Source organism: Myxococcus sp. MH1 (assembly GCF_059738865.1).
On sequence record NZ_AP026947.1, the window covers coordinates 10694968 to 10752638 of the forward strand.

Below are 57671 nucleotides of genomic sequence, written 5' to 3' on the forward strand. Positions count from 1 at the left end.
GGTTGCGCACCTGCGTGACCAGGTGCACGTCGGCGACCTCGCTCAGCGCGCGGTAGAGCGACCAGCCTTCCAGCGGGACACTCACCCAGTCGGGGTTGCACAGCTCGGCAATCAGGAGGACGCGTGGTCTGGGAGCAGGCATACGTGAGGCTTCATCTATCCCAACCGGCCCGCCAGATGTAGCCTCCCCTCCGTCGTGACGTACGCCCCGGACCGGCCCTCCTACCTGCGCTTCGTGGCGCTGCTTGGCTTCCTGGTGCTCGCCACCGTGGGAGGGGCCCTCCTGCACCCTGTGGTCGCTTTGGCCCCAGTGCTGCTCGTGGCCGTGCTGTGGCTGGTGGTCAAGGTCCCCATCCGCTACCCGGTGATGCTCGTCACCTACCTGGTGCTCGCGGTGGACTACGTCCCGGAGCGGCCCCAGTCCGGGTTCTGGCCGTCCCCCCTGCACCCCCTGGGCGAGCTGCTCTTCGCCCAGCTCAGCTACATCACCAAGATTGGAGCGCTGCGCTTCCCGCTGGTGGACGTGCTCATCGTCGGCCTGCTGGGCCTGGCGATGTACCGGCGGGTGACGAAGTCGAAGATCGACCCGCCCGCGCTGCCCATGCCCCGGCCGCTCATCGCCGTGGTGGCGCTGTCACTCATCGCCATCCTCTTCATGGAGGTGCGCGGGGTGATGCGCGGCGGGGACTTCAAGAACTCGCTGTGGCAGTGGCACCAGGCCGCGATGATGCCGTTCATCGTCGCCATGTTTCACTACGCCATGCGCGGCCCGGAGGACTGGCCCATCTTCGCGCGCACCGTCATCGCCGCGGGGCTCACCAAGGCCGCCATCAGCGTCTACTTCGGCGCCATCGTCGTGCCGTCCATGGGCGTCTTCGTCGAGTACACCACGTGTCACTCGGACTCGATGACGTTCAACTTCTGCCTGCTCGTCGCCACCATGCGCTTCCTGGAGAAGCCCAAGGGGGCTCACGCGCTGCGCGGCCTCTTGCTCATGTTCTGCATCTTCATGGGCATGGTCTACAACGACCGCCGGCTCGCCTACGTCAGCTTCGTGGGGTGCCTGCTGGCCGGCTACCTCATCACGCCCTGGCCCGCCATCAAGCGCACCTTCACCCGAGGGCTCGTGCTGATGGCGCCGCTGATGCTCGTCTACTTCGCGGTGGGCTGGAACGCGCGCGGCGGCGCCTTCGCGCCCGTGCACAAGGTGCGCTCCCTCATCGACGGCGAGGGCGGCGAGGGCAACCTGGACTATCGCGACATCGAGAACCTGGACGTCATCGCGACGTGGACCCAGTTCCCGCTGCTCGGCACCGGCTACGGCCACGAGTTCCTCGAGCCCATCCCGCTGCCCAACATCGCCTTCGTCTTCCCCCAGTACCGCTACCACCCGCACAACTCGCTGCTCGGCTTGTTCGCCTTCGGCGGGATGGTCGGCTACACGGGCGTGTGGATGTACCTGGTGGTGACCATCTTCCTGGCCGTGCGCGCGTACCATCGCTCGCACATCGCCGAGCACCGCGCCGCCGGGCTCATCATCGTGGGCTCCGTCATCTGCTACATCAACCAGGTGTTCGGAGACATGGGCATCATCTCGTACATCTGCACGTTCGTCGTGTCGCTGTGCGTGGTGACGTCCGGCAAGCTGGCCGTCGCCACCGGCGCGTGGCCCATGCCGCACACCGCCCTGGTCCCCCCCGCGCCGTCCGCGCCCGTGCCGCCTCCGGGCGCCATCATCCACACCAACCCCGAGGACACCCAGGCCCCCGCGCTCGCGAAGCACGGCTGAGCGCACGGCACTTCAGTCTCCGCCCGACAGGCCCACGGTGAAGCCCTCCGCCGTCAGCGCCACCGACTCCACGCGCTCCAGCGCGGGATATGAGAAGCCCGCCTGGGCCTTCAGGAACACCGCCGCTCGCGCCGCGCCGGGCAGCCCCGGCCCCTTCGTCGCGAGCCCTCCAGCGCGCCCCACCGCCGCCGTCGCCAGCATCACGAAGACCCGCGCCGCGTCGTCGCCCAGCACCTCGCCGTAGGCCTCACCGGCGGCCTCCAGCTCCTCGAACGAGCGCGCCAGGTCCACGCGCCGCACCAGCACCACCCACGCATCCAGCACCCGCCACACCGTGTCCACGCCCAGGTACGCCATCGCCGTCGCGGTGAGCAGCGCCGCCAGCCCCTTCGACACCGGCTCGGGCAGCGACCACAGCATCAAATACATCGCCACCGAGGACGTCAGCGTCGCGCGGAGCGCCACCGGGTCCCCCACCCCCCGCAGGGACTCCGCCGTCTCCTCCCAGACGTCCTCCATCGCGATGGCCAGCGCCAGCGCGTACTTGCCATCACTGCCGAGCAGCGGCCCCTCCTCGAGCAACCGCAGACAGTCCCCCGCGCGCAGCTCGCTGGCACACCAGCGGCCGTACCCGCGCGTCAGCGTCTCGTCCGCATACGACTCCAGCAGGTGCGGTGACGTCTCATCCGCGCCCTCTTGCACCGCGTGGAGCCTGCGCCCTTCATACAGATACACGCCGCCCCGCTCCGGGACACCGAAGCGCAGCCGCGCCTCCCGCAGCGGATGCGCGAAGGGCCTCACGTCCCGGGCGAGCCTCGTCATCGCCTCCTGGAACGTGTCCTCCCCCAGCTCCACCGGCCCGGAGTCCTCCTCGACGGGGAGGTGACGGACGGACGCTCCCGAGCCCAGCTCCAGACGAACGCTCCGCGTCGTCGAGCACCCCGTCACGATGAACAAGCACAGACACAAGGACACAGCCCGACCACGACCCATCTCAGCCCTCCGGCATGGGCGCCGAAATCACCTGATGGGTTTCACATACCAACCGACTCCGACATCCCACGCCGATGCGACACGTGTCTCACGCATCGCCCGCGTCACGCCGGCCCGGGCGCCTCAGCTCACGGGCCGGGGCAACACGACATGGAACGTGCTGCCGCCGCCGGGCCGCCCCGAGGACTCCGCCCAGACGCGCCCGCCGTGGCGCTCGACGATGCCTCGCGCGATGGCCAGCCCCAATCCCAGACCTCCGTACGACACGCCATGCGCGCGTCCGAAGCGCTCGAAGATGTTCTCCAGCCGGTCCGCCGGAATGCCCAGCCCGTGGTCCAGCACCTCCACGTGCACCCACCGGCCCTCCTCGCGCGCCCGCAGGCGGATGTCCCCTCCGTCCGGCGAGTAGCGCAGCGCATTGGACACCAGGTTGGAGAGCACCTGGTCCAGCCGCTCGCCATCGGCGCGCAGCACCAGCCCCTCGGGGGCCTCCACGTGGATGTCCCGCCCCTCCGGCAAGGGCTCGAAGTGCTCCGCCACCTCGTGAAGGAGCGCGCGCACGTCCACGTCTCCCTCCTCCAACAACAGCTCCCCGCGCTGCAGCCGCCCCATGTCGAGCAGGTTCTCCACCAGCCGCGCCATGCGACCCACGCTGCGCTGGATGCCCTCCAGGGCCCGCGCCACGTTCGGGGTCTGCTCCTCCCCCGCCTTCTTCCTCGCCAGGTCCGCGTAGCTGCGCGCCGCCTGCAGGGGCGTGCGCAGCTCGTGCGCCGCCAGGGTGAGGAACATGTCCTTCGCCTCGTTCGTGGCGCGCAGCGTCTCCACCGCGCGCCGCGCGTCGTCGATGTCCGTCGCCGTCGATATCCACCCGACGAGCCGCCCCGCGCCATCGCGCTCCGGCAGCGTGCGGCACAAGAACCAGCGGAACTCGCCATCCGTCGCGCGCCGAAGCCGGTACTCCTGCTCCTCCGGCATCCCCGAGCGGCGCAGCACCTCCCACGTCGCCTGGACCTTCCCCAGGTCATCGGGATGGAAGCAGCGCAGGTTCTCCTCGCGCTGGCGTCCCTGCTCCGCCGTCAGCCCCGCGTAGTCCAGCCAGCCCCGGTTCGCGTAGCTGATGGTGCCGTCCGCGAGCAGCGCCCAGACGAACTGCGGCATCGAGTCCACCAGCCGGCGGAAGCGCAGCTCGCCCTGTCGCTCGAGCATCCGCCGCTCGCGCTCCCACAGCGCCGCCTCCTGTCGCTGCAGGGCCCGCTGCTGGACATACAGCGCGACGAACGCCTCCGCCTTCCAGCGCAGCACCTCCGGGTGGAACGGCTTCACCACGTAGTCGGCCGCGCCGGACGCATAGCCGCTCACCAGGTTCGCCTCATCGCGCCCGTGCGCGGTGAGGAAGATGATGGGCGTGTACCGCGAGCGCTCACGCTGCCGGATGATGCGCGCCGTCTCGAAGCCGTCCATCCCCGGCATCTGCACGTCCAGGAGGATGAGCGCGAAGTCCTCGCGCAAGAGCCACCGCAGCGCCTCCGGCCCCGAGGCCGCCTTCACCAGCTTCTGGCCCATGGGCTCCAGGATGGCTTCCAGCGCCAGCAGGTTCGACGCGTGGTCATCCACCAGGAGGATGCTCGTCGTCCGTGGCTCCACCCGGGCAGGAGCATGGGGGGTGAGTTGCTCGGTGCCTTCCAAGGCCATTCCTCCCTTCCCTCCCTCCGTCAGACCCCATCGCTTAATCAGCGCGGCTCCAACGGTCAGCCCCCATGTAACTCCCCGGTCCGGCCCCTCACCGGGGAACCCCGCGCTCGGACGCCTGGACGCCCTGCCCCGAAGGCGCCCGCCCGCTTCTCCTCCCAGGGTATGGAGCCGACGACGCGGTGGCACGCTCCGCCGTCCCTCCGTGCCGCAGGCGCAGGCCGCCCATGAGGGAAAGGGAGCGGCGGACAGGGGCCCGCCCGCCCCCCTGCTTTCGACTACCCCGCCGCGCGCTGGAGCATCAGCGCGAGCATGTCCGCGCTGCGCTCGCTGCTGAACTGCGTCTCCACCTTGCGCCGGCCCGCCTCACCCAGCCGCTCGGCCTCGCGCGGATTTCGCGCCACGGCCTCCAGCTTCTCGGCCAGGACAGAGGGCGCCTGCGGCGGCACGAGCATCCCGTCCACGCCGTCGTCCACCAGTTCCTTCACCCCGCCCGCGCCCGTCACCACCACCGGCGCGCGCATGGCCATGGCCTCCATGATGGCCACGCCCAAGGGCTCCTGGAGGCTCGCCAGCGCGAAGATGTGCGCGCGCTCGATGCCGTCGCGCACCACGTCCTCGCCCACCGCGCCCAGCAGCGTCACCGCGTCGCCCAGCTTGGACTCCGCGAGCTTCGCCTCCAGCACCTTGCGGTACGTGGTGCCGCCCGCCTCGTCCTCGCCCGCGATGGACAGCCGCGCGTCGATGCCCTTGGCCCGCAGCATCCCCACCGCGTCGATGAGGTCCGCGTGCCCCTTGCACGGGTTGAGGCGTCCGCACGAGAAGACGCGCAGCGGCCCCTCGCCCGTCCACGCCTGGTACGGCGTCGAGCGGTTGAACTTGCCCAGCTCCACGCCCATCGGCGCCAGCTCGATGTCCTTGGGCAGGCTCCCCGCCAGCTCCTGGTTCACCTCGCCGAGCAGCTTCTTCGTGATGACGAACGCGAACCTGGCGTGCCGCCACTTCTCCCGCTGGTTCGGCCCGTAGTCGTCCAGCGGCCCGTGCAGCGTCATGCTGTACGGCAGCCCCGACAACAGGTTCGCGAACAGCGCCACGTGCGCGGCGTTGGCGCACGAGTGCACGTGCACGTGCGTCCACCCCCGCTCACGCGCCAGCGACGCCAGCCGCCCGCCCATCACCGCGAAGGCCAGGAGCCGCGCGCGACCCTTCGCGTCCAGCCCCTCCGCGCGGGCGATGGAGGCCAGGCACCGCGCCCAGCCCGTGGGCATGGCGCGGGCAATCTCCGCCACGGCCTTCACCACGCCGAGCGGCCCGGGCGGGGCCAGGTACTCGGTGCGGGCCATGGCCTCGCGCGCCCAGCTGTGGGAGATGATGCGCGCGGGCGGCGGCTGGGTGGAGACCAGCTCCGGCGTCACGCCCTTCCCGGGAAGGGCCTGCAACTCTCGCCAGAAGAAGATGTGTGTCTGTCCGGGAAACTCGGGGATGAGATAACCAATCTTCGGCACCTGCTTTCCATAACACGGCCGCTCCCACGGCCCCACGGGGAGGGCCCGGAAGTCCCCGGACTCATTGGGGCAGGTCGCAGGGCACCCGCTCCCCCGCCCGCCCGCCAGGTCATTGGGTCGACACCGTGCGTTGGGCTATACCGGGCGGCGCTCCATGGCCGATTCCAGCGCACCGCCCTCCACCTCGGACGCCGAGGTTCCCGACAGCACCGTGCCCTCACCGGCACTGCAGCGGCTGTGGTTCGCCCTGGAGCGCACCGGCTGGAGCTTCCTCACCGTGGTCCCCGCGCACCCGGGTGCCCCCGCGCTGGAGGCCGCCACCGCCATCCTGGAGGCCGGCGCGCCCTACGCGGCCACGCAGAAGATCCACCTGGATGACGCCATCGGCCTGTCCCCCGCCGAGGCCCCCCGCCGGGTGCTGGAGCTGCGCGAGCGCGTGGCCCGGGGCGAGCGCGTGGTCGCCGTCATCGACTCCGTCCTCACCCGCCCCGCCAGCCTCCCCGTGGCGCTCGCCGCCGACGGCGTCCTCTTGTGCGTCACCCTGGGGGAGACGGACTTCGGCTCGGCGCGCAAGACGATGGAGTTCATCGGCCCGGAGCGCTTCGTGGGCAGCGTCACCTTCCCCCGGCAGAAGAAGGGCCGGGGTCTTTTCTCCCGCAAGAAGAAGAAGCCATGACGCCCTCGGACGCCTCCACGCCCCGCCTCAGCGTCGTCGTCGCCACCTACAACCGACTGCCCCTCATCACCCGGCTGCTCGGGCAGCTCGCCCAGCAGACGCTCCCGCCCGAGCGCTACGAGGTCGTCGTCGTCGATGACGGCTCCAAGGAGCCGGTGAAGGCTCCGCTCGACGCGCTCGGCGAGAGCCTCCCCTACGCCCTGCGCGTGGAGGTGCAGGCCAACGCGGGCGCGGCGGCGGCGCGACACCGGGGCGTGCTCGCGGCGCGGGGGGACATCGTCCTCGTCACCGACGACGACATGCAGGTGGAGAAGGACTTCCTCGAGCGGCACCTGGCGCACCACCCGGAGGGCTCGCGGCACGTGGTGCTGGGCCGCATCCGTCCGGACCCGTCCATCGGAGACATGCCGCTGTTCGAGCGCTGGTACGCGTACCTCAACCACCGCATGGCGGAGGAGCTGTCCACCCCCGGCGCGCGCGCGCACGGCAACCACCTGTACACGGGCAACGTGTCCTTCCACCGCGAGGACTACGTGGGCGTGGGCGGCTTCGACAAGTCGCTGGGCCAGTCCGAGGACGTGGAATTGGGCGTGCGGCTGGAGAAGGCGGGCTGCGCGTTCGTGTTCGCCAGCGACGCGCACGTGCTGCACGGCAGCGACCACGTGTCCTTCGAGCGCTGGCTCAAGCGCGCGAACCGCTACGGCATGTTCGACACGCACGTGGCGCGCAAGCACCCGGACGTGCGCGGCGTCAATCCGTGGCGGCTGCTCTTCGAGACCAACCCCCTGGCGCGCCCGCTGCTCGCGGCCACCGTCGTCGCGCCCGAGGCCACGCGCGTGCTGACGGGCGCGGTGATGAGCGCCGCGAAGGCCGCGGACAGGCTGGGCCTGGAGAAGGCCGCGTTCGCGGGCACGTCGGTGGTGTACGGCATGGAGTATCTGCGCGGCGCTCGCAACGAGGCCGGCGGCTGGACGGGTATCGCCCGTGAGGTGGTCCGCTACCTCCAGGGCGGGGGGAACCGATGAACTTCCTGAAGTCGAAGCGCTCGATGATTGGCGCGCTGGTCTCCGATGCGATGGAGCTGGCCCGCGCCGCCAATGGACACACCGACGCGAAGTCCGTCGCCAAGGTGGTGCTCACCAGCGACTCGTACCGCATCACCGCGCTCAACCGCGCCCGCGAGGCCGCGCTCGACTACCACATCCCCCTGGTCAACCACGTGCTGCGCGTGGCGCAGACGGCGGTGCTGGGCATCGAGATCGGCAAGGACGTGACGCTGGGCAAGGGCGTGTACTTCGTGCACAGCCTGGGCATCGTCATCGGCGGGGACGCGCGCATCGGCGACCGCGTGCGCTTCTACGGCAACAACACCGTGGGCACCGCCAAGGACAACGGCTACCCCGTCATCGAGGATGACGTGTGGATTGGGGCCGGCGCTCGCATCCTGGGGCCGGTGCGCGTCGGCGCGCGCTCGCGCATCGGCGCCAACGCCGTGGTGCTGCAGGACGTGCCGCCGGACAGCGTGGCCGTGGGGATTCCCGCGCGCATCTTCCCGCGCAAGGACACGGACGACGTGGTGCTGTGAGGGCCCCCAGGCCCGGGGGAGTTGAGTCCATGGAGGCAGGTGTGAAGGGTGCGCGGAGCAAGGCGGGCGCCGCCGTGGTGGTCTGCACGCTGGCGGTCGCCGGTGGCTCGGTGGCGCTGGCGCGCGGCGGTGAGCCCTCCGGCGAGGTGAAGCCCGCGGTGGGTGACGCCGCGAAGCCGGGCGAGACGAAGCCCGCGGCCGTCGAGGCGGCGAGCACCGCGCCGGTGGTCCTCTACGACGGCGGCCTCGGTGCCGGGTGGAAGGACATCGGCTGGGCGCCGCGCGAATTGCCCAAGGGCGCTCCGGCGCGGATGCGCCTGTTCAACTACGGCGGCTGGATTCTCTATCAGCCCAAGCTGTCGGGCAGCTTCGGGGCGCTGTCCCTGCGCCTGAGCGCGCCGGAGGCCTACGGCGAGTTCCTGGAGGTGCGGCTGGACACGCCCGGCGCGGTGTCCTTCCCGCGCGTGCCCGTGACGGCGGACCTGCAGGTGCGCAAGGACGGCGAGTGGGCCGACATCGTCATCCCCATGGAGCTGCTCAACCCCAAGGGGGAGGCGTTCGACCGCGTGGTGCTGCGCGCGTCGAAGGACGTGGGGCGCGACTGGGTGCTGCTCGACAAGGTGGCGCTGGTGCCGCTGCCGCCGGACGTGGCCGCCGCGCTGGCCGCCGGTGGAGGCCGCACGGGCAAGGGCAGCGGGCGCGACACGTCGATGACCATCGACTGCACGGCGCCCGGGCATGACATCAGCCCGCTCATCTACGGCATCGCGCTGGACGGCCTTCGCGAGAAGAAGGACCAGCACCAGTACAAGCTGGGCGCGACGACGCGACGCTGGGGCGGCAACCCCACCTCCCGCTACAACTGGAAGCTGGGCGGCGCGTGGAACACGGCCAACGACTGGTTCTTCCAGAACGTGGACATCGGCCTGAGCTACACGGACTTCCTCGAGTCCAACCGGAAGAACGGGATGAGCTCCGCGCTCACCGTGCCGCTGCTCGGGTGGGTGGCCAAGGACACGCGCTCGGTGGGCTTCCCGGTGGCGACCTTCGGCCCGCAGCGCGGCGAGGACAACGGCTCCGGCAACGGCGTCACGCGCGACGGCACGCCGCTCAAGCCCGGGCCTCCGTCGCAGACGAGCACCGAGGCCTCCCCCGAGTTCGTCGCCGAGTGGGTGCGCGCCATCCGCGAGCGAGATGCGGCTCGCGGCGAGCGCAGCGTGCACATGTACATCCTCGACAACGAGCCCATGCTCTGGAACTCGACGCACCGGGATGTGTTCCCGGAGCCGTTGACGTACGACGGGCTGTTGTCGCGCACGATTGCGTACGGCACCGCGGTGCGGAAGGCGGACCCGGACGCGCTCATCGCGGGCCCCGCCGAGTGGGGCTGGACGAACTACCTCTGGTCCGCCGCGGACTTCGCGCCGGGCAAGGCGCCGCACTCGGACCGCCGCGCGCATGGGGACGTGCCGCTGCTGCCCTGGTACCTGCGGCAGCTGCGCGAGCACGAGAAGAAGACGGGCGTGCGCATCCTGGACGTGGTGGACCTGCACTTCTACCCGCAGACGAACGTGGGCGTGGGGTTGGAGGGGAACACGGACCCGGAGACGAACGCGCGGCGCATCCGCTCCACGCGCGCCTTGTGGGACCCGACGTACAAGGACGAGTCGTGGATTGGCGAGCCGGTGCGGCTGCTCCCGCGCATGAAGGAGTGGATTGCGCAGAACTACCCGGGCCGGCGCATCTCGATTGGTGAGTACAACTTCGGCGCGTTCGGCCACATGAGCGGAGGCCTGGCGCAGGCCGAGGCGCTGGGCCGCTTCGCGCAGGAGAACATCTACTCCGCCTACTTCTGGCAGTACCCGACGAACGGCAGCCCGGTGTTCTGGGCGTTCCGCGCGTTCAGGGACTTCGACGGGCGGGGAGGCCGCTTCCAGGACGTCTGGGTGCCGGCGAAGGCGGAGGAGGGCACGAGCGTGTTCGCCTCGCGCAACAAGGACGGCACCAAGGTGGTGGCGGTGGTGCTGAACTTCGACCCGGACCAGGCGGCGCAGGCGCGGGTGAAGCTGAACGGCTGTGGGACGCTCGAGAACGTGCGCGTGCTGGGGTACTCGGGCGCGCCGGGCGGGTTCCTGCAGCAGCCGGCGGGAAACCATACGGCGGCGGGGCTGACGCAGCGGCTGCCGCCCTACTCGATGACAGTGCTTGATTTGACGGTGAAGAAGCCATGAGTACCGCGACTCCGGACACGAAGCAGACGACGCCGTTCACCACGGGCCACCCTCGGCTGAGCATCGGCCAGCTGGCCATCGACCAGCTCACCTTCGAGGAGGCGGTGCTGGAGATTGGACGGCTGGTGGACTCACGCCAGGGTGGCTACGTGTTCACGGCCAACGTGGACCACGTGGTGCTGGCGGAGGACAACGCGCAGTTCCGCGAGGCGTACTCGCGCGCGGCGATTTCGGTGGTGGATGGGATGCCCATCGTCTGGGCGTCGAAGGCGCTGGACGTGGCGTTGCCCGAGCGCATCGCGGGTTCGGACCTGATTCTGCCGCTGATGAAGCTGGGGGCGGAGCGCGAGTGGCGGGTGTACCTGTTGGGCGCGGGCCCGGGGGTGGCGGAGAAGGTGGCGCGAATCGTGGGGGAGAAGTTCGGGGTGGAGGTGGTGGGGTGGGATTCGCCGATGGTGCGCACGGACGCGGGGGACGCGCAGAACGACCCGATTGTCGCGAGCATCCGGGAGAAGGACCCGCACCTGCTCTTCGTGGCGCTGGGCAGCCCGAAGCAGGAGGTGTGGATTTCGCAGGTGTCGCAGAAGCTGGGCCCCACGGTGGCGATTGGCGTGGGGGCGGGGTTCGACTTCATCGCGGGCACGGCGAAGCGCGCCCCTCAGTGGATTGCCAAGGCGGGCTTCGAGTGGCTGTACCGCCTGGCCAATGAGCCCAAGCGCCTGTGGCGCCGGTACATCCTGAATGACTCTCGCTTCGCCACGATTCTGGCGCGCGAGCTGTGGAAGCGGACAGGCGGGAAGCCGGAGTAGGGCTGGCGAACCCATGGCCACCCTCGGGTGGCCAACACCTGACATTGCGTGGGTAAGGCCTCCCTGTCGGTCTTTGAATGGCCTGACAGTCCCTGGCTACGCTCAATGTCAGGCCATGAGTACGAACGAGAAGACGCGAGGGGAACGAGCGCCACGGGGAAGGGACTCGCTGGTCTCGACGCAGGTCAATGACTTCGTCATCGAGGAGCGCATCGGCGAGGGAGGGATGGGCGTCGTCTATCGCGCCGTCCATCCGCTGATAGGCAAACAGGTCGCCATCAAGGTGCTCCGCGCGGAGAACGTCACCCAGCAGCAGGTGGAACGTCTGCTCATCGAGGCCCGCTCGGTCAATGCCATCCGCCACCCGGGCATCATCGACATCTTCGGCTTCGGCACCCTGCCGGACGGTCGGCCCTACATCATCATGGAGCTGCTCCGGGGCCAGTCCCTCGCGGCGTTGCTCCAGCAGAACACCCGACTCGACCCGAACACCACCGTCTGGATTCTCGACCAGATGCTGTCGGCGCTCGGCGCGGCCCACGAGGCGGGCGTCGTGCACCGAGACCTCAAGCCCGGCAACGTCTTCCTCGCCCAGGGCCTGGATGGCACCCGCACCGTCAAGCTCGTCGACTTTGGCATCGCCAAGTTGATGCGCAGCGCCGACGGGCCCACCACCGTCGATGGCACCATCCTGGGGACGCCCGAGTACATGGCCCCCGAGCAGGTCCGCGGGAACACCGTCAGCTTCGCCACGGACCTCTATGCCACCGGCGTGATGGCCTTCCACATGCTGACGGGTGAGCGCCCCTTCAAGGGCGAACAGCTCCAGGTCCTCTTCGCTCACATCGAGCAGCCTCCACCCCTCCCCTCTTCCCGTGTCCCCGGGCTCCCCGCCGAGTTCGACACGCTCATCCTCCACCTGCTCGCCAAGGACCCCGCGCTCCGGCCCGAGTCCGCCGAGGCCGTGCGACAGGCGTTGAAGCGGATTCCGCCCACCGTCCTCTCGGCCCCCGCCACCGTCCCGCTCCCCGCGCAACTCCCCGTCCCGGAGAGCAGGACGAAGACCACCGCGTCCCAGGTCCGCCCCATGCTGCCCGGAGTACGCTGGAGTCGAGGCTCAACCTGGGCCGTTGGTGGAGCGCTCATCACCAGCGTCGCCCTGGGCAGTTTCTTCCTGGGCTCACGCCAATCCAGCACGACGAGTACGGCGACCGCATCTCAGATTCCGGCTCGAGAGCCCCAAGCCGCCGAGCACCGCCCTCCGCCCTCCGCTCGGACCGAGACGCCCCAGGCAATGCCCGACCCAGCGGGGACAGTCCGAACAGGGGCCCCCCAGGTGGCACGTTCAGAGGCGTCTCCCGAACCACCACCTCCTTCGACCCTCTCGAAGCACGCCCCGGCCACGGAGAAGACAGAGCAAGGCGCTCCGACCGAACAGGCCCGCGTCTCGGCCCTCACGGAGAGCGTGACGACGACGGAGAAGCAGGCCAAGTCCGGCCCTCCCAAGCGAGCCGCGGCGGTTCCCGCGAGTTCGAACAAGCGGCAGGGCGCCGTGCCCGCGGTCATGAGTCGCCACCCCCAGGCATTCCTCGCCCAGAACGCCAAGGCGCCTCTGGATGCGACGCTGCTCCAGCGCGTCTATCAACTCGAGGAGCGCTACCTGAAGCAGACCTCGGGGAGCACGCGCTCCACCGAGTTCGAACAGCAGCTCGAAAGCCTCCATGCGCGCGCACTCAGCGCGAAAACCCGGTCCGAGGTGACGAAGGTGAGCACCGCGCTGTCCGCGCTGAGCAAGGACCTGCCCACATTCCAAGCCGCCGGGTCCGCATCCGACACCACCACGAAACCCAACCTGGACGGCCCACCGCCCCAGACCGCCGCACCCTCCCCGACCCCCCAGGCGGCGCTCCGCGCACCAGGGCCCCAATTCCTGGCGATGCTCACCACCCCAGCGCTGACTCCGGACGATGAAGGGCTCGCCCGTCGCCTCATCCACCTCAAGGCGGTTTACCTGGAGCGCGCCTCGAAGCGCGAGTATCCCAAGCTCCTCGAGGACCTGTTGGTCCGGATCCACGACCTCTCGATGAAGGCAAAGACCCCCACCACCATCACACAAATCCACGACGCACTGGATGGATGGGAAGAGGTCCTCAACGGGGCCACTCCGAAGTAACCCGCGGCCCTCAAACGGACGAGGTACGAGGTGGCTCCGAGGGCGTGAGCACCGGCGCAGCGTGCACGTGCCCCCCGCCCCCCTCACCCACCGCTGGACGCCTCGCCGGCAGGTACCGGGTCGAACCAGGAACGTGCCAGCAGGCTCTCGGAGTGCAGCAGGTCGAAGTCCTTGTCGGTGGTCAGCAGCAACGCGCTGACCGCCGAGGCGGTGGCGGCGATCCACAAGTCGTTCTTGCCGAGCACTCGTCCCTTCGACCCACAGAAGACATCGAAGGTCGCGTACCGCTCGAGCACCGCGTCCAGGTGGATGTCCACCACCACGAGCTGCCGAAGCAGCTCGTGAAGCTTCGAGACCTTCTGCGCTCCCCAGGCTCGCTTCTTCGCGAAGGCCAGCAGCTCGCCCACCGTGACGACGGAGACGAGCGGACGGTGGCCCTTGCTCAGCAAGCCATGGACCTCCGCCACCCGCTTGCCGAGCGAGGAGGCCCTCAACAGGTGCACCAGGATGTTCGTATCGAGGAGCACCAGCCCGCTCACGAGAACTCCCGCAGGGCGGCGGACAGCTCCTGCTCCGTCTCCTCACCGGGCCATTGGCCGAAAATCGCGCGGAGGCCCGAGCGCTCATCCTGCGATTGCCTCAACGCGCGCGGGTCCATCGGAGTGAACAACGGCCTTGGGAGCACCGACCAGAGCGCCGCCTGCTGCGCGGACGAGGGCTCGAGGTGCTCCGCCTCGATGCGCAACACCGAGCCGGAGGGACGGAACACGGCCACGCCCGACACGATGACGTTCTGACCAAACGAGGCCGTCACCCTGTCGGACTCCAGACGCTCCCAGACCCCTCGAAGCGCGGCACCGTCCTCCAGAACCAGGGTGAAGAAGCGGTCGCTGTGCCGGATGGCATCCAGCTTTCCCGCGATGCGGATGGCCCGGGGCGGAGGCGTCTGCCGACGCAACCTCACCACACGCTCCACGCCCTCCGCGTCGATGTGGAACGTGTGCCCGTTGACGACCTCGATGCCCTCCACGCCCTGGTCGAGGAGCCTGGAGAACGCACTGAAGGTCTCCACCAGCCCCTCATCGAACCTGTCGCTGTCCGCAACGCCCGCGAGCGCATCCTCGAGCCCCGCCTCGAACAAGTCGACCGCGCTCCCCTCCGCGCCCACGTCGGACAAGGCCTCGCTCGAGCGCAGATGTCCTGGGAGCACCTGCCTCAGGGGCCTCGACTCCACCTTGAAGACACCGGCCTCGGACTGCGGCTCCAGCAGCAGGTCGAACTGCGCGGCGGACCTGAGCCACGAGGGCATGCCTCCGCGAGCGGTGCTGCGTCCCTCAATGCGAAAGCGGAGGGCCCGCTGCGCGCCCTCCACGAAGATGTGCAGCAGGTCCTGGAACAACGGCGCCGAGATTCGCTCCGGATGGACCGCGGCCCCCTTCAGCTTGATTTCATGGAGCAGGCTCATGGCAGGCCTCCAGGATGAAGCCCGTGGAGGACTCGCCGCGAATTCAGGCAAGCAGGCGTCACTTCTGTTTCAAGCATGCATCTCCTCCCTCGCGTGAAGGGAGTCATGCCCGGTGCCACGTCGACCCCGTGTCACTCCTCCCCGCCGCCGGAATGAATCTAGACAGCTCTGGCACCTCGGCCAAAGCGAAGCCGGCGATTGCACGAACGAGGCCCACGGCGTCACACCCGCACGGATGACCGCCCACCCGAGAGGCCGGTGTCCGCACACGAACCTTCCACTGTTTCGAGCAGGCATCCCAGGACGTGGACGCGACATCCCATCCCGGATGAACACGAAACCCGTCAGCGCCGAGAATCCGAGCCTCGGCGTGACGGGCGCATCATCCACATGGCCTCTCGAAGCGGCGCGCCACCCACGCGCCGCCTCGAGCACGTCACGTCACTCCCCCAGGCTGAGCCGCAGGCCGTAGGGGATGGTCTGGTTCTTCGCCCAGCCCGGCTCCACCTTCACCTGGTCGTCGCGCACGAGCGTCGCCGAGTCCGAGCCGTCGAACGACACCGCGTCATCCACGCCGAGCTTCACCAGCGCGTCGCGAATCTCCGAGAGCGTCTTGCCCGGCTTGGAGCCGTCCTCCTGCGCCACCACGTACGTCGTGCCCGTGTCCCGGTCGTAGCCGACGATGACCTTGCCAACCTCCTTGCCCCGCTCCTCCTGCGCACGGAAGCTCTCGTTGTTCCGCTGCGTCAGGTCCCCCGCGAACGCCCCGGGGTCTCCCTTGTCCGGCGCCGCCGCGTCCGTGCCCGGCTTGTACTGATTGCCCACGCCGTACGGCGTGCCGTCGATGATGACCGGCACCGCGCCACCAAACGCCAGGTTCGCGTCCTTCGGCGGATCCCCCTGCCCGAACTTCATGCCCGAGTCCGTCCACGCCGCGTAGAAGCGGTCCGGATCCGAATTTCCCGCAATCACCTCGCCGTTCTTCACCACCTGCCCCACCGGGTTCGTCCCCCACGCGGCGAAGTCGTAGAAGCTCGTGTTGACGATGGTGTCACTGCCCGGCTGCTTCCCCGCCGCCTGCGCCTCCTCGGTGAACGACGGCGAGAGCCCGAGCACGTCCGCCACACTGCCCCCGTTCTCCACCAGCGACGCCTTCGGGTTCCTCATCGCGACGACGTGGATGCCCCCGTCCTCGAACTCCACCGGCTGACGCGGGTTCGCCTTCAACGTCTCCGACACCGACACCGCCAACCGCTCGCCGTCCTCCGGCGTCGTCGGCAGCTTCAGCTGCTGCGTCTCCGCCGAGCGCTGCGCCTCGCGCTGGAGCACGTCCACCGTCGCGCCCTTGCGACTCAACGTGATGTCGCCGTTGCCCGGCAACGCGTGCCCGTCCGTCCCCGCGCCCGGCAGCCGCGCGTACGACGCGTCGTCCACCACGTGGATGCCGACGCCGCGCGCGTCCAGGTCCTCCAGCGCCTTCTTGCCCTCGGGCGTCGAGCCCAGCTCGGTGCGCAGCCGCTCCACGGACGCCTTGTTCGCCGCGTCCGCCAGCTCCTTCGTCTTGGCGGCATGGGCCTCGAGGAGCTCCTGCCTCAGCCCCATGTTCTGCGGCAAATCCTTGGGCGGCCCCGCCTTCACGTGCGCGTCGTAGCGGTCCCACGCCTGCTGCTCGGCCGGGCTCGCGTCCGCCACCATCATGTTCCGCAGCTCGGGCGACAGCTTCGCCTTCTCCAGCTCCGCGGCGCGCTCGGGCGAGCCCGGCGGCGTGTCGAAGATGCGCTGGGCGTCCGTCGCCGGCACGCTGCCCACCTCCTGGTACTGCGGCTGCGCCTTCTTGTACGCCTCCATGGACTCGTACGACTGGTTCGTCGTCGGGTCCAACACCTGCTCGCCCTGGCGCACCACCACGTGTCCCGTCTGCCCCTCGGCCCCCGGCCGCTGGTCCTGCAGGAACACCATCTCCGAGCGCGCACGCAGCTCCGGCGATGCCTTGTCCACCCAGTCCGCCGCCACATCCAGGCAGTTGACCTTCCCGTCCTTCGCGTCCTCCGTCAGCAGCGTGGAGCCCTCCGCGCTCCCCGTCGGCGAGGGCACGTTGCCCAACAGCTTGTCCATGCCCTCCTTGCGCGGCGCGGCGTCGAACGACGACACGTCCGACGTGGCGGCCCTCGGCTTCACGCCGTTGACGCTCTTGTCGTCGAACGGCTGCGCCAGCCCCTGCTGCGTCGCCAGCACGTTCGCCTGACCCATGGCGCCCTGCGCCTGCCGGGCCGTCCGCGCCGCCTTCTCCTCCGCGGCCCGCAGCGCCTCCTCGGTTTTGGATGCGCGCTGCTCGGCCGCCTTCTGGGCCTTGGCCGCCGCCTCGGCCTCCTTGCGAGAGGCCTTCTGCTCCTCGGGCGTCTGCCCAGGCTGCTGGGCCTGCTGCTTCGCCTTCGCCGCTTCCGCGCGAGCCTTCTCCTGCGCGAGCCGCGCCGCCTCCGCGGCCCTGCGGGCTGCCTCCGCCGCCTTGCGCGCAGCTTCCGCCGCCTTGCGCGCAGCCTCGGCCCGCTGCCGGGCTTCCTCGGCGCGTCGTGCCGCGTCCGCTCCAGATGCCCCCGAGGACGAACCTGTCGAAGAGCCACCCCGAATCGACGTCGTGCCGCCCATCAGTCACCCCTTTTCGCGAATCGAGACCGTCTACCGATTCTCGTTCCTACGAATTCCGGAGTTCCTAGGGACGCTCGCCGAGCCCGATTTAGTTGCCCGCGAGACAGGACCTCGCGTCGAACGGTCGTTGCGTATCGTGGCTTTCCACGAGGCGCAGCAGCCCGCGCAGCCATCGTGCGGGCCTCGAGACCGAAGAACGACCCCGCGCGCGATGCTGAAGACGCTCGGCACCGCCACGAAGCAGCCCCTCCGGATTGTTTCCAGAACGGAAACAGTGCTCTTCCCAGGAGCCCGTTTTTCGCCCCGACCCGAATCCGTACTGTTCCCCTCGTCAACGCCGCACACCGCGCCGACGCGGTGAACCAAGAGGGAGCACGTCATGAGCGCCACCGTTCAGCAGACCCAGGGCCAGCCGGATACCATCGTCCTCATCCACGGCATGTGGATGACGCCGCGCAGCTGGCAGGGCTGGATTCAGCGCTACGAGAAGGCCGGCTACCGCGTCATCGCCCCGACGTGGCCGGGGCTGGAGGGCGGAGTCGAGGCGCTGCAGAAGGACCCGACGCCGCTCAACAACCTGGGCGTGAAGGACATCGTCGACCACTACGAGCGCATCATCCGCGCGCTGCCCACCCCGCCCATCCTCATGGGCCACTCGTTCGGCGGCGCCTTCGTGCAGCTGCTGTTGGACCGGGGCGTGGGCGCGGCGGGCGTGGCCATCCACTCGGCGCCCGTGAAGGGCGTCTACACGCTGCCCTTCACCACCATCAAGTCGACCGCGTCGACGCTCCTCAACCCCGCCAACGTCAAGCGCCACGCGCCCATGACGCCCGAGCAGTTCCACTACGCCTTCACCAACACGCTGACGCAGGAGGAGTCGGACGAAATCTACCGCACCCAGTACATCCCCGGCTCGGGCCGGGCGCTGTTCCAGGGCGCGCTGGCGAACCTGACGCCGCGCTCGGAAGTCACGGTGAATCTGCGCAACGACGCGCGCGCCCCGCTGCTGTTCCTCTCGGGTGACCTGGACGTCATCCTCCCGGCCAGCATCCAGCGCGAGAACGCGAAGCGCTACGCGAAGTCGAGCGCCGTCACGGAGTACGTGGAGGTGCCCGGCCGCTCGCACTACACCGTGGCCCAGCCCGGCTGGGAGGCCATCGCGGACCAGGCCTTGAGCTGGGCCGTGGAGCACGCCGCCGCCCGCAACTGAAGGTCCCTGTCGTGAAGAAACCCGGGGAGTGTCCCCACGCGCGTCGCCTGGCGACCCAGGGTCGACGCTCCCCGGAGGATTCGGGAGTTCCTCACGGCGCTCGTCGAGGCAATCATGTGGAACCCCGTGCGTACCCACCCGGTTATCGCGCGAGTCCCCCAGGAATCCCCATCCATGTCCCGACTTCCGTCTCTCCGCCTCGCCGCCGTGTCCCTCTCGGGCACGCTCGCGCTCGGTCTGCTCACCGGCGCGGCTCCCTCCAAACCCCAGACGCAGTGGCTGTCGCGTCCCGCGGAGGCCGCGCGCGTGGCCCGCGTGGAGGAGGGCCTGCCCGCCATCGCGCTGCCCGGTGAGACGCCGCGGCACCTGTCGCTGCCGCAGTGGATGGAGCTGTACAAGGTCCCCGGTCTGAGCCTCGCCGTGTTCGACCAGGGCAAGCTCGTCTGGACCAAGGCCTATGGCGTCAAGCAGGCGGGCGGAGATGAGCCCGTCACCGTCGACACCCTCTTCCAGGCCGCGTCCATCAGCAAGCCCGTCACGGCGATGGCCGCCATGCACCACGCCGAGAAGCACAAGTGGTCGCTCGATGAGAACGTCAACGACAAGCTGGTGTCGTGGAAGCTCCCCGACAACGACTTCACGAAGGAGCAGAAGGTCACCCTGCGCCGGCTGCTCTCTCACACCGCGGGCACCACCGTGCATGGCTTCGCGGGCTACGCCGTCGACGCGCCCCTGCCCACGGTGCAGCAGATTCTCGATGGGGAGAAGCCCGCCAATTCGTCGGCCGTGCGCGTGAACACCGTGCCTGGCACGCTCACCCGCTACAGCGGCGGCGGCACCACCGTCGTCCAGCAGTTGCTCGTCGACCAGTTGAAGAAGCCGTTCCCCCAAATCATGAAGGAGACGGTGCTCGCGCCGCTCGGGATGAAGGACAGCACCTTCGAGCAGCCCCTGCCCGCGTCGCTCGCCTCGCGCGCCGCCACCGGCACCACCCCCGACGGCAAGCGCGTCCAGGGAGGCTGGCACGTGTACCCGGAGCTGGCGCCCGCTGGCTTGTGGACGACGCCGTCGGACCTGGCGCGCGCCGCGCTGGAGATGTCCAAGGCCACCAAGGGCCAGTCGAAGCGCGTGGTGTCGCAGGCCATGGCGAAGCAGATGCTCACCCGTCAGCCCGAGTCGAAGTCCTTCGGCATCGGCTTCTTGCGAAACCCGGGGCAGGACTGGTTCGGCCACGGCGGCGCGAACGAGGGCTACCGCGCCCTGCTCGTGGCCTTCGCCGAGTCCGGTAGCGGCGTGGTCATCATGACCAACTCGGACAACGGCTCGCGACTGTTCGAGCGCATCATGGCCAGCGCCATCTCCGTGTACGGCTGGAAGGGCTACACCGTCGAGCCCGAGCACCCCTCGGTGACGGTGGACCTGCTGGTGCGCACGAAGAGCGTCGAGGACGCCATCGCGTGGTTCAAGGCGCGCAAGGCGGAAGCGCCCCAGGACGAGAAGCTGTCCGCGGACGTTCTCAACGAGCTGGGGTACTCGCTCTTGCGAGAGGGGCAGCAGGCCGACGCGCTGAAGCTGTTCGAGGCCAATGTCGCGCTCTTCCCCCAGGACGCCAACGCGCACGACAGCCTGGGTGAGGGCTACGTGGCCGCGGGTCGCAAGGCCGAGGGCGCCGCGAGCTACCGCAAGTCGCTGGAGCTCAACCCGAAGAACGACAACGCGCGCAAGGTGCTGGAGACCCTCGGCGCCGCGACGACGAAGTAGTCCGCCCGGGGTGTCACCGGGGCGAAGACGGTGCTCTCTTTCCTGGAGCCCGTCCTTCGCCCTGGCGTGCATCGGTATTGTTCCCCTCGTCAACGATGCACACGGTGACGGCGGCCTCCTCGGCCAGCATCCAGCGCGAGCACGTGAGGTCGCGCGGCGGCCGACGAGCGCAATACCGTGCCGCTGGGAGACCCTCGCGGAGCAGGCCGTCGAGAGACGGAGGCTCCTGTCCTGAAGGAACCCCGTCGAGGGCCCCTCAGGCGCGTCACCTTCGGAGTCGACGCGCCGCGGAGGGTGGAGGGCACGTTCGGCTTCGTCACCAACGAGGCTCTCGCGGTGCCGCGCTCCGAGCCGACTCGCCCCCGAGGAGGGCCCGTTCGTCAGTGGCGAGCTTCGTCACCCATGAAGCACTCGCGGTACCTCGCTCCGGACCGCCCGCGCACTGAGTCGCCCTCCATCATCGACCCTGCGCTCCATGCGACGGGTTGGCGCGAGGCCTGACATGGGACTGGGTCGCCCGCGCAGTTTGGCGATGCGCTGCACGTCCGACTACAGGCCCGCGGACTCGCTCAACCGCGCGGCCTGCAGCAGCAGATAGTCGCGCTCCGGCAGGCTCGTGGTGCGCTCGGCGGCCTTGCGGTAATGCACCACCGCCTTCGCGGGCTCACCGGCGCGCTCCAGCAGGTGCGCGCGGACCGCGTCCAGCCGGTGGTTCCCGCCGAGCCGCCCGCTCTTGTCCAGCACGTCCAGCAATGTCAGCCCCGTGCGAGGCCCATGCACCATCGCCGTCGCGATGGAGTGGTTGAGCGCCACCATCGGGTTGTCCGTCAGTCCCATCAACACGCCGTAGAGCGCGAGAATCTGCGGCCAGTCCGTGTCCTCGGCGCGCGCCGCCTCGTCGTGCACCGCCGCGATGGCCGCCTGCACCTGGTACAACCCCAGCGAGCCCTTCGACAGCGTGGCCGAGATGAGCGCCACGCCCTCGGCAATCATCGCCGCGTCCCAGCGTCCCCGGTCCTGCGCGTCGAGCGGAATCAGCTCTCCCGAGGGCCCCGTCCTCGCGGCCCTCCGCGCATCCGTCAGCAACATCAGCGCGAGCAGCCCCGCCACCTCGCCGTCCTCCGGCAACACCGTGTGCAGCATCCGTATCAGACGGATGGCCTCGCCCGACAGGTCCGTGCGCAGCACCTGGGCCCCGGAGGTCGCCGCATACCCCTCGTTGAAGATGAGGTAGAGCACGTGCAACACCGCGCCCAGCCGCTGCGCGGTCTCCTCCGGCGTGGGCTTCTGGAACGGCACCCCGGAGGTGTGGATGCCCTGCTTGGCGCGGCTGATTCGCTGCGCCATCGTCGCCTCGGGGACGAGGAACGCCCTGGCGATCTCCGCCGTCGTCAGGCCGCCCACCGCGCGCAGCGTGAGGGCAATCGCCGAGGTCGTCGTCAGCGCCGGGTGACAGCACATGAAGAGCAGCGCCAGCGTGTCGTCGCGCCCCATGGACTCGTCCCCCATCACGGGCAGGACGAGCTGGAGCTCCGGCGGCACCATGCTCACCACCAGCTCCTCCCGGTGGCGTCGGGCCGCCTCGGCGCGCACCTGGTCGGTGATGCGCCGGGAGGCCACCTGGATCAGCCAGGCGCGCGGGTCCTCCGGCACGCCGCCCTGAGGCCATTGCATCGCGGCCGCGAGCAGCGCCTCCTGGACCGCGTCCTCCGAGGCTCCGAAGTCACGGAACCGTCGGAGGATGGCGCCCAGCACCCTGGGCGCGTGCTCGCGCAGCAGGGACTCGATGGGGTGGCGGGCCTGGGACTTCACGTCACAGGAACTCGGGAGGAGGACCGCTCATCACCTGCCGGACCTCGATGTCCATGTTCATCGGCTTGCCCGCGAGGCCCGGCGCGGCGGACGCCTCGGCGGCGATGGCATAGGCGCGCTCGGGGCTGTCCACCTCCACCAGCCAGTAGCCCACCAGGAACTCCTTCGACTCGGGGAAGACGCCGTCGGTGATGGGCTTGCCGTCCGCCCCCGCCTTCACGCGCTTCGCCTGGTCCGGCCCGGCCAGCCCCTCGGCCGCCAGCAGCTCTCCCGCGGAGGAGAGCTTCTTCGCGAACGACACCATGAACGCGATGTGCGCCCGGATGTCCTCCTTCGGCCAGTTCATCATCGCGTACGGGCCCTGACCGGCGTGGTTCATCATCAGCATGTACTTCATGGGTGGCTCCCTCTTTCCGTGTCGGCCGCGCCCCGGAATCGGGGTGCGTTCACCCCTATGTCGAAGCTGCGGAGAGCTTCTCGACATGCCCCCGAAAATACCCGGTGATTTCCTCCCGGTGGGCCGCAAGCCCTCGTCATTCCAGGGGAATCCGTGCCCCTGGGAGGGGTGAGGCTCAGAGCACCTTGCCCGGATTGAGGATGCCGAGGGGGTCCATCGCGGCCTTGAGGCGGTGGTGCAGGCGCAGGCCCTCCTCGCCGAGCTGCCGCCCCAGGAAGGGCTGCTTCAGCGCCCCCACGCCGTGCTCGCCGGTGATGGTGCCGCCCAGGTCCAGCGCGGCCGCGAGGATGTCATCGAACGCGCCGCGTGCCCGGATGAGCGCCGCGGGGTCCTGGCGGTCGAAGACGACGGTGGGGTGCATGTTCCCATCGCCCGCGTGGCCGAAGGTCCCCACGAGCACCCCGCGCTCGGCGGCGATGCGCTCCACGGCGGCGAGCAGCTCGGGGATTCGGGACAGGGGCACGCCCACGTCGTCGAGCAGCGTGGCGCCTTGTCGCTCGAGCGCGGGATAGGCGAGGCGGCGCGCGGTGAGCAGCAGCTCGCCCTCCGCTTCATCGGTGGAGTGGGTGACGAAGGTCGCGCCCGCGGCCTCGCAGACGGCCGCCATGGTCTCGATTTCCGCCACGCCCTGGTCGCCGCCCGCGTCCGAGCGCGCCAGCAGGAACGCGGCCGCGTCCACGTCCAGGCCCAGGGGTTTGTACGCCTCCACGGCGCGGCAGGTGGCCTGGTCCATCAGCTCCAGCATGGACGGGCGCGTGCGCGCCATGATGTCCGTGACGGCCGAGCCCGCGCCCGCGAGCGTGGGGAAGGTGGCGACCAGCGTCGTCGCCCTGGGGGGCTTGGGGCGAAGGCGCAGCGTCGCCTCGGTGATGACGCCGAGCGTGCCCTCCGAGCCGACGAACAGCCGCGTCAAATCGTAGCCCGCGACGTTCTTCACGGTGCGCCCGCCGGTGCGCACCACCGAGCCGTCCGCGAGCACGACCTCCAGCCCCAGCACCGCATCCCCGGTGACGCCGTACTTCACGCAGCACAGGCCGCCGGCGTTGGTGGCCAGGTTGCCGCCCAGGCTGGAGAACTCCCAGCTCGCCGGGTCCGGCGCGTACCAGAGCCCGTGCGCCGTCGCGGCCGCCTTCACCTCCGCGTTCAGCACGCCCGGCTGCACGACGGCGAGCATCCCCTTCGCGTCGACCTCCAGCACCCGGTTCATCCGCATCAGCGACAGCACGATGCAGCCCTCCAGCGCGTTGGCGCCGCCGGACAGTCCGGAGCCCGCGCCCCGAGGCACCACCGGGACCTTGTGCGCCGAGGCGACCTTGAGCACCGCGCGCACGTCCTCCGTGCAGGTGGCGCGCACGAGGACGCCAGGGGTGCCCGCGGGGGCCCACTCGGCTTGATCACGCCGGTGCGCCTCCAGCACGTCCGCGTCGGTGACGAGGGCATCAGCGGGGAGCACGGCCGTGAGCTCCCGCACCAGGGCTGCGTTCGTGTCCTTCGTCATGGGGTGCCCTCGCGGCCGCGTAACGATTTTTGAAGCCGAGGCGCCGTTTCTAACGATTTCTACAAAGCCCTAACGATTTCCTGGGCAAAAGCCCTTTCTCTAACGATTTCTAAACCCGGTGCGGAGCACCTGCCGCCGGCTCCCGCGCCCTGAGCCTTCGACGCGCAGACGCCCACGGCCCCTCGCGCGGATTCGGCTAACCTCCGCCTCACGCGCCATGGCCGAGGACGCCTCCACCCCGACGACATCCCCCCGGCTGTCCTTCCCCCGGCTCCTGCTCGTGCGCCTCTGGAGCCTGTGGCTGGACGCGGTGAACCGGGCGGCGGACCTGGCCGTCCTCGTGTGGCGCCCACGACTGCTCGGCCCCGCGCTGTCCCTGTGGCTGCGCGAGCTGCTCGTGTCGCCCTACCGGCCGCGTCGCTCCTTCGAGGTGGTCCGCCTCCTCCAGTCCAGCGGCCAGGGCTTCGACGAGCTGATGTACGGCGAGACGCCCGTGCACACCGCCCTGTCGCTCTTCCAGCGGGCCGGGCTCACCGCCCACGGCCACCTGGTGGACCTGGGCGCCGGACGCGGCCGGGCCCTGCTCGCCGCGCGCTGGCTGGGCGCCCGGGCCACGGGCATCGAGCTGCTCGAGGAGCACGTCACCCTCGCCTCCGGCCCCCTGTCCCGGGCCGGCGCCGTGCTGCGCCAGGGCGACGCGGCCCTGGCCGACCTGGGCGAGGCCACCCATGTCCTCGTCAACTGGACGGCCCTGTCCCCCCAGACGCGCACCCGACTCGTCGCCCGCCTGCGCACCTGCCGCCCCGGCACCCGCGTCCTCACGATGACGCGCCCCATCGAGGCCCCGGGCTTCACCGTGCGCTCCCGACACCGCGCCCTCTTCACCTGGGGCCTCGAGCCCGTGTGGATTCACGAAGTCCCGGACTCCACCGCCCAGGTCCCGACTTCCACCGCTTGAGAATCCCCGCCCGTCCGAGGGAGTGGGCGCACCCGACCCTCCAGTGGCTTCCTCTCGTGGGCCTTACTGTCTAGTCTCGCCGGTCCGATACCGGCCGGCAGGACCCGGGCGCGGTGCGTCCCTCTTTCCGTGCCGGATGACCCGGGCCCCGGACCTCCCCCTTCCGGGGCCCCACAGGAGCAGACTCAGATGAAGGCTTGGATGGCCGTGGCGATGCTGGCGGTGGTTCCCCTCGTCGGATGCGGTGGCTCGCGTGAGCTGAACCGCGCGCGCGCCGAGACGAACGTGCTGAAGAAGACCACGGAGGAGCTGCGCTCGGAGAACGAGGCGCTGAAGACCAAGGTGACCGAGCTGGAGGGCGAGGTGGCCAGCGTCACCAAGGAGCGCGATGACCTGAAGGCCGCCGTCGAGCAGGCCGCCGCCGAGGCCGCCGCCGCTGCCCAGTCCGCCGGCAAGAAGCGCAAGAAGTAGTCGGGGGACCCGCCGATGACCGGGGCGCGCACCCAGGCGGTCCATGTCCACGACGGCTGCGACGTGTACGTGGGCCGGGCCTTCCGCGCGTGGGCGAAGCCTGGCCCCACCAACCCCGTGCCCGGTCGCTTCGGCAACCCCTTCAAGCCCGGTGGCGTCGGCACCCCGGGCGCCCTGTGGAAGAAGTACTTCGCCCCCTGGGTCGCCGGGCTGCCGGGCGCGGAGCCACAGCGCATCCACGAGGAGGCCCTCCGCCGCATGGGGCCCAACGTGGATGCCTTCGAGTCCTTCCGCTGGTACCTGGAGCTGCGCTCCCGCCATGACGCCGCCTGGCGCGAGGACGTGCTCGCCCTGCGCGGCAAGCGCCTGGGCTGCTGGTGCAAGCCCGGCCCCTGTCACGCCGACGTGCTGGTGTCCTGGCTGGACTCGCGCGCGAAGCGCTGAGGCCCCACGCGCCCGTGTCGACATGTCGGGCTCGCGCTCCGACGTGTCGGAAGCCGTGTCGACCCGGCTGTCGGAGGCTGTGTCGACGGGGTTCTCCCTCGGAGGACCGGGCTCGGGGCGCGCGGCACACGCGCTGCAGTGAGGGCAGGCACCGGGGGCACACGAGGCCCCTGGCCCATCCCTTCCCATTGGAGTGCGCCATGCCCGAAGTGAGCGTCGAGAAGCCGACCCAGACGAAGCCCGGCCCCGAGTCCACCGAGAGCCTCACCGCCACCATCGTCAACCAGACCTCGGGCGACCTGGTGCTGGTGAAGTCCATCACGAACCAGCAGTGGACGCAGCCGCCCCCGAGCGTCATCCCGTCCGGACAGTCCGGCCGCTTCATCAGCCCCGGTGACTTCAGCAACCCCTCCACCGGCTATGTGGTGTACCAGGCGTCCGCGGTGAACAACGCCACCTTCACGCTCAACTGGGACATCCCCTCGGTGGGCCCCAACAGCTTCAGCTGGCCGACGACGCCCGGGCTGGTCGCGAACGAGAGCGGCTCGCTGAGCGGCTGGAACATCTCCGCGTCCTGGTTCGTCAGCGCGGGCTGAGGCGTGCGGGCGGGCCCGAGGGCCTCATGCTCCCGACTCGGCTAGCATGAGGCCCCGGCCACCATGTCTCCGACGCTCGCCGATGTGTCCACCGCCGCCATGCCCCAACGCGGTGGAGGTCCGCAGGGGCCTCGCCTCGTGCCCGCGCTGACGCTCGTCTCCCATCCCGTGCCCGCGCGCGTCGGAGAGCGGCTCCGACTGGATGCGCTCGTGGCGGGACGCGAGGTGGCGCTGTCTCGCAACGCGCCGGACTTCACGCGTCCCGGGTCCGCGCTGGGACAGCCGCTGAACGACCCGTTCATCAGTCGCAAGCCGTTGACGTTCGCCCCGGGCTCGAAGCCGGGGAGCGTGCGGCTGACGTGCACGGCCGGTGGCGAGCGCGTGGTCATCGCCGGCTCGGCGCTGGAGGGCACCTGGGAGCTGTCGGAGGCGGAGCTCCTCCAGGGTGTGCCGCTCGAGCTGGGCGGGCGCGTGGTGGTGCTGCTGCACCTCATGGACGCGGCGGAGGACTCGGCCACGGTGGACACGCTCGGCATGGTGGGCGAGAGCACCGGAGTGCGCCGGCTGCGTCGACACATCGAGCGCGTGGCGGACCTGGATGTGCCCGTGCTCATCCGCGGCGAGACGGGGACGGGCAAGGAGCGCGTGGCCCAGGCCATCCATCAGCGCAGCCGACGACGCGACAGCCGCTTCCTCAGCGTCAACCTGGGCGCCATCCCGAAGGAGCTGGCCGCGGCGGAGCTGTTCGGTACGCAGAAGGGCGCGTACACGGGCGCAGCGCAGAGCCGCGAGGGCTTCTTCCGCGCGGCGCATGGGGGCACCCTCTTCCTCGACGAGGTGGGCGAGGCGCCGCCCGAGGTCCAGGTGATGCTGCTGCGCGTGCTGGAGACGGGCGAGCTGTATCCCGTCGGCGGCACCACGCCGGTGGCCGTGGACGTGCGACTGCTCGCCGCCACGGATGCGGACCTGGACGAGCGCATCCGCGATGGTCGCTTCAAGGCGCCGCTGCTGCACCGGCTCGCGGGCTACGAGGTGCATGTGCCTCCGCTGCGCGAGCGGCGCGAAGATTTGGGCCGGCTGTTCTTCCACTTCGCCCGTGAGGAGCTGGCATCGCTGGGCGAGGCGCATCGGCTGGACAACGAGGACGCGTACGCGGCGCCGTGGCTGCCCGCGCCGCTGGCGACCCGGCTGGTGCGCTTCCCGTGGCCGGGCAACATCCGGCAGCTGCGCAACCTCGCGCGGCAGCTCGTCATCGGCAGCCGGGGTGAGCCGACGCTCCAGGCCGAGCCTCGACTGGAGCACGAGCTGGAGGTGGCCGCGGCCTCGACCCCCGGGGCCTCGGTGTCTTCGCCCGAGCCCGTCGCGGAGCTTCGGGCCCCGGCGACACCACGTCGCAAGGCCTCACAGGTGACGGAGCAGGAACTGCTGGCCGCGCTGCGCGAGCATGCGTGGGACCTGAAGGCCACCGCCGAGGCGCTGGGCATTCCCCGGCCGTCGCTCTACGACCTCATCGACAAGAGCCCGAACCTGCGCACCGCGGGCGACCTGCGCTCGGACGAGATTGCCCAGGCCTACGAGGCACACGGCGGTGATTTGGACGCGATGGCCCGAGCGCTGGAGGTGTCTCGCAAGGCGCTGGGCCGGCGCATGAAGGAGCTGGGCCTGACACCGCGCGGGGAGTGACACACGCTCCCGCGTGGCACGGTGCATGCTGTCTCCGCGTGCATCGCGACATGTGTCGATGGGAGGGAACGTGAGGAACGGAAGCTGGGTCCTGGGAGTGTTGCTCGTTGCGGGCTGGGCGGCGTGCGCGTCACGGACGCGTGAGACAGTCGGCGCGCCGGAGTCGAACCCACGGCAAGCACAGGAGGACGGCCTGCCCCGCTTGCAGCAGACCGATGGAGGCTGCGCGGTGGACCCGTGTCTGGCGGGAGACTCGGGCTGTCTGGGCATCGCCGTGGAGACCGGGAGCGTGGGGAAGCGGTTCGACCCGAAGCCCGGCGCGAAGGGCTGGACGCTGTGCTCCGGTCAGGGACTCGAAATCACCTCCGACCTGGACAAGGACCTGTGCATCGACCTGCGCGACGTGCGCTCGACCGCGGATGGGGGCGTCGTCGCCCTGACGAAGCTGCGGAGCAAGGGCGCATGGTCCGACCCCAACCTGCCCTCGGGCGAGTACTGCCTGAGCATCTGTGACGACAAGGACGACCACTGCGCGCAGGGCTGCAAGGACTCCGACTGCGTCACGGATGACCAGACCATCCGCGGCAACCTCGATGTCGTCACCAAGGTGCCCGAGCCCACCGGGGAATCCGACTGAAGCGCCCCCTCACCGCGACTCCGCCACGGAGAGCAGCGGACTCCACGCGCGCGTGAGGTGCGGATTGTCGCCGAGCGCGCGGGACAACAGCTCGCGCGCCTCTGAATGGGTGCTCCCTGTCTCCGTCGAGGCCAGGAGCAACCCGGCGCGCAAGGCCCGCGCTCGTGGCCACGTGGGCCTCGCCGCGAGGACCTCCTGCGTGAGCACCCGCCCACGCTCCAGCCGCCTGGCGTCACTCGCACCGGGCCGCTGTCCCCATGACAGACAGAAGCGCGCGAAGGCCAGGCGGTGCTCGGGCTGGGTGGGCTCCAACGCGAGGGCCTGTTCGAACGCATGCTCGACCTGCGTGAGCGACTCCGCGTCTCCCTTCGCGAGCGCCTCGAGGGCCAGCGCCTCGCCCAGCTCCCGCCACGCCTGGGCCTGCTTCGGATTCAGCGTCAGCGCGCGACGCAGGGCCTGGACGGCCTCCGTCAGCACCGGCTCCACCGGCTGTCGCCGCGCGCGCCTCCACTCGGCCTCCGCCAGGAGCGCCGTGCCCAGGTTCATCCACGGCGGGGCCAGGTCCGGCACCTTCTCCAGCGCGTCCTTCAGCGCGACGCGCGCCGCCTTCACCTCGGCCTCGGGAGAGCGCCCCTCCAGCACTCGCATCCGCGCGCGCCACGCGTGGACCTCGCCCACGTTGTTCTGTCCGTAGCCCTGGGCCGGCGCCAGCGCGATGGCCTGCTCGAACGACTTCAGGGCCTCGCGCAGCGACGGCTCCGGGTCGCCCCCGCGCTCCCACGTGTCCTTGGCCTGCTCGAACCCCACCGTGCCCAGGCCGTTGTGCAGCGGAGGCAGCCTCGGGTTGATGGCCACGCCGCGCAGATACGCCTCACGGGCCCGCAGCAACGTCGGCCTCACGTCCGCGCCCGAGTCGCGCTGCCTCGTGGCCCGCGCCAGGTGCACCTCGCCCTCGTAGAACCAGGGCACCACGTGCGCGGGGTTGAGGGTCCGCGCGCGCTCCAGGGCGGAGGCGGCCCTGTCCAGGTCCTCCACGGGGCTCGGCGCCCGGGGATTCGTGGCGCGCGCGAGGTACTCGGTCCCCAGGTTGATCCACGCCTCGGGCCGCTTCGCGTCCAACGCGACCGCGCGCTCGTGCGAGTCGATGGCCCGCTGCCGATAGGGCAGCGAGTCGCCCCCCACGCCGTCCTCGTGGTCCGCCCACACGCGGAACACCTGCCCATGGTCGGCGTGGAAGTCGTAGTCCCACGTCTCGGGGCTCGCGCGGTCGAAGGCGGCGACGGCCTCGCGCAGGGAGTCCCGAGGGTCCAGCCCCTTCTCCTGCCGCAGCCGGGCCCGCTGCCAGTGCACCAGGGCCAGCTCATGCAAGCCCTGGAGTCGCAGCGGCGACAGCGCCATCGCCCGACGCGCCGAGGTCAGGGCCTTGTCCAGCAGCGGCTCCACCTCACCGCCCCGCCGGGCGTGATGCTCGGCGAGGCGCCGGTGGAAGCCCGCCTCCAGCTCATGGGCCTCCGCGTCGTCCGGCGCGAGCAACAGCGCCTGGGACACCGCCGCCATGCCCCGCTCGTAGTGAGGCGCCACCTCGCCCTGGCCATACAGCGCGAGCAACAGCGCCCAGCCCTCCAGGCGCGCCCGCGCGAGCGCCACGGCGGGCACGCTGCGACCGATGTCCGCCGCGTGCGCATAGGCGCGCCGTGCCTCCTCCAGGTCCGCGAGCGCGCCCTCCCGCTGTCCCGTGTTCCAGCGACTCGCGGCCCGCGTCACCAGGATGTCCCCGCGCAGCAACGGGGCCTCGTGGAACCAGGGCGGTCGCGAGCCCGGCGCCTCCAGCTTCGCCAGCGCCTCGTCGAGGCGGTTCTCCAGGAACGCGAGCAGCGCGGCCACGTACTCCGGAGAGGGAACCTGGGCCCCTTCGCTCCGGCGCAGGAAGTCGCGCGCCGTCTCACCGAAGCGACGGGTGGCGTCGTGGAGCCGCTTCGCGCGGGTCGTCTCGTCCCGGGTCCGCTCGGCGTCCAGTCGCGCGCGCTGGTACAGGTGGCTCAGGACCAGGGCCAGCGAGTACGCCACGCGCGGCTCGGTGTTGCCCGCCCGCCACGCCGCATCCAGGTGATGGTGCGCGAGCAGGTCGTCCCCGAGCGCGAGGTGTGCGCGCCCCAGCGCATAGTGTCCGGGGCCATCCGCCATGGGCCCCGCCTCGCGCATCGCGGCCTCCAGCTCACGCATGCGCTGGCGCAGGGCCTCGCGGTCCGCGCGCGTGTCGTGCGCGGGAGCGATGCCCGTGTAACGGACCTGGGCCTCGATGCGCTCCACCTGCTCCGTGAACCGGCGGGCCAGGGCCTCTCGCTGGGAGACCTCGCGACGGGCGAGCACCCCCTGCCCCAGCGCGAGCGACACCACGACGAGCGCCCCCGTCCCCAATGCCACGGAGCGACGGTGCCTGCGCAGCCACTTGCGCGCGCGGTAGCCCGGACCGGTGCGCGCGAGCACGGGCGCGCCATCGAGGAAGCGGGACAGGTCCTCCGCCAGCTCACGCGCCGAGCCGTACCGCGCGGAACGGTCCTTCTCCAGGCTCTTGAGGGTGATGGCCTCCAGGTCCACGGGGATGTCCGCGTCCAGGGCCCGCGGAGGACGCGGCTCCACGGTGGCGATGTTGCCGAGCACCTCCAGCCCGTTCTCACCCGGGATGGGCGCGCGCCCCGTCAACAGCGCGTAGAGCGTGGCGCCCAGGCCGTACACGTCCGCGCGGCGGTCCAGCCGGGTGACCTCCCCTCGGGCCTGCTCGGGCGACATGAAGTGCGGCGTGCCGAGCACGGTGCCCGTCGCGGTGGCGCTCTCCTTCCAGTCGCGCGCGAGCCCGAAGTCCATGACGTACACGGACAGCTCGCCGTCGGCGGAGCGCTCGACCAGGATGTTGGCGGGCTTGAGGTCGCGATGGATGAGCCCGGCGCGATGCGCGGCGTGCACCCCCTCGGCGGCGTCGCGCAGGACGCGGGCCTTCTGCTCGACGCCGAGCGACTCCACCAGCGACTGGAGCGGCAGCCCGTCCACGTAGCGCATCGCGATGTAGACGCGCCCCTGGACCTCGCCGACCTCGTACACCTCGCAGACCCGGGGATGGGAGACGCGCGCCTGCGCACGGGCCTCCGCGACGAACCGACGCGCGAGCTCCGGCTCGTCCCCGCGCACGAACTTCAGCGCCACGTGACGATGCAGCCGCGCGTCCCACGCGAGGAACACGCGGCCCATGCCGCCCTGGCCGAGGAAGCGCACGGGGGAGTAGCGCTCCCAGCCCGGCACCGGGAACGCGGGCACGTCGACGTCGGCGTCGGCGGGCACCCGCCCGGATGGCACCTCCGCGCCGAGCCTGTCCGAGGCACCCGGCGGGCTCCCGCCTGGGAGGCTGAGCGTGTCGTCAGCGGCCGGCGCGCCTCCGGGGCGTACGTGGACGACCTCCGCCGCGACAGCGACAGCGACCGCCACGGGAGCCCCTGGCGTCAACGGCTCGCGACGCTCGAGCGCGGGAGTCACGGACGCAACCGGGGAGGCCCCTGGGGCCACCGCCGCCTCGCGCCCGTTCATCGCCGAGGGCACACCGTCCGCTCCGGCGCGCCCGAGCCCGGACGTGGCCCGCCCGCCCGGCGCCGCGAGCGCGCCCTCCCGCGACTCCACCGGCTCGCACAGCCGCACCAGCGACGCATACGTGTCCTCGGAGAGCCGGCCTCGCGCCCGGAGCAGCTCCAGTGGGCGCTGTCCCAGCCGCGCGGCCTCGGCGCGCAGCACCTCCACCTCGTCGCGAGCGAGGAGTCCCTCGGCGACCGCCTGCCGCAGCTGCGCTTCGTCCTGCTCGCTCACGCTCGCGCGCTCCTCGGGCCCGAGGCCCTCCCCGCGAGCCTACCGAAATGCGCGCACGCCTCGCGCGTCACACCGGGATGTCCATCCACGGCCGGATGGGACGCTCCTCGCGGAACTTCTCGATGACCTCGCTCATCTCCCACGGCGTCCGCGTGTCCGCGAGCGCCTCCAGGTACAGGCACCTGCGCGCCACCGCCGACAAGTCGAACGCCCAGTACATGCTCATCAGCGGGTTGATCCACAGCGTGCTGCCCTGCGTCCGCACCGTGCGGTGCACGTCGCCGTACTCGCCCTCCAGCGCGGACACCACGGAGAGCGAGACGATGCTCGGGGCCCTCGGCATCCGCTCACACACGAACGACACCGCGTCCTTGTACCGCGCCACCTCCGGCATCGACTCCAGCAGCGCGGTGACGCCCAGGTAGCCCCCGTCCTTGCTGAGCGCGGCCACCGACTCCAGGAAGTGCGCGTGACAGACCCCGTGGTGCCGGTCCACGCCGAAGCCCAGACACACCACCAGCTTCGTCATCTCCGGCAGCGCCTGCACCGCGCCCAGGCTGGAGATGTCCTCCACCGGCGTGCCCAGTCCGACCTCATCCCCGCGCATCAGGATGTCCGTGCCCCCATCCACCAGCACCACCGCGTCGAACCCGAGCCGCGCGTGCAGGGACGCGTACGCCTCCCGCACCGGCGCCACGCCGCCCCGGTCCAGGCAGTGGATGGACACCTCCTCCCCCTGACGCGCGAACCAGCGCGCCAGCCACCCCTCCGGGAAGTAGTGCTCCGGCCCCGCCGTGGTGGCGTCCACGCGGACCACCCCTGGCGCCGTCCACTCTCCCTGGACGGCCTCCAGCCGCGTGAAGCTCATGTTCGCCAGCGACACCGTCTTGCCCTGCGTGCGCAGGCGGAAGTACAGCGGCAGCCCGCTGAACACGTCGAAGCCTCCACCCCCCCCGGCGATGAGCACGTGGCGGGCGGAGGCGAGTCGCTCGAACAGCGGAGAAGTGCACAAGTCCACGACGGGAGCTCCCTTCACCGGGCCCTGGCGCATCACCCACAGGGCGGCGTACCGACACCTCCGGTATATAGCGCCGCCATGTCCACCCTCATCCTCAGCGCGAAAGAGCTGCGCGGTCTCTACACCGTCGAGCTCGGCCTCCAGGCCGTCGAGAAGGCCTTCCGGGCCCACGGCCGTGGCGAGTCGCTCATGCCGCCCAAGGTGTACCTCTCCCTGCCGCAGTACGACGGCGACTTCCGCGCCATGCCCGCGTTCCTCGACGGCGCGGCCGGCGTGAAGTGGGTCAACGCCCATCCCCAGAACCCCAAGAAGCACGGCCTGCCCACCGTGCGCGCCCTCTACATCCTCAGCGACCCGGACACCGCGTCCCCGCTCGCCATCCTCGACGGCACGTGGCTCACCGCGTGGCGCACCGGCTGCGCCGGCGGCGTCGCGTCCAAGTACCTGGCGAAGCCCCAGCCCCGCACGCTCGGGCTCGTCGGCTGCGGCGTGCAGGCCCGCGTCCTCATCGACGCGCACCGCGCCCTGTTCGGGGAGCTGGAGCTGCTGCTCGCCGATGCCTCCGACGCCGCCGCGAAGGCGCTCCAGGCCGAGAAGGGCGGCCGCGTGGTCAGCCTCCAGGAGGCCTCCGGCGCGGACATCGTCTGCACCTCCACGCCCTCGCGCACCCCGGTGGTGAAGCGCGAGTGGCTCAAGCCCGGCGCCCACATCAACGCGATGGGCGCGGACGCCCCCGGCAAGCAGGAGCTGGACCCGCGCATCCTCACCGAGGGCCGCGTCTTCATCGACGACACCGAGCAGGCCCTGCACTCCGGCGAGGTCAACGTCCCCCTGCACGACGGCCTCCTGCGCGCCGAGCAGATTGCCGGCACCCTCGGCGAGGTCGTCGCCGGCAAGAAGCCCGGCCGCGCCGGGGAGGAGATCAGCATCTTCGACTCCACCGGCCTCGCGCTGCAGGACGTGGCCCTCGCCCGCGCGCTCTACGACGTCGCCCGGGCCCAGGGCGTCGGCCAGACGCTCGACATCGTCGGAGGCTGAGGTCCGGCACTTCCGGTCCCCCCCTCGCGCGAGCAGACCCTCTCGCGCGAGGCCGCTGTCTCCGCTCGAGCGCGCCCTGTGCTCGCGGCCCCGTGACGGGGGCGTCACGGAAGTCCCACTTGCGGGTCTTTCCAGACCCCTCCGGGCACGCCGCCCTCCCACGAACGGTGGGTGTCACTTAAAACCCCGTTATCACTGAAACTGTCCGATTTTCGGTGACTGGACAATTTCAACCACTGTGGAGTATTTCACGAATACGCGCTGCCTGTGGGGGGGCCAAACGACATCCTGAAGGAGCTGACCTGGGAGGATGACCTTTAGTCATCCGCCCGGAGAGGCCGGATTGCGTCCAGGCGCCCCGGAGGTGACGCGCCCAGTGCCAATGCCTGGCACCGGCCCTTCGCCTGTCCGGAGACCCATGTTCCACCCCGCCTCGTCGCGGCGTGTCGCGCGTCCGTCGGCCCTCGTCGGCCTCGTGACGCTGCTGCTCGCCTTCCTGTCCACGCCTGCCTCCGCGCAGACGCAGACCAACGCCCAGGCCACCCAACGGGCCATCAACTTCCTCAGCTCGGATGTGGCCACGTGGGTGTCGGCCAACGGCTGCGCGGCATGCCACCGCGTGGGCGCATCGACGTTCGGCCTGGCCGCGGCGCGGGCCAACGGCTACGACATGAGCGTCGTCGTCTCGAACGGGCGGACCAACCAGTACAACCTGGAGTTCCTCGGCCAGCGCATCAAGACGGAGCAGCTGGCGAACGGCTCGTGGATTCACGAGGGCACGTCGTTCCGCAACGAGAAGACGTCCTACTCCACGTTCGGCCTGGCCGGGTACGACCAGTACGTGTCCACGCAGTACAGCGCGGGGCTGGTGGCGGCGGCCAACTGGGCGCTGCTCACGCAGGAGGCCAGCGGCCGGTGGCCGTCGGACCACGCCAACTTCCCGGTGGACCACGGCAGCGTGCCCACCACCGCGCGCATCATGGTGGGCATCGCCCAGGCGAAGCAGCGCGTGGACCCGGCCCGGGCCGCGCAGTACCAGACCGCCCTGGACCGCGCCGCCGCCTACCTGCGCGCCAACCTGGACAACGCGGACCAGTCCGCCACGGGCAACGGCATGCCGTACACCTTCCAGGTGGCCTGGGCCGTGGTGGGCCTGAAGGCCGCGGGCCCTGGCCCCTCCAACGTGAACACCACCGCCATCGACACGCTGGCCAACCGGCTGCTCACCCGCGCCTCGCCCGGCAACCCGGGCTGGGGTGACCTGCCCAACACGGCCGCCAACGACATGTCCACCGGCAGCGCCATCTACGCCCTGTGCCTGGCCGGCCGCGAGCCCGCCACGGACCCGCGCGTGCGCAGCAGCATCGAGTGGCTCAAGACGCGCCAGTCCGCGGACGGCAGCTGGCGCACGGGCTCGGCCACGTTCGACATCCCCACGACGTTCGCGGCGCTGGGCCTGTCCTGCTACGGCGACTTCAGCGTGCACGTCACGGTGGTGGGCGAGGCGCGCAAGGAGCTGGTCATCGGCTCGCAGCAGGGCCAGCAGACGACGTTCACCTTCAACGTGAAGAACCACGGCTACCAGGCGGACACGTACACGCTGAGCACGTCGGGCGGGCTCCCCGGCTGGGCCTCCTTCCCCAACCCCGTCAGCCTCTTCCTGCCCGCGGGCGGCGAGGGCACCGTCACCGTCACCGTCAACGCGCCGGCGAACCTGCTGCCCGCGCTCACGAGCGAGTTCACGCTCACCGCCACGTCCGGCGGCGCCCCGGGGGTGTCCGGCTCCGCGCGCGTCAACACGTACACGCCGCCCCTGCCGCCCGTCACGGGCCTGGCCACCACGACCACCATCCAGGCGCCCGCGGTCAACGCGCACATCACCATCGGCACGGGCAACGTGCTGTCGGCGCGCGTGCGTGACGCCAACAACAACCCCGTCGTGGGCCCCACCCACGGCGTCGTCACGTTCTACGTGGCCGGCGTCCCGGTGGGCGCGGACGCGGACGTCAACGCGGACGGCCTGTTCACCTTCGACTGGGTGCCGCCTTCCGACGCGTGGACGGTGACGGGCGCGCAGGACTTCCGCGCGGTGTACTCGGGCATCGAGCGCCAGGCGCCGCTGTCCAACCTGCTGGGCAGCACCGACGCGCGCACCGTCATCATCGACCCGTTCCCGCACCTGACGCCGTCGGTCACCATCGGCAACCCGCCCGCCTTCACCCGCGAGACGACGCTGGACATCTGGGGCTACGCCACACCGCGCGCGCCCGGCGCGGTCGTCACCTACGCGGCCTTCATCATCAACGGCGCCACCGTCATCCCGCTCACGCCGGGCAACGGCGGCCTCATCTACACGACCATCACCCTGCAGGAAGGCCCCAACATCATCCAGCTCACCGCACGCGACAGCTTCGGCGGGGTGACGACGAAGCAGGTCAACCTCACGGTGGACCGCGTGCCGCCCATCCTGACGGTGCAGTCGCCGGTGAACGGCGCGGCGCTGGGCCAGCTCAACGTGACGGTGACGTCGTCGGTGCAGGACCAGACGCCGGTGCGCGTGGAGACGCAGTGGGTGGCGTCGTCCATCCTGGAGTTCGGCAACGGCACGGTGGAGCACACGGTGCCCATGAACTACGGCGACCAGGTCATCCTGGTGCGCGCCACGGACAGTGCCTTCAACGTGACGGAGAAGCTGGTGTTCATCTGGGTGGACCCGGGCACGCCCATCGTCTCCACCAACCCCGGTGACAACCAGCTCTTCGGCGCGCAGCCCAACCACCAGCTGACGTACACGGTCAACGTGCAGTCGCTGTCCGCCACGACGGTGCGCATCAACGGCGGCGCGGCGCTCTCCGTGGCCCGCGGCGGCGGCGCGGTGCAGAGCACGCTGACGCTCAGCCCGGGCGTCAACAACCTCTCCATCGTCACGCTGAGCGAGACGGGCGTGTCCACCACCACCACGCGTCGGGTGAACTACGACGTGCAGGCCCCCACCGCCACGCTGCTGTCGCCCGCCTCGGGCGCCACGGTGGGCGGCACCATCACCCTGCGCGCGCGCGTCACCGACAACTTCGGCCCCATCACCAACGTGGGCTTCAGCCGCGACATGTCCGGCATCCGCCCGGGCACGCAGCAGGCGAACGGTGACTGGACGGCGACGCTCGACACCACCGAGCTGCTGGACGGCTCGCACACCGTCGACGTGTGGATGAGCGACGGCGTGGGCAACTCCACGGTCCAGCGCTTCAACTTCTTCGTCGACAACTGATGCACCCGTAGGTCCGGGGTGGCCTCTTCACGGGAGGCCACTCCGTTGCTCCGGGTGGGCCCGGCCGCACGGCCGTCTCAGGCCCGCGGCGCGACGCGGGGGCCGCCAGGCCACCCCGAGCTGTCACGCCCGTGGCCCCACGCCGGACCGCTCAGCCCAGCAGCGCGGCCAGCGTCGCGTGGCCCTTCTGCCGGGCGCGGTCCGCCGCCGTCTCTCCCTCCAGGTTGCGCAGCGACTTGTTCGCGCCCGCGGCGAGCAGCACCTCCACCACGTCCTGCAGCCCGTTGCGCGCCGCCGTGTGCAGGGGCGTGTTCCCATCCAGGTCCGGGATGTCCGGGTTGGCCTTGCGCGCCAGCAGCGCCTGCACGCTGCTCACGAGCCCCATCCACGACGCGAGGAACAGGGGCGTCGCGCCGGACGCGTCGCGCGCGTCGACGTCCTGCGTGGGCCGGTGCTCGAGCACCAGCGCCAGCGCCGCGAAGCGCTTCATCGCCGCGTAGTGCAGCAGGTTCTGCTGGTCCGGCGCCACGGGCTTCGTGGTGTCGAGCCCCGTCTCCAGCATCGCCTTGATGACCGAGGGCGGCTGCCCCAACCCCACCGCCATGGACGCGGGCGTGACGAGCACCTGCTCCGGCGGCGTGCCCAGGTCCACCCACTCGTCCAGCGGCGCGCCCGCGGCGACGAGCGCCAGGACGAACTCCTCGGGCAGCCGGTGCAGGAGCGCCTTCGCCAGCGCCGTCTCACCCTTCTTGTCCTTCGTGCCCGGCTTCGCGCCGTGCGCGAGCAGCAGCTTCACCGCCGCCCCCGCCATGTGCTCGCGCTCGCCCTTCTTGTACCGGTCCCCCTCGCGCTCGCGGTACAGCTGCACCAGCAGGTGCAGCGGCGCCATGCCGGACGGGCCCACCGCGTCCGGGTTGGCCCCCGCCTTCAGCAGCGCCTCCGCGATGCCCAGGTGGTGCGTGCGCAGCGCCAGCTCCAGCGGCGTCACCGACGCCTTGGCGCTCACCCCGTCCGCCTTCGCCCCCCGCGCGAGCAGCACCTCCACCGCGCCCAGCGCCTCCGGCGACGTGCCGCGCACACAGGCCTGGTGCAGCGCCGTCCACCCCTCCTCCTCGTCACTGCCCGCGCCCTGCGCCGCGTTCACGTCCGCGCCCGCGTCCAGCAGCACCGTCAGGATGTCCCGCGCCTTCGTGCCCGCGCGCGCGGCCGCCATGCCGAGCGGGGCCCGACCGAACCCGTCGCGGACACTCCAATCCACCGTCGCGACCTGCGTCTTCACGGCGGCGACATCGTCCTGGGAGATGGCTTCGAGCAGCGCTTGAGACATTCGAGGGTCGTCCTTCCTGTCCCCACGCGCGAGAGCGACGAGCACCGGGATGGGCCACGAGATGAGGCGCGAGACAGGCTGTCTTCCTCGCATGTTTCAGCGCGCCCGGTCAGCAGCCAACCGCGATGACACGACGCATCCATCACCGCGAGCAGTGCACACGGACCTCACGAGTCCGGACACACCCTGGAGTCTGACATTGTGAGAGCCCCGTCTCGCGAGCCGCGAGAGCCACAGGGCCCGGCGCCTCGCTCGCCCACCGAGGCGGGGCTCGGGCGCGTTACACAATGACTGTCATTCGGGATTCCATGGACAGGAGGAATCGACTCGCGGATTCCCGAGCAAATCCCCCGTGCTCACCCAGTATGCCGCTCTCGCGGACACCCTCCTCATGACCCGGTGCTGGGTCTGATGACACCTTCTACACCTGCCCTGCGGGCAGGCGCGAAAGTGCGGGCTCCTTTGTTTGTGATTGAGCGCGTGCCGGTCATGATTCGTCCCGGGCGCCGAGTCTCTGGGCGTGCACCGCGCGCGGGCCCGGCTCCATGGGAACACGTCCGATGTCCATCCGCGCGCGCTCGCTTCGTTCCGTCTCGTCCTCGCTCTGGGGGCTCGTGCTCGTCACGCTGCTGTCGGCCACGGCCTCTCGCGCGAACGAGCGCGTGGCGGCGGCCCAGCGCGCGCTCGACTTCGTCAGCGCGGACGCCGTCACGTGGACGAAGGACCAGGGCTGCACCTCATGCCACCGCCACGGCGCCACGCTCTTCGGCCTCACCCAGGCCGGCGCCAACGGCTTCGACCTGGACACCGTCACGACCAACGGGCGCACCAACCGCGAGAACATGGAGCGGCTCGCGCGCGATTTGCTCGTGGGCCAGGACGCGAGCGGCTCGTGGTCGCTGGAGGGCGTGCACTACCGCAACGCGTACACCAGCTACGCGGCCTTCGGGCTCGCGGGCTACGACGCGAAGGTGGGCACCCGGCACTCGGAGGCGCTCGCGCGCGCGGCGGACTGGGCCGTGAGCACGCAGGAGCTGAGCGGGCGCTGGGTGGAGGACTATCCGCTCCGGCCCGTGGGCGCCTCCAACATGGGCGTCACCGCGCGGCTGATGACGGCGCTCGCCCAGGCCCGCGTGCACGCCGACCCCGCTCGCGCCGCCCGGTACCAGGACGCGCTCCGCCGCGCCGCCGCGTACCTGCGCGAGCACCTGAACGACCTGTCGGAAGGGCCCTTCGACGACGCCCAGCGCTACACGTACCAGGTGGCGTGGACGGCCGTGGGCCTGAAGGCCGCGGGCCCCGGTGAGCAGGGTGAGAACACGGCCGCGCTGGAGTCCGTGGCCACGCGGCTGCTCGCCACGCGCACGCTCGACGATGCGCCGGGCTGGGGCAGCCTCGACCAGGAGGCCCCGGACGAGACCTCCACCAGCTTCGCCCTGTACGCGCTGTGCCTCGCGGGCCGCACGCCGGAGCAGGAGCCTCGCGTGGCCCGGGCGCTCGAGTGGCTCATCTCACGGCAGGCCGAGGACGGAGGCTGGGGCGTGGGCACCTCGCGCCACCCGGACATCCCCACCACCTTCGCCACGCTCGCGCTGTCCTGCTTCCCCGACAAGGGTGACGGCGTCAGCGTCACCGTGGACGACGCCGCGAGCAAACCCGTGGCCCAGGCCCTGCCCCATCCCCAGCGCGTCACGTACACGCTCTGGGTCCTCCACGAGGGCGCTCGCGCGGACACGTTCACGCTCGAGGCCTCGGGCGGGCTGCCGGGCTGGACGGCGACGCTGGACCGCACCACCGTGACGCTCGCTCCGGGTGAGCGGACCTCCGTGACGCTCTCGGTGGGAACGCCCGTCGAGCTCGCCCCGTCCCTCACCTCGGAGGTCCAGGTGACGGCCACGTCGATGAGCAGGCCGGGCGTTTCGGGCGCGACGTGGGTCACCGCGTACACGAACCCTCCGCCTCCCACCGAGGGCCTGGAGACCACCACCACGGTGCTCGCGGGTGCGCAGCTCACGGTGGGCCGGGACAACCCGCTGTCGGCCCGCGTGACGAGCGCCGATGGCTGGCGCGCGCGGGGCCCGGGACAGGGACAGGTCACATTCCAGGTGGCCGGCGTCACCGTGGGGACGGACCACGACGCGGATGGGGATGGGGTGTACTCGGTGGTGTGGCGGCCGCGAGGGAGCTGGGAGGTGCTGGGCGCCTCGGAGGTGCGCGCGGTGTACTCGGGCGTGACGCTCCAGCCTCGCGAGGCGAACCGCCTGGGCAGCAGCGGGACGCGCGCGGTGGAGATTCTGCCATCGCCGGACCCGCTGCCCTCGGTGACGCTGTGCGGACTGCCCGACTTCATGGGCGAGACGAGCCTGGGCGTGTGCGGCTTCGTGACGGCGCTGGCGCCCGGGGCCACCATCGAGTCCGCCGCGTTCATCCTCCACGGTGAGCAGTACCCGGTGGTGCCCGAGGAGAGCGGCGGCTTCGTGTGGACGGAGCTCCCGCTGCGCGACGGCCTCAACGTCATCCAGCTGGTGGCCACCGACACGTTCGGCGGACGCTCCAGCCAGCAGGCCACGGTGCGCGTGGACGCGGTGGCGCCTGGCATCACCGTGCTGTACCCCGCGGAGGGCTCGATGGTGGGCTCGCTGCTGACGGAGGTCCGCGTGTGGGTGGACGATGCCTCCCCCGTGCGCGTGGAGACCAACTGGGTGCACGTCACGGAGGTGCCCGCGGGCGGAGGACTGGTGGCGCACGAGCTGGCGCTCACCCCCGGGGCCAATGAGGTGCTGCTTCGCGCCACGGACGCGGCGGGCCACGTCACGGAGCACGTGCTCACCTTCTGGGTGGACGCCGAGGCGCCGTGGCTCGTGGCGGGCCTTCCGGACGGGTGGCTCGTGGGGCCGCAGCCCGGGGACATGATGGACTACGAGCTGGCCGTGTACTCGGAGTCCGCCACGCGGGTGGAGGTGACGCCCGGCGGGGGCTCGTACGAGGTGCCGCGCGGCGGAGGCGTCTTCGTGGCCCGGCTGCCCCTGGTGCCTGGGGACAACGTCTTCACGATGGTCGCGACGAGCGAGACGGGCCTGAGCACCACCCTCACCCGCACGGTGCGCTACGACGACACGCCCCCGCGCGCCCAACTGCTCTCACCCGGACCGGACGAGGCCGTCTCCGGCATCGTGGTGCTGGAGGCCCGGGTGACGGACGACGTGAGCGGCGTGAGGAGCGTGGCCTTCACGCGGGACGGCTCGGGCATCCGCGCGGGGACGGACCAGGGTGATGGCGTGTGGACGGCGGAGCTGGACACCCGCGAGCTGCTGGACGGCCCTCACACCGTGGAGGTGTGGATGGAGGACTCCGCGGGGAACTTCATCATCCAGACCTTCCCCTTCGTCACCCGCAACCAGCCGTAGCGCGACGTCAGCGCGGCAGGGGCGTGGCCACGTAGTCCGTCCCCTGGTCCGCGTGGCAGCCGTGGCACGTGTCGTGGCCCCGGCCGTAGTAGTTGTCGTCGTAGGTCGGGCCGAAGCCCTCGTAGAAAATCCAGGTGTCCTTGCCGGTGCCCTCGGCCACCTTGATGTCGAGGGCGTGGCCTCGCGTCGTGCGGCCATCCGACTCGAACAGCTCCTTCACGGTGATGCTGCCCACGGGGTGGACGCGGTTGCCCTCCGCCATGGAGCGGGCCAGCACGTCGTTGAAGAACACCCGCACCCGGTCGCCATGGGAGCGCACCGAGCGACGGGGCGCCGGCTCCGCGAGCCACTCCCGATAGCGCCCCTCCCGCACGAAGGCGGTGATGCCCGCCTCGGACGTGTCCAGGCCGCCCACCTCCCCCAGGCCCTCGTCGACGGAGGACGAGGGTCCACAGGCGACCAGCGTCAGGAGCACGGTGCACGGCAGGCAGGAGGGACGCACGTGGGGCCTCGTGAGGAGAGGCGCGGACCGGAGCCGGCCCGCGCGGGGACACCCTCGCTACGCCGGGGCGTGCCCGCGGGTTACAGCCCGGGGATTTCCGGGGGTTTCATCCACGGCGTGACAGGACACGACCTGTTCCATCACTGAATGTGGTCCCTCCCTGTTAGGTTCGTTACCCAGGAGGTCGTCACCCAGTGTTCCAACCCTACCCCCGGGTCATGTCGATGATTGCCCCCTTTGCTCCGTGGCCCGTTGCATCCCCCGTCACCCGCATGGCCCACAGCCCCCGAGGCGCCCCATGACGACGGGCCATCCCCTCGCGCTGCGTCCCGGGATGAAGGTGGGCCCGTGGCGCGTCCGGGCCCGGCTGGGCCAGGGCGCCTTCGGCGCGGTGTTCCAGGTGGAGCAGGGCGGGCGCCTGCACGCGCTCAAGTTCGCGCTGCGAGGACCGGGCAGCGAGGACCTGGACCGCACGGACGCGCGCGCCGTCCGGGAGCTCGCGTGTCTGCTGCATGCGGTGCATCCGCATGTCGTGCGCGTCTGGGCGCACGGGCGCTGGCCGGATGTGCGGACGGGGTACCACTACGTGGTGCTCGACTACGTGGAGGGCGCCACCCTGGCCACGTGGGTGAAGCGCGAGGCCCCCTCCGCGCGGCGGGTGGCCCGGCTGTTCTCCCAGCTCGCGTGGACGCTGGGGGAACTGCACTCGCGCCACGTCTTCCACCGGGACCTCAAGCCCTCCAACATCCTCGTGCGCGCCTCGGACGAGTCGCCCGTGCTGGTGGACTTCGGCAGCGCCAACCACGCGGAGTCGCAGCCCCTCACCGAAGGCCCGCTGCCGCCGGGCACGCCCCAGTACCGAAGCCCGGAGGCCCTGCGCTTCCACCGCGAGCACCACGCCCAGCGCGCCGCGCGCTATGCCTTCCGCGCCACGGATGACCTCTATGCGCTAGGCGTCTCGCTGCACGAGATGCTCACGGGCGCGCCGGCGTTCTCTCTCACACTGCCGCGCGAGGTCCTCTCCGAGCACATCGAGACGCGCATGCCCGCGCCCGCGTCCTCGCTGAACGCGCGCGTCCCGAGTGAGCTGGACGCCATCACCCAGCGGCTGCTGCGCAAGAAGCCCGAGGAGCGCTTCCAGGAGGGAGGCTCGCTGCACGCGGCGCTGGAGGCGGCGCTGCGCTCGGCGACGCCCGAGTGGGACCGGCCGCTGTTCCCACGGACGCCGTCGCCCTCGGCCTCCGAGGCGACACGGAGGAAGGTGTCACCGGACGACGCCTCCGAGAGTCCGTGGCCCGTGCGACTGGCGCGACGGCACCTGCGACATGCGACCTCGTCGGGAGGCTCCCGTGTGGGCCTCGGATCCGAGGACGCCCACCCGCACGAGCACAGCGTGGATCCACGTGAGGGTGCGCATCTCCAGGCGGGGGCCTCTTCCGCGGTGGCCCACCCGCACGAGCACTCCGTGGACTCCCACGAGGCGGTGCAGCCCCACATGAGGCCCCCTTCGGAGAACGCCCGCCCGCACGAGCGCGGCGAGGAGCCCCATGGGGCGGCACGTCGTCGTGCGAGGCCCCCTTCCGAGGGGACCCTCGGGCACACCGCGGATCCACATGAGGCGGCGCGTCGTCGCGCGAGGACGCCGTCCGAGGGCGCTCACTCGCACCCGTCCCCCTCCTCCGAGGGGAGGCGCGCCCACCCGCGCTCCACCCCGCCCCGAGGGAGTCGCGCGCCCCTCCGTCGCATCACTCCGACCGAAGAGGCGCTCGCCCTCGCGTGGCTGCGTCGGGTGGACCCGGCCCACTGGAGCCGCGCGCGGAAGCTCTGGGTGGCGGGCACGTGGCTGGGCCTGTTGTTCCTGTTCGGGGGCACCTTCGCCGCCCTGCGCTGCACCCTGGAGTCCACCCTGGAGAGCGCCGCGCACCCCGGCGCCACCCTCCAGTCACCCCGCCCCGAGCGGATCCGCGACCGGCGCCCGTGACGGCCTCCTCGGCGATCCAGGTCGGGAGCATCCCCCCCCGGCCCCTCCTCCAGCGAACCCACGAGGCTCGCGAGGAGGGCGCCGTCACCCACGGCCCCGTGCACCGGGGCCGCGAGGCGTCACTTCTTCTTCTGCTGCATCGCCGAGGCGACCAGGTTCATCAGCTTCAGCTGCACCGGGGACAGCTTGCGCAGGTTGCGCATCAGCCGCCGCATCTCCGGCGTGTCGTCCTCGCGGGCCTTCGCGCCCGACTTGTCCTTCGCGGGAGGCGGCGCCGCCAGGTCATCCCCCAACCCCAGCAGCTGGTGCGGCGGCACGTTGAGCACCACGCACAGTCGCCGCAGGTTCTGCACGCTGGGGAGCATGTGGCCCCGCTCCAGGCGCCCGTACACCTCCGACGCCATGCCGATGCGCTCCGCCACATCCGCCTGCGTCAGTCCCATCCGCACCCGGGCGGCCCTCGCCGCCGCGCCCAGCATGCTCGCCAGTTCTGTGTCCATGCCTGTGTCAGTCGTCCACGAAAGGAGGGGCCGTGCTCCAGGCACCCCGAAGGCCCCTGGATAACCCTGAAGGTCGGGTACTTTCACCATACCTTCAGCGTTTTTTCAAACACGCGCGACGCCTCGCGTCGCACCCGCCCGCGCCTCTGGTGGCACCCATGCCACGCGCTCTGGTGAGCACCCGCCTCACGGCGCCGACGACGGTGTGCTCTCCGCGATGTCCATCAACGCGCGACGCCGCTCCGCCGCCGTGAAGAGCATCGCCAACGGCAGCCCCAGGAAGACGGCGTGCAACACGATTTGGGCGAACTGCGGCACGTCGAGGAACCACGGGTAGTAGCCACGCGCGACGAACTGGAAGTCCACCAGCCACACGCCGATGCCGAACAGCATCCCCACCGCGGCCTGGAACTCCCAACGCCCGCGTCCATCCGGCGGCAGCATCGCGTCCAGGAACGAGTAGAACAGCCCGACGATGGCGGACACCGTCAGGTGCATCCCCACGCCCAGCATCACCAACGTCCCCAGCGGGTAGTCCTCGCCGAAGGCCCGTGGCCCCAACACCACGCTCGCGGACATGCGCACCGGCCGCCATGGGCTGTCACCCGAGGCCAGGGCCATCACCACCTCCGCGAGCGCCAGCACCACGCCCGCGGCCACTCCGAACAGCAGCCCGTTCGTGGCAGACCAGGGGGTGTACCGCCTCCGTGCCGCCATTTGGCTTCTCCTTGTCCGGAGCCGCTGTCCGCCCCTTGTGTCAACCTGAGCACGTTCGCCATCCACGGGCAGCCAGCGCACGGCGACGGCTCGGGATGTCGCCTCCCCCTCGGGCACGCGGACGGCGCTCCAGGGCGGCCCTGGCGCTCGCCCCGCCCCCGCCTGGACTCGCGAGCCCACGCCCGCTCGCCACCTGTCGTTTCTTCCGTCTCCCAGGGCGTTGTTCGGTAACTCCTTCAGGCTCAAACCACCTCCCCCGCACCCATGCTCCGAGTCCCAGGCGACATCGCGTGGGCACGGCATTGGCATAGGGCCCTGGTCGATGCCCGCGCAGCTTCGCCAGCGTCCGCAAGGACCTCATCGGATCCACTACTCGCCCCAAGCGTGGCGAGAGGTGGGCCGTATGAGCGCGGAGGCCTTCGGCGAGCTCCAGGGCGCGCTGGAGCGGCTGGGGGACGCGTCCGTCAGGGGGCCGTTGCCGGAGGGCGGCGGAGCGGGGCGCCACCGGCTCTCACGCCACGGGCTGGTGCTGGGCTACGCGTGGGAGGACCGCTCGCGCACGCTGACGCTCCTGTCGCTGGAGCGTGAGCCGTGAGCGCGGCCGGGCTCACGCGGCGATGGGCAGCATGCTCCGCACCGCGTCCAGCAGTTCCTCCACGGAGAAGGGCTTTCGCAACAGGCTGTTGGCCCCCGGGGGGATGTCCGTCGTCACCGCGGTGAGCACCATCACCGGCACGTTGCGCAGCCTGGCGATGGCCTTGCGCCGCTCGAGGAACTCGTGTCCGTTCATCTCCGGCATCATCAGGTCGAGCAGGATGAGGCTCGGCACGTAGCGCACGTCCGTCAGCTCCTCCATCGCCTCGCGGCCGTTGCAGGCCACGGTGACGTCGTAGCCCTCGCCCTCGAGGATTTCCGCGATGGCGGCCCGGATGTCGTCCTCGTCCTCCACGACGAGCACGGTGCGGTGCTTCGCAGCACTGGACATGGCACGCAGCATAGGGGCCCCCTCCCCCTCGCGGCGACCGGGGGTCCTGTACGACGCGGGGATAGTGGACAGAACTGCGCGCGGCCCGCGGGGAGACCAGACGCCCCGCGTGCTCCAGAAACGTACATTCCAGCACGGGGGACTCGGGCCCTGGGGGCCTGGGACTTACCTCCTCGCCCAGGCACTCCCTAGGTTGAGTCCGCCATGTCCCGCACGATGGGCCGCTCGACGACAGCACCGACAGGGGATGGAACGAGGCCGGCGTGGAAGGCGCGCGCGTGGGCGCAGTTGGAGGCCGCGCGCGCGCGGGTGCTGCGCATGCTCGCCGGGCTGCCCGAGCGGGTGTTGATGAACCAGCACTCACCGCTGATGTCGCCGCTCATCTGGGACGTCGCGCACGTGGCCAACTACGAGGAGCAGTGGCTCTTGCGCGCGCTCGGGGCCCCGGCCCTGACGGACCCGGCCTTCGACACCATCTACGACGCCTTCCGACATCCCAGGAGCACGCGCTCCACGCTCCCGCTGCTCCCTCCCGAGTCCGCCTTCGCCTACGCCGCGCGCGTGCGCGAGGCCGTGCGCGCGCACCTGTCCGAGCACGTCCCCGAGGACGGCGACACGCCGCTGCTCGCCGGGGGCTACGTCTTCGGCATGGTGGCGCAGCACGAACAGCAGCACGCGGAGACGCTCGCGGCCACGCTCCAGTTGATGACGGAGGTGGAGTACCGCCTGCCGCCGGTGCCCGCGCGCCCCGCGCCCGCGCCTGTCTCGCGACACCCCGTGCTCATCTCCGGCGGCGTCGCGCGGCTGGGCAGCACCCACCCGTGGGCCTTCGACAACGAGCGCCCCGTGCACACCCGCGAGGTGCGCCCCTTCTTGCTGGACGCGCACCCCGTCACCAACGGCGAGTACCAGGCCTTCATCGAGGACGGTGGCTACGCCGAGCCGCGCTGGTGGCACCCGAAGGGCTGGGACTTCGTGCGCGCGGAGGCGCTCGCCCATCCGCAGTTCTGGCTGCCACAACAGGCGGGACGCTGGCTGCGCAGGCGCTTCGGTCAGGTGGAGCCGCTGCCCTCGGACGAGCCCGTGCAGCACGTGTGCTGGTACGAAGCGGATGCGTACGCGCGCTGGGCCGGCAAGCGCCTGCCCACCGAGTCCGAGTGGGAGCGCGCCGCGCACGGCGCCTGCGACGTGGCACGCGAGCACCCGTGGGGTGACGCACCTCCCACGGCCGCGCACGCCAACCTGGGCGGAGACACGTGGGGCCCGTTGCCGGTGGGCAGCCACCCCCAGGGCGTGAGCGCCGAGGGGGTCTGGGGCCTGCTGGGCGACGTGTGGGAATGGACGGCGAGCGACTTCCAGCCCTACGCGGGCTTCGGCGCGTTCCCGTATCGCGAGTACTCGGAGGTGTTCTTCGGCGAGGACTACAAGGTGCTGCGAGGAGGAGCGTGGGCGAGCGCACCGGTGGCGGTCCGCAACGGATTCCGCAACTGGGACTACCCCATCCGCCGGCAGATTTTCGCCGGCTTTCGTTGTGCGTCAGAGGCGTGAGGAGAGGCGATGAGCTCGATGGTGGAGGCGGTGGAGACGACGACGCTCGAGGAGAAGCCGAACGGCTTTCCCGGGGTGAAGGTGGAGGTCTACGTGAGGCCGGGGGACGCCCGGCGCGCGCTCAAGCAGGAGGTGCTCGAGGGGCTGTGCAACACGCCCAAGGAGCTGTCGCCGAAGTGGCTCTATGACGAGCGCGGCAGCCAGCTCTTCGACGACATCACCCGCCTGCCGGAGTACTACCCCACGCGGCGCGAGCGCGAAATCCTGCTCGCCCACGCCGGGGACGTGGCGCGGCTGAGCGGCGCGACGACGCTCATCGAGCTGGGCAGCGGCACCAGCGAGAAGACGCGCCTCTTGCTGGACGCGATGGAGGAGGCGGGGCAGCTGTCGCGCTTCGTGCCCTTCGACGTGAGCGAGTCCTTCCTGCGCCGCGCGGCGGGGACGCTGGCGCGCGAGTACCCGGGCATCAGCGTGCACGCGGTGGTGGGCGACTTCGAGCACCACCTCAACCGGCTGCCCCAGGGCGGACGGCGGCTGGTGGCCTTCCTCGGAGGCACCATCGGCAACCTGAAGCCCGCGCAGCGCGCGCGCTTCCTCGCGGAGCTGTCCTCGGGCCTGCGCCCCGGTGACGGCCTCTTGCTGGGCACCGACCTCATCAAGGACCGCGAGCGGCTGTACGCCGCGTACAACGACAGCGCGGGCGTGACGGCGGAGTTCAACCGCAACGTGCTGCGCGTGCTCAACCGCGAGCTGGGCGCGGACTTCGACCCGAACGGGTTCGAGCACTTCGCGCCCTTCGACGAGCACAACCGCTGGGTGGAGATGCGCCTGGTGTCGCGGCGCGAGCAGACCGTGTGGATGCAGTCGCTCAAGCGCCGCGTGGAATTCGCCGCGGGCGAGGTGCTGCGCACGGAGGTCAGCTGCAAGTTCGAACAGCACCGCGTGGAGGCGGAGCTGGACGCGGCCGGGCTGGGGCTTGCCGCGTGGTGGACGGACGAGGCGGGTGACTTCGCCCTGTCGCTCGCGCTCAAGCGCGGCTGAGACGTCCGGACTCGGACTCGGGCCTGGGGTCGGGTGTCACCCGGCCCTCGGGCCCGAGGGCTTCAAACACCGGAGCGACTAGCGGCGCGGGTTGCGACGCGAGGAGACGCGCACGGGCACGGGCTGCGCCACGGGGCGCGTCCACGCGTACCAGAGCGCGGCCAGCACGGTGACGGCCAGCCCGCTCGCGGCGAACAGCCGCTCACCCACGGGGCTGAGGTCCACGGTGGCAAGGTGGAGGGGGAGCATTCCGGTGAACGACATGCGGGGACTCCTTGCTGGGCGCTGCGTGGAGGTCCTGGGATGGGTCGGGGTGTTCACCCACCACGGGCCGGGGTAACGACAAGGTTAAGGACTCGCGACGGAATGGGGAAGTCCCCACTCCATCCTTCCATAATGCGTGGGACGCTTGGCGCTCGCGGAATGTTCAGGACCGCGCCACGCCTGCTTGCTTCCGGGCGTCACGCCGGACTCGACCCGGACAGCTCCCGCTCCTGGGACAGCCGCGCCAGCTCCACCTTCATGCACCGGTCCTGCACCACGCGGATGCCCGCGCGCGCGAGCTTTTCGGCCGCGGCGTCATTGCGGATGCCCAGCTGGAACCACACCGCGTGCGGCTTCTTGGCGAGCAGGTCCGCCACGTGCGCGTCGATGTCCTCCGGGCGACGGAACACCTGCACCAGGTCCACCTGTCCGGGGCTGTCCGCGACCGCGCGGTACACGGGCCGCCCGAGGATGGGCTCCGTCTCGCCGTGCACGGGCACGGGCACGATGTCGTAGCCGTGCTTCTGCAGGTACGCGGGCACCGAGTGCGCGGGCTTGTGCGCGTGGCTCTCCGGGCGGATGCCCAGCACCGCCACCCGCCGGGAGCGCGTGAGCACGTCCCGGACGCCCGCGTCGTCCTCGATGAGATTCGCTCTCCAGTCCATGACCACCTCCACCACGAGCCGCCGTGCATCGGAGCCGCTTCCGGGTGGCAACAGCCCACCCGCGAGGTCCCAGTCCCAGCGACAGACGCGCGGACGCGCGCCGCGTTGCGCTCGTGGGGGGTGCGAGTGGAACGGGGCCTTCCTGCCCGCTTGCTCGAAGGGGCGAGCGCAGTCTCCGCCCGCGTCGTGCGGCTCGCACCGAGGGAGATGTTCCACGAGGAGCAGCGGCAGTGCGTCGAAGGGCGCGTCCCGAGGAGCCAGCGTCTCGCGCCCACCCACCGAGGCATGACGCCGCGTGGGCGGAAGACTCGCGGTGATGAGCGGGACATCGCGCCCGGGGGCCCGGTGCGCCGTGAGGCTCAGCGCGGCTGCGCCGCCTGGACCTCGATTTCGCGGCACGCCTCGGTGGCCAGCCGCACATCCTCCGGCGTGGCCCCCGGCAGCGTCGCGCAGAGGAACAGGTCATTGCCCACGCGGCGCGCGCCGAACAGCGCGGGCGCCGCGGCGCCGACGCCACCGTCACCCTGCTTGGGCGCCAGCGTCACGCGGAGCAGCGCGTAGGTGTCCTTCTCCTCTTCCTGGTCGAGGGACACCTCGAAGTTCTTCGACTCCGCGCGCACCCGGTCGGCCAGGTCCTCCACGGAGGGCATCTCCTCGCCCTTGCCGCGTCGCAGGTCCACCCGGAGCACCGGGCGGCCAGGAGGGCCCGCCTGGAAGCTGTCATCGGGAGCGACCTGCGCGGACCAGCCCTCCGGCAGCGGCACCTTCACGCCCGAGCGCGAGGTCTGCTCCGGGGAGGACGCGTCGGGGGAGTCCTTCCCCCCGTCGCAGCCCTTGCACCCGGACAGCAGCGCCAGCACCACGCCGGACGCGATGTGCCTGGCGCGCCGCACCGGCTACTTCTTCTCGCCGCCAGGAGGAGGAGGACGGGTGTTGCCGCCCAGGTTCTCCATCTTCAGCGAGCCCTCGAAGATGACGCCCCGGTCCATCGACAGGGACGGCGTCTCCAGGTTGCCCTTCACGCGGCCGGGCGTCTTGAGCTCGATGATCTGCGTGGCCTTCACGTTGCCTTCGACCTGCCCGTTGATGATGACGGTGCCGGCCTGGATTTCGGCCTGGACCTTGGCGCCATCACCGATGACGAGCACGTCCTTGGTGATGATCTGCCCCTGGAACTTCCCGTCGATACGGACCTGCCCCTCGAAGGTGAGCTTCCCCTCGAACTCGCTTCCCTTGCCCAGAAGCGTATGGACCTCACCAGAGCGCTGCGACACGGATTCCTCCTCCCGCTTGAACAAGGGCCTGCTGGGTGCTTCGTCTTTCTTCCCGCCAAGGAGCGCCACGCGCTACTCCTTCCTGAGCAGCTTCAACAGCCGGTCCAGGTCATCGTAGGAGAAGAAGTCCACCTCGATGGTGCCCTTTCCGGGGCTTCGTTCGGTCAACCGGACCTTCGTCCCCAATCGACGTTGGAGCTCCTCCACCAGGGACTTCACCTGCGGGCTCTGCTTCGGCGGCGTCTTGCCCGCATCCTTCTTGCCGTTGGAGCGACTCTGCTGGACCAGCCGCTCCGTGTCACGCACGGACAGCTTCTTCTCGGCCACCTGCCTGGCCAGGTTCTGCAGCTCCGGCAGCCGGGGCACGCCCAACAGCGCGCGCGCGTGTCCCATGCTCAGCGAGCCGTCGGCCACCATGCCCTTGACGTCCGCGGGCAGGGCCAACAGGCGCAGGGCGTTGGCCACCGTGGAGCGCTCCTTGCCCACGCGCTGGCTGATCTGCTCCTGCGTCAGCTTGAACTCGTCGGTGAGGCGCTTGTAGCCCTCCGCCTCTTCAATCGGGTTGAGGTCCGCGCGCTGGAGGTTCTCGACCAGGGCCAGCTCGAAGGCCTGGACCTCCGTCACCTCCTTGACGATGGCGGGGACCTCCTTGAGGCCCGCGGCCTGGGACGCGCGCCAGCGGCGCTCACCCGCGATGATGCGGTAGCCGTCCTGGTCCTTGCGCACGAGGATGGGCTGGATGACGCCCTGCACGCGGATGGACTCGGTGAGCTCCTTGAGCTTCTCCTCGTCGAAGTGATGGCGGGGCTGGTCCTTGTCCCGGTGGATGGACTCAATCGGGAGCTTGAGGACGCCCGCCTTGAGCGCGGCCTGCTCGGCGGCCTTGCCGCCACCGGGAGCGGCCTGGGGGATGAGCGCGGAGAGGCCGCGACCGAGAGCGCGTTTCTGCGTGTCTGCTTTCACCAAGACATGACTCCGGCGCCGTGAGTCGACTCACGGCGGGCATGGGCGGCGCGAGCGGACCGGGCGTTACGGTGGCGCACGACGCGCGGCAAGATTTCAGGCCACCCGACGACGAGGCGCCTGACGGGGGGACTTGGGGGTGTCGCGCTTCATCAACTCGCGGCCGAGCGCCAGGTAGCTCTCGCAGCCCTTCGACTTGATGTCATAGAGGATGATGGGCTTGCCGAAGGACGGGCACTCGGACAGGCGCACGTTGCGCGGGACGACGACCTGGAAGACCTGGTCCTTGAAGTAGCCGCGCACCTCTTCCACCACCTGGTGGGCGATGTTGGCGCGCGCATCGAACATGGTGAGCAGGATGCCCTCCATCTTCAGGTCCGGGTTGAGGCCCTGCTTCACCAGGTCGATGGTGTGCGTCAGCTGGGAGAGACCCTCGAGCGCGTAGTACTCGCACTGCAGCGGGATGAGGACGGAGTCCGCGGCGGACAGCGCGTTGAGGGTGAGCAGCCCGAGCGAGGGCGGGCAGTCGATGATGATGTAGTCGAACTCGGCGGCGAGCGGGCGCAGGGCGTCGCGCAGGCGGAACTCGCGGTTCTCCTGGCCGACGAGCTCCACCTCGGCGCCGGTGAGGTCGGGCGTGGCGGGGACGACCTGGAGGTAGCGCAGCTCGGTGGGGTGGAACAGCTCCTTCATGGGACGACCGTTGAGGAGCGCGTCGTAGATGGTGCCGTGGAGCTTGTCCTGCTTGAGGCCCAGGCCGCTGCCGGCGTTGCCCTGCGGGTCCATGTCCACCAGGAGCGTGCGGCGCTCGGCGGAGGCCAGGCTCGCGGCCAGGTTGATGGCGGTGGTCGTCTTGCCCACGCCGCCCTTCTGATTGGAGATGCAGATGATTCGACCCACGAGCCCCATCCTCTCTCATGCCCGGCGAGAGCCAGGCGCCGTGCGTGATGCGGTGCACGGTTGCACGCTGATCCCGCTGCTAACATGCGCCTCGGTGTCGGATCAAATTCGCGGCGCACGTTGCGCGAACGCTTCATCCGAGGGCCTGCCAGCCTTCCAAACGGCCTGATTCCGAAGACTTGGAAGAGCCGTCTTCATGCTGGAGAACCCGGCGAGCGGTGCCCTGGCATCCTGGGTCCACGGTGCCGCAACGGGCTCGCTCGGATGCCCTCCTTATAAGGAGGCGCGTGGGTTACTTGAGGCGGGTGCGTTCGCGTTGGAGCTCGGCGCGCAGGCGCGTGATTTCGTCGAGCAGGTGCCGTACGTCGTCCGTGGCCTGGGTCCACAGGTGCAGGGTTCCATCGAGTCCGACGACATCGAGCGCGTCCATCGCGGCGACGTAGGACTCGGACAGCTTGGGGTCGTGGTCGCGGAGCGTGCGAGCTGAGTCCTCCATGTCGGCGAGGACTTCTTCGCGCGACGCGGCGGGGAGTGACCGCCAGCTCTCGATGAGCAGCGCGGACTTCCACCGCTTGGAGATGTCGGACAGCGTCGCGTCGTCGTGGGGCGGCATGGGGTCTTCCTTCCTTCCGGAGCGGGTGGCCGCGCGTGGACGCGGGGACGGGAGGAGTCCGGACACGAGGTTCCGCGTGGAGCGTGGGTGGGTGTTTCCGTCACGAGAACCGGGCGGGCGTTCCACGCGGAACACGATGACCTTTCGGCGCGCACCTCGAGCACCTCCTGAACGAGGGCCTGGCCTCATCACGTGAACAGCGCAGCGTGGCTCTTGAGGGGAGTTCATGTGAGGTTCGACGAAGCCCGCGGCCGGCTTCTCGAGCTGCGTCTCACCGACGCGGCGCCACGAGGATCCGCCTTCGCGACGTCCACCCGCGTTTCAGACCGATGTCGTGACAGGTCGCGCAGACCTCGGTGAGGCCCGTCCCCGCGAAGCTCGGTTCGGCGCATCGACGTGAGCTCACGCCGCTTCGGACCGAGGCCGCGCGATGGACGGCTGAGCCTTGATGCTCCGCATCCGGGCTCCACATGGAGCAGGAGCTGGGTTCCATCGACTTCGTGCGGCTTCGAGTTGCGGTCGCGTCCCGCCTGGTCTGGACCTCAGTGTCGCATCCGAGCTCCACCTGGACCCGAGGCCGACGGGAATCGACTTCTCGCGGCTCCCCACCGAGGCCCGGTCGCGTGTGGCTGGACCGTCCTGTCCCTCATCCAGGTTCTACGAGGACCGACCGCCCATCGCCCTCCCCCTGGTTCGCGCTGATGCCGCATCCGAACCACCGACCTGCATCACCTCATCCACGTTCACGCGGAACGGGGACCCGCATCTATCGACTCCTCCTCGCCGCCACGCATCGACGCCGTGTCACCGCTGGCGTGGACCGTCATGCGCCCCATCCACGAGAAGCAGGGACTGACCTCTATCGACGTCTCGCGACTTCGCGGCGATGCGGCATCCGAACCCGAGCCCTGCATCGCGAGCATCCGTGCTCCACCTGGCACAGGGACTGGCCTCCGCTGACTTTTCACAGCTTCGCGGTGATGCGCCCCTGAACGCCCAGACATCTGAACGTCCAGACATCTGGACCTGTGCCGCGCGCATCCACGCTTCACCTGGAACCGGGCTGGCCATCCATCGGCCCCCATCACCACTTCGCGCCCATGCCGTTCGGTCACCGCGCGCCTTCATGTCCCGCCTCCACGTTCCACGTGGAACGGCCAGACCACCTGTTGGCGTGTCGTGCCGCGCATCACCGCTGCGACGTCGTCATCCGCTCACCTCGCGGTGCGCATCCGGGTTCCACGAGGCACACGTCCCAGCATCGCCAGCTTCTGGCGTGCTGCTGGTCGGGGCGTGCGCGGACTCATCCCGTGGCGTTCCACGTGGAACGTGGTTCGGACTTCCGCTGCTTCGCGAACCACTCCGCGCCGATGCCACACCACGCCCGCGACAGCTTCGCGACGTCCCTGCGTGTTCCACGTGGAACGGTGGAGTCGCATCGGCGCCTTCTCGTCAGCCTCTTCGCCGCGTTCGAGCAGGACATGCCTGGGGGTCTCCGCTCCGCGCTCCGCGTGGACCACGACACGGCCCTCCACGGTCAACCCAGGTGACGGCCTGCGCGTGCACCACCGTGTGACGCTCATCCGCGTTCCACGTGGAACGGTGGAGTCGCCATCGATGCCTTCATGGATGTGGTGAGGGACAGTGTTCGACGAGATGGCATCCGGACCTCGTTCCACGTGGAACACGGCACGACCCTTCACGCTCGAATCCAGGTGACGGCCTGCGCGAGCACCCCCGTGTGACACTCATCCACGCGGAACACGGCACGACCCTCCACGCGCGAGCCCAACTGGCGGCATGCCTGAGCACGCCTTTTCGATGCTCATGCGCGTTCCACGTGGAACGGTGGAGTCGTCATCGAAGCCTTCATCGACGGGGTGGCTTGCTCGGTCCGACCGGACGACATCCATCCCGCGTTCCACGTGGAACGTGGTTCGACCCTTCATGGCTCGAACCCAGATGGCACCTGAGCGAGCACCCGCTCGCGATGCGCATCCACGTTCCACGTGGAACACGAACAGGTCCCCACCTGCCGTCCCCATCGCGCCACATCGATGGGTGCCTGAGCGCGCCCATGCTGGCCATCCACGTTCCACGTGGAACACGAACAGGCGTCCACCTGCTTCTCGTGATGGGCGCGCACCCGCCGGCTTGAGCCCATCCTCGTTCCACGTGGAACACGAACAGGCGCCCACCTGCTTCTCGTGATGAGCGCGCACCCGCCGGCTTGAGCCCATCCACGTTCCACGTGGAACACGAACAGGCGTCCACCTGCTTCTCGTGATGAGCGCGCACGTACCCGCTCGCGGGAACTCATCCACGTTCCACGTGGAACACGAACAGGCATCCACCTGCCTCTCGTGATGCTCCACATGATGAGCGTGCACGCACCCGCTGGCTGAAGCTCACCCTCGCTCCACGTGGAACACGAGCCAGCGTCCACCTGCTTCCCGCGCCTCTTCACATCGATACGGGCAGCACCTGCGGAGCCTCTCCACGTTCCACGTGGAACACGAACAAGGCCTCCGCCTGCTTCTCGTGATGACCGCGCGTCCCGCTGGCTGAGCCCATCCTCGTTCCACGTGGAACACGAACCAGCATCGGCCTGCTTCCCAGTACCTCTTCACATCGGTACGGGCGGCACCTGTGGAGCCACGCCACGTTCCACGTGGAACACGTGGGGTCGCCGCATCCGTCTTCGAGCTTCGTGGCGGTGC

Annotated in this window: 45 protein-coding genes and 1 pseudogene (1 of these 46 running past the window's edge); 22 read left to right on the top strand and 24 right to left on the bottom strand. The window is 70.7% G+C overall.

Annotated features, from left to right (window positions below; all coding sequences use genetic code 11):
• Positions 1-142, bottom strand: the beginning of a protein-coding gene (epsH, locus tag AC6JA9_RS42470) for an exopolysaccharide biosynthesis glycosyltransferase EpsH (RefSeq protein ID WP_248543720.1). It extends 1166 nt beyond the left edge of the window; the window shows 142 of its 1308 coding nt (coding positions 1-142); the start codon lies at positions 140-142; its stop codon lies beyond the left edge, outside the window.
• A 54-nt stretch (positions 143-196) separates the two neighbouring features.
• Between epsH and wzy the strand changes: the two genes are divergently transcribed.
• On the top strand, positions 197-1789 hold the full coding sequence (gene wzy / locus AC6JA9_RS42475; RefSeq protein ID WP_223784176.1) for an exopolysaccharide repeat unit polymerase: 1593 nt from the start codon (positions 197-199) through the stop codon (positions 1787-1789).
• Between the two features lie 24 nt (positions 1790-1813).
• Here wzy and sitA5 read toward each other — a convergent pair.
• From sitA5 to epsE, 3 genes and pseudogenes are all read right to left on the bottom strand, one after another.
• Positions 1814-2782, bottom strand: a pseudogene (gene sitA5 / locus AC6JA9_RS42480) (SitA5 family polymorphic toxin); the annotation flags it as partial.
• A 123-nt stretch (positions 2783-2905) separates the two neighbouring features.
• Positions 2906-4474, bottom strand: a complete 1569-nt coding sequence (gene epsF / locus AC6JA9_RS42485) for a response regulator EpsF (RefSeq protein ID WP_223750950.1) — start codon at positions 4472-4474, stop codon at positions 2906-2908.
• A 275-nt stretch (positions 4475-4749) separates the two neighbouring features.
• A complete protein-coding gene (gene epsE / locus AC6JA9_RS42490; RefSeq protein ID WP_497958864.1) occupies positions 4750-5976 on the bottom strand; it encodes an exopolysaccharide biosynthesis GT4 family glycosyltransferase EpsE in 1227 nt (408 codons plus the stop codon).
• Positions 5977-6130: 154 nt separating this feature from the next.
• Between epsE and AC6JA9_RS42495 the strand changes: the two genes are divergently transcribed.
• The 6 genes from AC6JA9_RS42495 to AC6JA9_RS42520 all read left to right on the top strand — a co-directional run bounded on the left by AC6JA9_RS42495 (position 6131) and on the right by AC6JA9_RS42520 (position 13450).
• Entirely contained in the window at positions 6131-6652 is a 522-nt protein-coding gene (locus AC6JA9_RS42495) for a hypothetical protein (RefSeq protein ID WP_223750948.1), read from the top strand.
• Positions 6649-7677: an exopolysaccharide biosynthesis glycosyltransferase EpsD gene (epsD, locus tag AC6JA9_RS42500; protein WP_267698601.1), complete on the top strand. Its 1029-nt coding sequence runs from the start codon at positions 6649-6651 to the stop codon at positions 7675-7677. Before AC6JA9_RS42495 ends, epsD begins: the two co-directional genes overlap by 4 nt.
• Complete coding sequence (gene epsC, locus AC6JA9_RS42505; RefSeq protein ID WP_223750946.1) at positions 7674-8237, top strand: serine O-acetyltransferase EpsC; 564 nt, start codon at positions 7674-7676, stop codon at positions 8235-8237. Before epsD ends, epsC begins: the two co-directional genes overlap by 4 nt.
• Positions 8238-8266: 29 nt before the next feature.
• Complete coding sequence (epsB, locus tag AC6JA9_RS42510) at positions 8267-10468, top strand: GH44 family glycoside hydrolase EpsB (protein ID WP_223750945.1); 2202 nt, start codon at positions 8267-8269, stop codon at positions 10466-10468.
• On the top strand, positions 10465-11277 hold the full coding sequence (gene epsA, locus AC6JA9_RS42515; RefSeq protein WP_497958866.1) for an exopolysaccharide biosynthesis glycosyltransferase EpsA: 813 nt from the start codon (positions 10465-10467) through the stop codon (positions 11275-11277). Before epsB ends, epsA begins: the two co-directional genes overlap by 4 nt.
• 115 nt (positions 11278-11392) lie before the next feature.
• The gene (locus AC6JA9_RS42520) at positions 11393-13450 is read left to right on the top strand and encodes a serine/threonine-protein kinase (RefSeq protein ID WP_223750943.1); all 2058 of its coding nucleotides are present in this window, start codon (positions 11393-11395) and stop codon (positions 13448-13450) included.
• A gap of 83 nt (positions 13451-13533) precedes the next feature.
• Here the strand turns inward: AC6JA9_RS42520 and AC6JA9_RS42525 are convergent, their stop codons facing one another.
• From AC6JA9_RS42525 to AC6JA9_RS42535, 3 genes are all read right to left on the bottom strand, one after another.
• Positions 13534-13989: a type II toxin-antitoxin system VapC family toxin gene (locus AC6JA9_RS42525; protein WP_248543731.1), complete on the bottom strand. Its 456-nt coding sequence runs from the start codon at positions 13987-13989 to the stop codon at positions 13534-13536.
• Positions 13986-14915 carry a hypothetical protein gene (locus tag AC6JA9_RS42530; protein ID WP_223784180.1) on the bottom strand — a complete coding sequence of 310 codons (930 nt, stop codon included), beginning with the start codon at positions 14913-14915 and terminating at the stop codon, positions 13986-13988. Before AC6JA9_RS42530 ends, AC6JA9_RS42525 begins: the two co-directional genes overlap by 4 nt.
• 441 nt (positions 14916-15356) lie before the next feature.
• A complete protein-coding gene (locus tag AC6JA9_RS42535; protein ID WP_497958867.1) occupies positions 15357-17561 on the bottom strand; it encodes a phosphodiester glycosidase family protein in 2205 nt (734 codons plus the stop codon).
• Between the two features lie 379 nt (positions 17562-17940).
• On the opposite strand from AC6JA9_RS42535, the gene AC6JA9_RS42540 reads away from it, so the two are divergent.
• Together AC6JA9_RS42540 and AC6JA9_RS42545 are read left to right on the top strand one after the other, a co-directional pair.
• On the top strand, positions 17941-18771 hold the full coding sequence (locus AC6JA9_RS42540) for an alpha/beta hydrolase (protein WP_426748695.1): 831 nt from the start codon (positions 17941-17943) through the stop codon (positions 18769-18771).
• Positions 18772-18945: 174 nt separating this feature from the next.
• Positions 18946-20532 (top strand): serine hydrolase domain-containing protein, encoded by a 1587-nt coding sequence (locus AC6JA9_RS42545; RefSeq protein ID WP_497958868.1) that lies wholly within the window; start codon positions 18946-18948, stop codon positions 20530-20532.
• Between the two features lie 549 nt (positions 20533-21081).
• On the opposite strand, the gene AC6JA9_RS42550 is transcribed toward AC6JA9_RS42545, so the two are convergent.
• The 3 genes from AC6JA9_RS42550 to AC6JA9_RS42560 form a co-directional block, all read right to left on the bottom strand.
• Positions 21082-22344, bottom strand: a complete 1263-nt coding sequence (locus AC6JA9_RS42550) for an RNA polymerase sigma factor (RefSeq protein WP_497958869.1) — start codon at positions 22342-22344, stop codon at positions 21082-21084.
• A 1-nt stretch (position 22345) separates the two neighbouring features.
• Positions 22346-22741 (bottom strand): YciI family protein, encoded by a 396-nt coding sequence (locus tag AC6JA9_RS42555; RefSeq protein WP_223750936.1) that lies wholly within the window; start codon positions 22739-22741, stop codon positions 22346-22348.
• 175 nt (positions 22742-22916) lie between these two features.
• On the bottom strand, positions 22917-24299 hold the full coding sequence (locus AC6JA9_RS42560) for an FAD-binding oxidoreductase (RefSeq protein WP_408888589.1): 1383 nt from the start codon (positions 24297-24299) through the stop codon (positions 22917-22919).
• Between the two features lie 217 nt (positions 24300-24516).
• On the opposite strand from AC6JA9_RS42560, the gene AC6JA9_RS42565 reads away from it, so the two are divergent.
• From AC6JA9_RS42565 to AC6JA9_RS42590, 6 genes are all read left to right on the top strand, one after another.
• The gene (locus AC6JA9_RS42565; protein ID WP_223784186.1) at positions 24517-25257 is read left to right on the top strand and encodes an SAM-dependent methyltransferase; all 741 of its coding nucleotides are present in this window, start codon (positions 24517-24519) and stop codon (positions 25255-25257) included.
• A 189-nt stretch (positions 25258-25446) separates the two neighbouring features.
• Positions 25447-25728 carry a hypothetical protein gene (locus AC6JA9_RS42570; RefSeq protein WP_141325103.1) on the top strand — a complete coding sequence of 94 codons (282 nt, stop codon included), beginning with the start codon at positions 25447-25449 and terminating at the stop codon, positions 25726-25728.
• Between the two features lie 15 nt (positions 25729-25743).
• Positions 25744-26172 (top strand): DUF4326 domain-containing protein, encoded by a 429-nt coding sequence (locus AC6JA9_RS42575; RefSeq protein ID WP_223750933.1) that lies wholly within the window; start codon positions 25744-25746, stop codon positions 26170-26172.
• 200 nt (positions 26173-26372) lie between these two features.
• Complete coding sequence (locus AC6JA9_RS42580; RefSeq protein ID WP_223750932.1) at positions 26373-26768, top strand: hypothetical protein; 396 nt, start codon at positions 26373-26375, stop codon at positions 26766-26768.
• A gap of 63 nt (positions 26769-26831) precedes the next feature.
• Positions 26832-28451, top strand: a complete 1620-nt coding sequence (locus AC6JA9_RS42585) for a sigma 54-interacting transcriptional regulator (RefSeq protein ID WP_497958870.1) — start codon at positions 26832-26834, stop codon at positions 28449-28451.
• Positions 28452-28653: 202 nt separating this feature from the next.
• Complete coding sequence (locus tag AC6JA9_RS42590; RefSeq protein WP_497958871.1) at positions 28654-29088, top strand: hypothetical protein; 435 nt, start codon at positions 28654-28656, stop codon at positions 29086-29088.
• 9 nt (positions 29089-29097) lie between these two features.
• On the opposite strand, the gene AC6JA9_RS42595 is transcribed toward AC6JA9_RS42590, so the two are convergent.
• Both AC6JA9_RS42595 and AC6JA9_RS42600 read right to left on the bottom strand, forming a co-directional pair.
• On the bottom strand, positions 29098-32940 hold the full coding sequence (locus tag AC6JA9_RS42595; RefSeq protein ID WP_497958872.1) for a protein kinase domain-containing protein: 3843 nt from the start codon (positions 32938-32940) through the stop codon (positions 29098-29100).
• Between the two features lie 67 nt (positions 32941-33007).
• The gene (locus AC6JA9_RS42600) at positions 33008-33958 is read right to left on the bottom strand and encodes a DUF1152 domain-containing protein (protein WP_473570079.1); all 951 of its coding nucleotides are present in this window, start codon (positions 33956-33958) and stop codon (positions 33008-33010) included.
• A 78-nt stretch (positions 33959-34036) separates the two neighbouring features.
• On the opposite strand from AC6JA9_RS42600, the gene AC6JA9_RS42605 reads away from it, so the two are divergent.
• Positions 34037-34996 carry an ornithine cyclodeaminase family protein gene (locus tag AC6JA9_RS42605; protein ID WP_497958873.1) on the top strand — a complete coding sequence of 320 codons (960 nt, stop codon included), beginning with the start codon at positions 34037-34039 and terminating at the stop codon, positions 34994-34996.
• A 418-nt stretch (positions 34997-35414) separates the two neighbouring features.
• The gene (locus tag AC6JA9_RS42610) at positions 35415-38264 is read left to right on the top strand and encodes an Ig-like domain-containing protein (protein ID WP_497958874.1); all 2850 of its coding nucleotides are present in this window, start codon (positions 35415-35417) and stop codon (positions 38262-38264) included.
• A 151-nt stretch (positions 38265-38415) separates the two neighbouring features.
• Here AC6JA9_RS42610 and AC6JA9_RS42615 read toward each other — a convergent pair whose 3' ends face one another.
• Complete coding sequence (locus tag AC6JA9_RS42615) at positions 38416-39591, bottom strand: ankyrin repeat domain-containing protein (RefSeq protein ID WP_497958875.1); 1176 nt, start codon at positions 39589-39591, stop codon at positions 38416-38418.
• 560 nt (positions 39592-40151) lie between these two features.
• On the opposite strand from AC6JA9_RS42615, the gene AC6JA9_RS42620 reads away from it, so the two are divergent.
• Positions 40152-42998 carry an Ig-like domain-containing protein gene (locus AC6JA9_RS42620; RefSeq protein ID WP_497958876.1) on the top strand — a complete coding sequence of 949 codons (2847 nt, stop codon included), beginning with the start codon at positions 40152-40154 and terminating at the stop codon, positions 42996-42998.
• Between the two features lie 7 nt (positions 42999-43005).
• Here AC6JA9_RS42620 and AC6JA9_RS42625 read toward each other — a convergent pair whose 3' ends face one another.
• Positions 43006-43500 (bottom strand): hypothetical protein, encoded by a 495-nt coding sequence (locus AC6JA9_RS42625; protein WP_497958877.1) that lies wholly within the window; start codon positions 43498-43500, stop codon positions 43006-43008.
• A 298-nt stretch (positions 43501-43798) separates the two neighbouring features.
• Here AC6JA9_RS42625 and AC6JA9_RS42630 point away from each other — a divergent pair, with 298 nt between their 5' ends.
• A complete protein-coding gene (locus tag AC6JA9_RS42630) occupies positions 43799-45481 on the top strand; it encodes a serine/threonine protein kinase (protein WP_497958878.1) in 1683 nt (560 codons plus the stop codon).
• Positions 45482-45600: 119 nt separating this feature from the next.
• On the opposite strand, the gene AC6JA9_RS42635 is transcribed toward AC6JA9_RS42630, so the two are convergent.
• On the bottom strand, positions 45601-45981 hold the full coding sequence (locus tag AC6JA9_RS42635; RefSeq protein ID WP_046717224.1) for a helix-turn-helix domain-containing protein: 381 nt from the start codon (positions 45979-45981) through the stop codon (positions 45601-45603).
• Positions 45982-46167: 186 nt separating this feature from the next.
• Entirely contained in the window at positions 46168-46698 is a 531-nt protein-coding gene (locus AC6JA9_RS42640) for a hypothetical protein (RefSeq protein WP_223750921.1), read from the bottom strand.
• 403 nt (positions 46699-47101) lie between these two features.
• Here AC6JA9_RS42640 and AC6JA9_RS42645 point away from each other — a divergent pair, with 403 nt between their 5' ends.
• Positions 47102-47293 (top strand): hypothetical protein, encoded by a 192-nt coding sequence (locus tag AC6JA9_RS42645; protein WP_141325115.1) that lies wholly within the window; start codon positions 47102-47104, stop codon positions 47291-47293.
• 12 nt (positions 47294-47305) lie between these two features.
• On the opposite strand, the gene AC6JA9_RS42650 is transcribed toward AC6JA9_RS42645, so the two are convergent.
• A complete protein-coding gene (locus AC6JA9_RS42650; RefSeq protein ID WP_223750920.1) occupies positions 47306-47695 on the bottom strand; it encodes a response regulator in 390 nt (129 codons plus the stop codon).
• A gap of 192 nt (positions 47696-47887) precedes the next feature.
• On the opposite strand from AC6JA9_RS42650, the gene egtB reads away from it, so the two are divergent.
• Together egtB and egtD are read left to right on the top strand one after the other, a co-directional pair.
• Positions 47888-49231 carry an ergothioneine biosynthesis protein EgtB gene (gene egtB, locus AC6JA9_RS42655; protein ID WP_497958879.1) on the top strand — a complete coding sequence of 448 codons (1344 nt, stop codon included), beginning with the start codon at positions 47888-47890 and terminating at the stop codon, positions 49229-49231.
• 18 nt (positions 49232-49249) lie between these two features.
• The gene (egtD, locus tag AC6JA9_RS42660; RefSeq protein WP_497960840.1) at positions 49250-50272 is read left to right on the top strand and encodes an L-histidine N(alpha)-methyltransferase; all 1023 of its coding nucleotides are present in this window, start codon (positions 49250-49252) and stop codon (positions 50270-50272) included.
• A gap of 78 nt (positions 50273-50350) precedes the next feature.
• Here egtD and AC6JA9_RS42665 read toward each other — a convergent pair whose 3' ends face one another.
• From AC6JA9_RS42665 to AC6JA9_RS42695, 7 genes are all read right to left on the bottom strand, one after another.
• Complete coding sequence (locus AC6JA9_RS42665) at positions 50351-50536, bottom strand: hypothetical protein (protein ID WP_223750918.1); 186 nt, start codon at positions 50534-50536, stop codon at positions 50351-50353.
• A 197-nt stretch (positions 50537-50733) separates the two neighbouring features.
• The gene (locus AC6JA9_RS42670; RefSeq protein WP_497958880.1) at positions 50734-51201 is read right to left on the bottom strand and encodes a CoA-binding protein; all 468 of its coding nucleotides are present in this window, start codon (positions 51199-51201) and stop codon (positions 50734-50736) included.
• A gap of 359 nt (positions 51202-51560) precedes the next feature.
• Positions 51561-52094, bottom strand: a complete 534-nt coding sequence (locus tag AC6JA9_RS42675; RefSeq protein ID WP_223784195.1) for a hypothetical protein — start codon at positions 52092-52094, stop codon at positions 51561-51563.
• 3 nt (positions 52095-52097) lie between these two features.
• The gene (gene bacM / locus AC6JA9_RS42680; RefSeq protein ID WP_141325120.1) at positions 52098-52544 is read right to left on the bottom strand and encodes a bactofilin BacM; all 447 of its coding nucleotides are present in this window, start codon (positions 52542-52544) and stop codon (positions 52098-52100) included.
• A 3-nt stretch (positions 52545-52547) separates the two neighbouring features.
• Positions 52548-53441: a ParB/RepB/Spo0J family partition protein gene (locus tag AC6JA9_RS42685; protein ID WP_141325121.1), complete on the bottom strand. Its 894-nt coding sequence runs from the start codon at positions 53439-53441 to the stop codon at positions 52548-52550.
• Positions 53442-53534: 93 nt separating this feature from the next.
• Entirely contained in the window at positions 53535-54338 is an 804-nt protein-coding gene (locus AC6JA9_RS42690) for a ParA family protein (protein ID WP_046718730.1), read from the bottom strand.
• 292 nt (positions 54339-54630) lie between these two features.
• The gene (locus AC6JA9_RS42695) at positions 54631-54951 is read right to left on the bottom strand and encodes a hypothetical protein (protein WP_248543768.1); all 321 of its coding nucleotides are present in this window, start codon (positions 54949-54951) and stop codon (positions 54631-54633) included.
• Positions 54952-57671: the final 2720 nt, after the last annotated feature.

Coding starts and splice junctions, on each gene's coding strand:
- epsF (WP_223750950.1), bottom strand. CDS start 4,474: ATGGCCTTGGAAGGCACCGAGCAACTCACCCCCCATGCTCCTGCCCGG.
- AC6JA9_RS42495 (WP_223750948.1), top strand. CDS start 6,131: ATGGCCGATTCCAGCGCACCGCCCTCCACCTCGGACGCCGAGGTTCCC.
- epsD (WP_267698601.1), top strand. CDS start 6,649: ATGACGCCCTCGGACGCCTCCACGCCCCGCCTCAGCGTCGTCGTCGCC.
- epsC (WP_223750946.1), top strand. CDS start 7,674: ATGAACTTCCTGAAGTCGAAGCGCTCGATGATTGGCGCGCTGGTCTCC.
- epsB (WP_223750945.1), top strand. CDS start 8,267: ATGGAGGCAGGTGTGAAGGGTGCGCGGAGCAAGGCGGGCGCCGCCGTG.
- epsA (WP_497958866.1), top strand. CDS start 10,465: ATGAGTACCGCGACTCCGGACACGAAGCAGACGACGCCGTTCACCACG.
- AC6JA9_RS42520 (WP_223750943.1), top strand. CDS start 11,393: ATGAGTACGAACGAGAAGACGCGAGGGGAACGAGCGCCACGGGGAAGG.
- AC6JA9_RS42530 (WP_223784180.1), bottom strand. CDS start 14,915: ATGAGCCTGCTCCATGAAATCAAGCTGAAGGGGGCCGCGGTCCATCCG.
- AC6JA9_RS42535 (WP_497958867.1), bottom strand. CDS start 17,561: ATGGGCGGCACGACGTCGATTCGGGGTGGCTCTTCGACAGGTTCGTCC.
- AC6JA9_RS42540 (WP_426748695.1), top strand. CDS start 17,941: ATGAGCGCCACCGTTCAGCAGACCCAGGGCCAGCCGGATACCATCGTC.
- AC6JA9_RS42545 (WP_497958868.1), top strand. CDS start 18,946: ATGTCCCGACTTCCGTCTCTCCGCCTCGCCGCCGTGTCCCTCTCGGGC.
- AC6JA9_RS42555 (WP_223750936.1), bottom strand. CDS start 22,741: ATGAAGTACATGCTGATGATGAACCACGCCGGTCAGGGCCCGTACGCG.
- AC6JA9_RS42560 (WP_408888589.1), bottom strand. CDS start 24,299: ATGACGAAGGACACGAACGCAGCCCTGGTGCGGGAGCTCACGGCCGTG.
- AC6JA9_RS42565 (WP_223784186.1), top strand. CDS start 24,517: ATGGCCGAGGACGCCTCCACCCCGACGACATCCCCCCGGCTGTCCTTC.
- AC6JA9_RS42570 (WP_141325103.1), top strand. CDS start 25,447: ATGAAGGCTTGGATGGCCGTGGCGATGCTGGCGGTGGTTCCCCTCGTC.
- AC6JA9_RS42575 (WP_223750933.1), top strand. CDS start 25,744: ATGACCGGGGCGCGCACCCAGGCGGTCCATGTCCACGACGGCTGCGAC.
- AC6JA9_RS42580 (WP_223750932.1), top strand. CDS start 26,373: ATGCCCGAAGTGAGCGTCGAGAAGCCGACCCAGACGAAGCCCGGCCCC.
- AC6JA9_RS42585 (WP_497958870.1), top strand. CDS start 26,832: ATGTCTCCGACGCTCGCCGATGTGTCCACCGCCGCCATGCCCCAACGC.
- AC6JA9_RS42605 (WP_497958873.1), top strand. CDS start 34,037: ATGTCCACCCTCATCCTCAGCGCGAAAGAGCTGCGCGGTCTCTACACC.
- AC6JA9_RS42610 (WP_497958874.1), top strand. CDS start 35,415: ATGTTCCACCCCGCCTCGTCGCGGCGTGTCGCGCGTCCGTCGGCCCTC.
- AC6JA9_RS42615 (WP_497958875.1), bottom strand. CDS start 39,591: ATGTCTCAAGCGCTGCTCGAAGCCATCTCCCAGGACGATGTCGCCGCC.
- AC6JA9_RS42620 (WP_497958876.1), top strand. CDS start 40,152: ATGTCCATCCGCGCGCGCTCGCTTCGTTCCGTCTCGTCCTCGCTCTGG.
- AC6JA9_RS42630 (WP_497958878.1), top strand. CDS start 43,799: ATGACGACGGGCCATCCCCTCGCGCTGCGTCCCGGGATGAAGGTGGGC.
- AC6JA9_RS42635 (WP_046717224.1), bottom strand. CDS start 45,981: ATGGACACAGAACTGGCGAGCATGCTGGGCGCGGCGGCGAGGGCCGCC.
- AC6JA9_RS42640 (WP_223750921.1), bottom strand. CDS start 46,698: ATGGCGGCACGGAGGCGGTACACCCCCTGGTCTGCCACGAACGGGCTG.
- AC6JA9_RS42645 (WP_141325115.1), top strand. CDS start 47,102: ATGAGCGCGGAGGCCTTCGGCGAGCTCCAGGGCGCGCTGGAGCGGCTG.
- AC6JA9_RS42650 (WP_223750920.1), bottom strand. CDS start 47,695: ATGCTGCGTGCCATGTCCAGTGCTGCGAAGCACCGCACCGTGCTCGTC.
- egtB (WP_497958879.1), top strand. CDS start 47,888: ATGTCCCGCACGATGGGCCGCTCGACGACAGCACCGACAGGGGATGGA.
- egtD (WP_497960840.1), top strand. CDS start 49,250: ATGGTGGAGGCGGTGGAGACGACGACGCTCGAGGAGAAGCCGAACGGC.
- AC6JA9_RS42665 (WP_223750918.1), bottom strand. CDS start 50,536: ATGTCGTTCACCGGAATGCTCCCCCTCCACCTTGCCACCGTGGACCTC.
- AC6JA9_RS42670 (WP_497958880.1), bottom strand. CDS start 51,201: ATGGACTGGAGAGCGAATCTCATCGAGGACGACGCGGGCGTCCGGGAC.
- AC6JA9_RS42695 (WP_248543768.1), bottom strand. CDS start 54,951: ATGCCGCCCCACGACGACGCGACGCTGTCCGACATCTCCAAGCGGTGG.